Raw genomic sequence first — 53,117 nt, 5'->3', positions numbered from 1 at the left:
ATCAGGTTGACGCGGAATCCCTCGCGCTTGGCGAGGTCGAGGATCTCGGACACCACCCGCGCCTGGTTGGTGCGCGACGGCAATGCGCCCTCCCGCATCCGGCCCTGGCTCGGCCAGCCGGTCTCGCCGATCAGGATCTCCTTGCCCGGGAACGTCACCGCCATCCGCTTGCGGATATCGTCGACATGCGCCGCGGCGTACTTGGCCTTGATCGGGATGTCTTCCCAATACGGCAGGATGTGAATGGTGACGAAATCGACCGCGTCATAGATCTCGCGGTTCTTCACCCAGTATTCCCAGACGTCGGCATAGGTGACCGGGATATTGCCGGCCGAAGCCTTCACCGCGCGGATGTTGCCGGCAAGATCGGCGGCTGTCATCTCGCCGCGCAGCAGCACTTCATTGCCGACGATCAGCGAGGTGACGACGCCGGGATATTCCTTGGCGAGCCGCACCGCGATCGCGATCTGCTGCAGGTTCTTGAAGCGGTTGCTGCTGAGCCAGATGCCCTGCATCACCTTCAGTCCGACCTTGGCCGCGACGCCGGGCACCTGGTCGAGGCCGTTCTCGATCGAATATGTGCGCACGCAGTCGGTGACCTTGGCGAGATCGGCAAGGTCCTGCTCGATCTGCTCGACCGGAATCTGGGTGGTGGGATCGAGCGGCGTCTGGGCGCCGCGGAACGGCGTGTAGGACACGCATTGCAGTTTTGCGGCGGGATCGATCGGCGCACGCGCGAGCGTAATCGGCGTGGCGAGCCACCACCACACGGAAGCAATCACGGCGAGCGAGATCAGGAGAAGCGCCAGCGGCGTACGAAGCGAAATCGGTTCCATCCTCCGGGGGACCGTCGAATTAGCCGGTCACGGCCCGTCTGCCAAGAGTAGGATTAGGTCAATACCATGGTTGTCCTGCGGCAGTTTCGCACTGGATCGATAAAGTTGTGAGTTTGCTGGACAAAATACCAAATTCCAGTCATCTGACTCCGCCAGAGTCTCCGCCGCACTGGAGACCTATTTGGACGGCATCACGCGAGCCGTTAGGATGATCCCGCGGGGGCAGGAACATTATCGGGGAATACATGCGTCGACGGCTGCTTGAGTTGAAGAACACTGCTTTGCGTCATCTTGCCGTAACCGGCCTTGTGGCCAGTCTTGCGCTCCTGACCGGAGCCGGCGGCGCTTTCGCCCAGAGCGGCACACCGAATCCGCCGGACCAGGCCAAACAGCAGGCCGACGCCAATGCCAATGCCGCACGGGAAGCCAACCAGCGCAAGGTCGAGGAATTCGTCGAGGCCCAGCAGGCCATCAACGGCCCGGCCGGCAACCCGGAATGCGTCTGGCTCGGCCGCCGTGTGGTCCGCCTGATGTGGAACGACGACCTCGATACCGCGTTCCGCCACCTCGACCTCTATGATCGGTTCGGCTGCCCCGGCGGCCACGTCCAGGCCGCGTTCCGCTGCCTGACCCGGTTCGGCGCCCAGATCGACGACAAGGTGCGCGGCAGCCTCGACGGCCGCATCCATGCCTGCTGGATCAATCCGGGCGCCCAGCCGCAGGCCGCGACAGCCGCCGCTGCGCCCAGCCCGGCGCCGTCGACGGCCGGCAATGCCGCGCCCACGCCGGCAGCGTCGCCCTCGCCTGCGCCGACCCCGTCGGCGTCACCCGCGCCGGCGTCGAAATAGGCGCCTCGCCCGATCGGGTCCGGCCGCGATTTTTTTCGCGGCTGGAACGGCTTGCGCCCTTAAAACGCCATTGCGGCATACCAGTTGTTAAATCGGATGGCGGAGATATCTTTCCCTCCGCCGCCATGTTGGTCGAACCCAGGGGACGGGTTCGCTTAGTCCTCAATCTCAGGCCCCGTATGGTTTAACCGCGATGCGCGCCGTCGTCGCCGTCCTGTTGCTTGTCACCGCCGCTCACGCCGCTCTGTGGGGTCTCTTCCAGGAGAAGCAGTCGGCGCCCGATTTCCGTGGCACGCTGCCGAGCCTGTCCTACGCTCCGTTCGAGTCGGGCCACACCGTTGCTGATGTTGCCGCGGACACCGAGAAGGTGCGCACGGATCTCAGGAAGCTCTCCACGCTGACCAAGGCGGTTCGCCTCTATTCGTCGACCGAAGGCAACGAACTGGTGCCGCCGGTTGCCGCCGAGTTCGGCATGAAGGTCACGGTCGGCGCCTGGATCGACAAGGACGCCAACCGCAACAACCGCGAGATCGACGCCGCGATCAACCTCGCCAAGCGCAACAGCAACGTCATCGGCATCGTGGTCGGCAACGAAACCGTGTTCCGCGGCGAGCAGGTCCCGCTGGAAAACCTCGGCTCGGTTCCGGAGGTCGGGGTGCCGCCGGAGGAATCCGAGCGGATCCTGCGCGAGGAGGCGCAGCGCCTGCACGACGCGGAAACGCAGCCCGAGGACAAGCGCGCCGAGGCGATCAAGTGGGCGATCGCCGAAAACAACGTGCACCGGCTGATCAAGGTGATCCAGCGCGTCAAGAAGTCGGTCAACGTTCCCGTCACAACCGGTGAAATCTGGAACATCTGGCGCGACCATCCGCAGCTCGCCAATTCGTCCGACTTCATCGCCGCGCACGTGCTGCCGTACTGGGAAAACTTCACCGACAAGCAGGCGGTGGACCAGGCGGTCGACCGCTACAATTTGTTGCGCGACTCCTTGCCCGGAAAGCGCATTCTGATCGCCGAGTTCGGCTGGCCGAGCCAGGGCTACAATCTGCGTAGCGCGGAACCCGGTCCGTTCCAGCAGGCCACGGTGCTGCGCAACTTCGTCACCCGCGCCGAAGCCATCGGCATGGACTACAACATCGTCGAAGCCATCGATCAGCCCTGGAAGTTCTTCGAAGGTGGCGTCGGTCCCTATTGGGGCATCCTCAATGCCGACCGTGAGGCGAAGTTCGCCTGGACCGGCCCGGTCACCGACCTGAACTACTGGAAGATCGCGATGGTCGCGGTTCTCGTCGGCCTGTTCATGTCGCTGCCGATCCTGCGGCTGGACCAGCCGACCGTGATGCAGGCCCTGCTGCTGTCGGCGGCAGCCAACGGCGTCGGCGCCTGGGCTGCGACCGTGTTCTCGTACTGGACCACGCACTATTTCGTCTGGGGCTCGGCCTTCGCGCTCAGCCTCGGCCTCGTGCTGCTGGTGCCGCTGGTGCTGATCGCGATGGCGCGGATCGAGGAGATCGCGGCGGTGGCGTTCGGCCGCGGCCCGCGCCGGCTGATCGGCAAGAGCGCGCCGCTGGCGCCCGCGACGATCGGCGAGAATGTGAAGTTTCCGAAGGTCTCGATCCACATCCCGGCTTATTTCGAACCGGTCGAGATGCTGAAGCAGACGCTCGATGCGGTGTCGCGGCTCGACTATCCGAATTTCGAGTGCGTCTGCATCATCAACAACACGCCGGATCCCGAGTTCTGGCGGCCGATCCAAGATCACTGCCGGCAGCTCGGCGAGCGCTTCAAGTTCATCAACGCCGAGAAGGTGCAGGGCTTCAAGGCCGGCGCGCTGCGGATCGCCATGGAGCGGACCGCCGCGGATGCCGAGATCATCGGCATCATCGACGCCGACTATGTCGTGCACCCCGACTGGCTGAAGGATCTCGTGCCGGCCTTCGCCGATCCGCGTGTCGGCCTGGTGCAAGCGCCGCAAGAGCATCGCGACGGCGACCGCTCGCTGATGCACTACATCATGAACGGCGAATATGCCGGATTCTTCGACATCGGCATGGTCCAGCGTAACGAGTTCAACGCCATCATCGTGCACGGCACGATGTGCCTGATCCGCCGCGCCGCGATGGACAAGGCCGGCGGCTGGTCCTCTGACACGATCTGCGAGGACACCGATCTCGGCCTCTCGATCCAGCAGGCGGGCTGGCTCACGCACTACACCAATGTGCGCTACGGCGAAGGCCTGTTGCCCGACACCTATGAGGCGTTCAAGAAGCAGCGCCACCGCTGGGCCTATGGCGGCTTCCAGATCGTCAAGAAGCACTGGCGGCGCTTCCTGCCCGGCGCGAGCCGGCTGACGCCCGATCAGCGCCGCGAATTCTCGCTCGGCTGGCTCAACTGGCTCGGGGCCGAAAGCCTCGGCGTCGTGGTCGCGATCCTCAACTTGATCTGGGTCCCGATCGTCGCCTTCGCCGACATCGCGATCCCCGACAAGATCCTGACGCTGCCGATCATCGCCTCCTTCATCGTCTCGCTGGTGCATTTCGTCGCGCTCTACCGGCTGCGGGTCAACATCAAGGCCGGCCAGATGCTGGGCGCCATGATCGCGGCGATGAGCGTGCAGTGGACGGTGTCGCGCGCCGTGGCGCAGGGCCTGATCACCGAGCATCTCGCCTTCGCCCGCACCTCGAAGGGCGGCCTGTCGCGGATGTCGATCGAATTCCAGGCGTTCTGGGAAGCCGTGATCGGCGCGCTGCTCCTGATCGGCGCCGCCGTGCTGGTCGTCACCAACGGCTACAAGCAGGTGCGCGAGATCTACATCTTTGCCGGCGTCCTGGTGTTGCAGAGCTTGCCGTTCCTGGCAGCGGTCGCGATCGCGATCCTGGAGAATTCGCGGATCAACGAGTTCGCGTTCTGGCGCAACAGCGCGATCCGCACCGCGGAACTGATCGGCTTGCGCCCGGTCAGCCTGCCCTCGGTCGCCGCCCCCTCGCAGCCGGTCGGTTCGGAAATCGGCCGCGACAACTGAGCTACTTCAAGAAACGGCCCTAAGCACAGGCATTGGAACGGCAAATCCGCCGCAACGGTGCACAATTGACTGCCCATCGGCTATTGACCCGATGGGCCCTGCCCCCTACACAGCGCGGGCTGGAGCATGATCCGGAGCGGTTTCACCGCTCGGTCCGGATCCGATGTTCAGGTGAGTGAGCGCGTAGCTCAGGCGGTAGAGCACGTGACTTTTAATCATGGGGTCGAGGGTTCGAGTCCCTCCGCGCTCACCAAACAATATCAAGTACTTAGACCAAAAATAAAGCCTTCGAATCGATCTCGAAATTTCGTCTTGCACACACCTTGCACACAGTAGGTGCGGCAATGACGATCGCTTTCGTGCTGTTCGGGATCGCCGCCCTGGTGCTGCTCATGCCCTTGATCGGCGCGGTCGCGCTGATCGCCAAGGTCAACAGTTTTGGGGATCCGGGGTAGAGGTTGGCGCAACGTTCCTCGTTGATGGTGCGTTGCTGAAATTTGGGATGTGTCACGAATGGGAGGCCTCTTCAACGGAGGCCACCATGCTCGCCGAAGCCAACTCCCTTTCACTGAAACTGACCTGGTGCATCCTTGAGGGCCACGCAACCGGTCCTCTCGGCATTACCGCGCTCTTTGCCGTGGCAGTCCTGTTGCTCGCTCGAAAGAAGTCGGGTTAGTGCGGCCCAAGAACGGGCACGGCCCCAGCCTTGGAGAACTGGGGCCGTGTGGGCATCGAGGTGTCGGGGTTTTGGGGGAACTTCGGCACCTCGCGCTAAACCGGCGCCCGAGTGCGCGGCGGTTTGGGCGCCGTGCTGAAATTCAGAACCGTTGGCGCAGTGCCGTCAATACCTCAAACGGGTCACCTTGTGACGGTTTTCGGCAGTCGGCGAAGGCAGGCCGTAGTCCGCACTTCCTGGCACGTGCATTGCCCTATCTTTGTCGCTGGGGATTTCAGCGTCCCAGTTCAGGGAGGAAACGCCGCCGGGCGTGTATTTTTGAAACCGGCGGCGTCTTTTCTTGGGGACTAGAGGCGGTAGAGCCGCCTGCCGATCAGGGCGAGACAGGTGCTTGCCCGGATCGCATAGCGCGCCAGCTTGAGGCGCACGCTTGCCATCAGCAGTTGGATCAGACGCATCAGGCCATCGCCCCCTGCTGCCAGTCCTGGGAGCCGACCTGCTCATGCAGTCCATCCCAGTCCCCTATCCCGCTGTCGTTGTCCTCCTCGAGGTCGTCGGTGCCGCCGGCAGCCCAATGAACCTGGGCGATCCGCTCAAGGCTTCCAAGGTCGGGTTCGTCGTCCTCGAAACAGTCCTCGCGCTCGCAGTCATCGAGCTCTCGCTCAGTCATGACGTATTCGTCGCTCGCATCAAGGAAGGCGATCAGCCGCTCGATTTCGGCGGATGCCTCTTTCCTGAGTCTGGCGAGGGTTTGGAGAGTCGTTTCCCGCTCCCGCTGTTGGAGTGCGAGGCCGGATAAAATCGCACCAGCGACTCGCGCTGGGCTTTCTATGGTGGTTTGCATGGTAGGTGCTCACTGGTTTCGGCTTGTCACAGCCGCACCCCGTGACAGACGAGGCAGCCGGGGGGTGACAACCCGCCAGTGAGACGGGTCGGACGCTTTTGGGCTAATGGGCTGCCCCCGATTTCTCGGTGCCCCCGTCAGCCTTGGACAGAGCAGTCCGCCCCCGGCCTTGCCTTCGGAATCCGAACAGGCAATAAACGTCGGGTCGGAGCCGCACCGCCAAGTGCGTCCGTTCATTCAGCCGCTATCGCTCGACGCCAATCGAGGGATTTCCTGACCAAGGAATGCGGCCTATCACTGGTCCGGGTTGTCACACCCACGGACAGCTTGCTCCTGATTTGCTTAAAAATCCATCCCCTCCCTTGGGGGATTGTTTTTGGCTGCGCCTTCCGGTTGAGTCATCGTTCTTGCTCAACGCACTGCCCGATTTACAGCCGCGAGATATTTGAAATGACCGACTTCATTGGACCGGCTGTCGTCGCCGCGGCCGTCTCTGGTATCGTTACCGCCATCGGCATTTTTGTTTCAAACAAGACAGCGACTAGACTGCACTCCGACAAACTGAAATTCGAAGAGCAACTTGCCGAAAAGAAATTCCGCTTTGATATCGATCTAGCCGAACGAAAATTCCAATATGAAAAAGACCTGCACGACCATAAGCGGCTTGTCGAGTTCGGCGAGGAACTTCTCGCAGCGTTCTACAAGATCGATGATGTCCTGAAGGGCGTCCGCTCGCCGGCTGCTTTTGGAAACGAAGGCTCCTCGCGCCCTCAGCAAGACGGGGATGACACCAACGTAGCCAAGAGAAAAGACGTTTACTTCGTTCCATTGGAGCGGTTGGGCAACAATGCGGATTTTCTGTCCGATTTCTTCAGCAAGCGCTACCGCGCTCGCGCTCTTTTCCGGGATGCCGAGCTTGATCAGGCATTCCAGCTTCTGAATGAGGCAATCGTATCAATTCGAGTTTCAGCGTCGATGCTGATCAGCACGGTGGGGTCCCCAGGTCAGCGCGACTATTCCTTTTGGGAAAAGCGCGAGGCTGACATCTGGGCTGGATTTGAGGATGATCCGGTAGGGTCCAAGATCAAGGAAGCCATCGAACTGGCAGACGCTGCACTTGGCATCGCGTTGGAAGAAGCGGCACAGCCAAGCGCGAAATCGGCCTAATCTAAAGGCAAGGATCGAATCGGAGGTCCACGTGGCATATCAAGCAAACGTTATTCAGATCATGATTGCGTCGCCCGGCGACGTTAGCGCTGAGCGCAATGCGGCGACGGAAGTGATTTATCTCTGGAACGCGATCTACGCGCAGGCCACGAATCGGGTCTTGCTACCCGTGCGTTGGGAAACTCACTCTACGTCAGATCTTGGCGGAAGAGCTCAGGCACAGATCAACGATCGCGTGTTGAAGTTCTGCGACTTGCTGGTGGGGATATTCTGGACACGTCTCGGAACGCCAACAGGGGAAGCTGAGAGCGGAACGGTTGAAGAGATTAAGGAGCATCTTAAGGCTGGAAAACCGGCGATGGTTTTCTTCTCCCGACAGCCTGTTGTGCAGGATAGCATTGATCACGATGAATACGAGCGGCTGAGGAATTTCAAGAAATGGTGCCGTGAACAGGGCATCACTTGGGATTACGAAGACCCGCTGGACTTTAGAGATAAGTTCAGTCACCAGCTGCAGATCCAGCTCACGTCGAATTCGAAGCTCGCCCATAAAGCCGGCTCGTTGCCGGCCCCCTTACTGCTCGATCTGGCTCCCGCAAAGCCCACCCCGACGATTCCTGAACTGTCTTCAGAAGCTCTCCAAGTTCTAACGGCAGCCGCTCAAGGCCATGGCCAAATTCTCGTGGTTAGCGCTATCGGCGGCAAGATCTTCCAAGCCGGCGGAAAACAACTTGGAGGGTCAGATCATAGAACTACTGCCGCATATGACTTTGCGATGGACGAACTTGAGGGGCACAAGCTCGTCAAAGCTCAAGGAGTTAAGCGGCAAGTATTTCAGGTTACGAAGCAGGGATACGATTACCTCGATGCCCTCAACCTTTATGTGCGTCCGATCGCCAATTCGTAGGCACTCACGCAATGCCGCCGCCTAACAGTACCCCATATTCGGATACTCGATCGGCCCACTGAACTTGCCTCCCGAAACGACCGGCGCCCCGTTCGGCTCCGAGAACGTCAGCGCCACAGCGTCCCCCTCGTCCGGGCTCGGCATGCCGCGCTTCTTCATGTCATCCTTGCTCTCGAGCATCAGCCGGCCATCGCTGGTGTACTTGTAGCCGGGTCCCGTCAGATCGGACTGAAGGCTATCACTGTCCGGCAGCGAGAAATGAGAGCCTGCTAGCGCGTCCTTGAGATTGGACCACATCTCGGCCCGCCGATTTGCCGGACCGCCTGAGGGCTTGCCGCTGTCATCCAGCGGCGGCGGCTCGATCGGCTTCGATCCGAAGTTGACCGCGTTCAACTGCCCGCTCCCGAAGCTGCCGCCATACCCCTGCTCCACCAGCCGGTCATAGATGCCGGCACCAAGGCCGCCCACGTCGATATTCACCTTCGCCGGCTTGTCGTCGCGCATGATCTTGGCGACCCAGCCGGCGACCTGCATGGTGTCCAGGCCGCTCCGCTTCTCGATCTTCTCGATGCAGCTGCCGCGGCGCCATGCAATCGCGGTGCTGTCCGCACCAAAACGCGCGGGATCGACGCCAACGATCAACGGCCCTTTCCCTTCGGTCTTGGACTTGCGAGCTCGGAGCACCAGATCGTGCGGAATGAAGCTGTCAAAGTTCGAAGCCAAAAACGCTTCATCCGGCGTCAGTGGATACTCGCGCTTGAAATAGTTGATATCGCCCTTGTCCGCGATCTTGCAGCGCCGCCAGTAGATTTGCTCGGCGTCGAGGCCATGCAGTTCCGCCAGTTGCTTTTCCTCGCCGGTCATCTCGAAATCGTCGGGCGCGGCCCTGCGGTAGGTCGGATCCTCGGACCAAGGCAGGAAGACGGCCTTGAAGCTGTTTTCGCCCGCGAGCGCCTTGCACCAGAATTGATGAAACTCATCGCCAAACTGGTTGCCCGTGGTCTCCACGATGATTTCCGTGTCCGGAAGGTCCGGCACGGTTTCCATCAGCGCCGCCAGTTGCTCCCTGAGGTTCACCCAGAAAGCCGCCTCCGACGCATGCAGCGCCTGCGCCGTTGACGATCGGCCGGCGCCGTCTTCCGTCGCGACCGAAACCAGATAGCCGGAATCGATATTGGCAAACTTCAGCTCTTCCGCATTCGACGCCCCCGTGACCGGCCTGAGATCGTCAGGCATGTGGTCGTGGAAGCGCTTCACCAGCGTGAACAAATTGCGTGATGCCGGTTTCTCATGCGCCACGATCGCGGTCAAAAAACCAGGGCTCTTGATGGTCTTGTGATAGTAGCGGCCCGCAACATACGTGCTGACGCCCTCCTGCCGTGCCTTCAGCACCACGATCCGCACCATGCCAGTCGTGGCGCGCTGCTCCTCAATGATCGCGTGGAGCTTCTTTTGCACCGGATTGAATACGAACGGCACCAACCCGCCCGCCTTTGGCCGGATCTTCAGATGCGTTGCCGCGAAATACTCGAGATCGCCATCAAGGCGCTCGAAGTGATCAAGCGTCGCGCTGATTTGCTCCAGCGCGTTCATAGTGAGCGGCCCGCTTCTAAACGATGCGTGAGATCGGCAAGGAAGGCTTGAACCCGCAGATAGGTCTCCTCCGGTCCCATGCCGACTATGCCAACCAGGGTCGGCGGGGGTGCAGGAATTGCCGCATGCTTTGGCTTCCAGAGATGCAGGCAATAGCGATCATTTTTTACGTATTCGGACATGGGCGGATGAAGCTGCATCACCCGCTCCTCTTCATCCCAGAACAGATCCTTGACGAAGCACATTTCCGGCCAGTTTGGTGATCGTCGCCGAACAGTCGAAACCGAAACTTGCTCCCAGCCGGTCTCTTCACCGTCGCGCGACGCGACGTGCAGCTTGCACCCGCAAGGGCCTTCCAGGATGAAACGACCGTTGAAGCCATTATCCGGGCCGAAGTAATCGACGACCCTGGCCAGTTCGAGTCGTTCAGGCAATTGAGCTCTCAAGATGCCTGGTCCGATTTAGCACCGTACAGCTCGTCCATCTTGCCCATGACATGCATCGCCTGCGCACAGGGGCATCCCCGCGCCTGCAGCTCGATGTCCCGGCGAATGTTCGGCGCCGGAACGCCAACGCATTCCTTCCTGATCTCTTCGACGTGCCGATCAATGATCTCGTCGCACTCTTTGCGGATTTGAATGATCCGCTCTTCAAGCGGCAGCGTCTTGGTGATCGCCATTTTCTTTCCCGATTTTCTGTCGCAGTTCGGAGACTTCAGACTGAGCGTGTTTGATTGCCCGATCACGCTCAGCTTCGCGGCGGAGAATGGTCTGCTTAATTCCCCAAGGGAGCATCAGGAACATCTCCTGCTCTTCCTTCCGCCATGACCGCGGCGGCCGGGTCGGATGCACTGCATCGAAGGCCTTCAAGGCCACATCCGATCGGCCCGGCGGCGCATAACCCAACGCCTGGTGCTGCTCATCGATGGCCGCGACTTCGGCGAACAGAAGATCGGGCGTGAGGCCACCATGATCGCCGATGAATGCGGCCACTGTCAGCGGCATCGCCGGCAACGGATGATGCCCCATCACCTGACACCATTTTTGAAAGCGGCTCATCGATTGCTGCGCCTCAACGCCGCGTGGATCTGATGCAGCCGGGCAACGTGGTGACGGCGCTCGGTGCCATCGTAGGCCTCTTCAATCGAGAGGGCCTGATCGGTTGTCCCCGCATCTTCCTGGCCATACTTGTCCAGCACTTGGGCGCGCTGCTCATGATCGAGGCCTGCAAACCACTTCTCCTGCTCCGCAGGCGTCGGATCAATCCCGCGATTGATCCCGGATCGCTTGTTTTGCTCGAAATAGTCATCGCTCATCGTCTGTTCGCTCTCATTGCGGTCAGGAGTGCATAGGCGTCATTTTCACTCCCCGACCTGTTCAATCGCCCGTTCAGGGTCGAGAGATCAGTCTGCCGCGCCTCACTTGGAGCACGAGCAACGCCAGGCCGCTGAACCGGTGGCAGGTCAGGTTTTACAACCGCTTTCGGCGCATTCCGCACTTGCTCCATCTGGGCGGCGTCGATCAACGCACGCTGCGCCCACGCCGGGAGCCGTGTTTGCGCCAGCGCCGCGATGTCATTGCCCGTCGCGCCAAGCCCCTCGAGATACGATCTCACACTCTCGCCAGTAGCCCGATCAACGGGACCATACTTCTGCTCATAGGCGCGGGCTTGCTCGGCGTTGTAGGTCTGAGTGGCCTGCCACTCGCGCTGTGCGGCTGCGTGGCGCTCGTGCTGCGCCGCAGCCATGAGATGGCCGGTCTGCTGATCAAGCTGCTGGAGCTGCGCAAACCGCTGCGGGTTCTGCTGCTGGATCGCCGAGAGCACGCTGGCCGCATGGTTGGCGTCCGTCACGCCCTGCAATTCCGGGATCAGTGCAAAGGTCACCTGCCGGGCAACCGCAAGGGCGCCGTCCAACTGCTGGACATACATGGCGCGCGCCTGCTCGGCAGCCGCAGTCGAGGCCTGCACATGCTCGCTGATAGCCCGGTGCGCCTCAGGATGGTTCTCCAGCCATTGCACGGCTTCCGCCGCAGGATCGGCCGCCCGTGCAGGGTCAGCCGGCGCAAGATCATCGGCCTTCGCGCTCGTCTCCGGCTGGTCGAGTGCCCCAACGCTGTCCAGCAGTTCGGCGTCTGCAACCGCCTGATCAAGATGATCCTGATATTCGCGCCAACCGGACAGTGCATCCGCGGCAGTTTCCGGCGTCAGAGAAACCTTCGGCCCCTCATGGTCCGGATTTTCGAGATCATCGAGGAAAGCGGTGCCATCCTTGTTGGCATAGAGACCGATCTTCTCCGGCTCCTGCTCTTCCTCGCGACGCGCCGTCAATTCCTCAGCGGCCTGCGCCTCGTCGAGCTCGGCAACGGTCTCCTGCTTTCTCAGCGGCACCCAGCCAGCATCGTGCTCGAGCCCGGCCTGACCGGTCAGCGGTTCGGCCGGCGCAAACTGGCCGCTGTCGTCGCGAGGAGCTTCAAAGTCAGACATCAGCGTTTCTTACCGTTCGAGGCCATGATTTCAGGCAGCGTTGACGTGGCGATTTCATATGGGGCCTCGATCACCGGCTCTTTCCGCGCAGTGCGTCCAGTCCCGACAACCATTCGCGGCCGGACGGTGGTGATCGCCTCCGCGGTCGTGTCCAGGCCGGATGGATGCTGATCGGGCTTGAGGATCCGATACCCGAGCAACGCGATCTCGCGAAAGACTGCTCGGGCCTCAACTCCATTGAGCATGCGGAGCGGCGTGCGATCCCGGAGATAGTCCAGGAAATTGCGCCATTCCTCATCCGATTCCAGAAAACGATCAGCCATTGCGGCGCTTGCTGTGCTCGCGCTCGATCGCGCTGGAAAGATCGCGATCCAGGTTAGGCTGCGGTGCCGGCTGGCCGCGGTTGATATAACTCTCGATGTCGCGGTTCTTGTCCTGCGGCGGCACTTCAGTCGGATTGGTCGGATTGCGCATGTGATGTCCTTTCAGATGATCCGTAGGATGTAGTTGCAGCAAATCGTCGGCTGCGCGATCGCATGGGGAGCGCCCCCACCCGCCTGAAGCGTCGCGTTCGCCACACTGTCACCGCTGGTGATCGAGATACCAGTTGTTCCGGAGCTGATGCTCGCCGCGCTAGCGTTCGCCGCCGGAGTGCCACCAGCCTGATAGAAGTTGACACTCGTGCTCGCCGCAGTCGTCGTGTGAGAATGCCCAGGATCGACAATAAAAACGCTGTGTCGATGCGCCGGAATTTCATTCGTCGTCAAAGTGTGATTGTCGGAGCCACTGGCGAGTCCCAGTTGCGGGCTGCCGAAGTAGGTTGAGCTCAACCGGCCGGCGGTGACGCCACCCATGTTATCCACGGCGGCTGCGACACGACCACGCATGTCCGGCAGATTAAACGTCGTAGAACCATCTCCAGTCCCGTATGTCGTGCCTGCGGCGGCGAAGAATGCCGCGTAAGTCGTTCGCGAAATCGCCTGCCCTACGGGGAACACAAACGAGCTGTTGGGGGTGGTTGAAAACCAATAATCCAACCCGCCTCCCAGCGGGATATTATACGGATTGCCGAAGAACCCGCGCAGATAGAACGCGCCATCCGTATTGTTATAGATGGCCGTGTATGGCGTGCCCTGGATCAAGGTCCCGCTTGGCACCTCAACACTCGGCGCTGTCCGTAACGGCTTGGCGCCCAGGCCATCCACGTTCAGCGTGCAAGTCCCGGTCTGCGTCGTGTGCGGTGTGAAGGCGATCAACTGTCCCGAAAGTCGGGCAAGCGTGTCAAACTGCTGGTTGGAGGTGACGGTGTACGCTGTCGAAGTGCCAGCGGTGACGATCGCACCAGCAATGTCATCCCGCCACTTCGCAGTGCTTGCCATCATGGCCCGAGCGCTATCGTTCACGCTAGACGGCACCTGCCCTTCCTGCCAATTGACCGTGCTGTCAAAGGTTGCGTTATTTCCAGCCGTCTGAGACCACCATGCAACGCCGGTCATGCGTGCTCCTGCGACTTCAAGACCACGGGATAGGTGCGCACCGCCCGCTCACCATCGACGCGCAGCGGGAGCGGCTTAAGCCGCCAATGCCGCGCCGGATCGAACGGCTCGGTGTCCTCGTTCTCGATCGGAAGCCACTGCCCGCGGTCGTCAGCGGCAATGCGGTAGCTGGTCGTCAGGACATCCCCGCCGGGCGTGACCAGAGCGAATTGCTGGTCAGCCACCGCAAAGCCCTCAGAAGCCAATGCAGCGTCCGCCAGTGAGCGCATCAGGGTGCTGAGGTTCACACCGCGGCGATCGGCCAACGCCCTCAGCAGGTCTTCCCTGCCGTAGCGGAAGGTGATGTTTTCCATCACGGGTGACCCTGATAGTTCTGCGACGAGCCGCCGCCGCCGCCGACCGTGACGAATTGCGGCGGCACGACCACCAATGCCTGGTTGGTCAGCTTCGGTCGGTGAGATGTGAGCGACCAGTCATAGCCCGGCCCCAAGATGTGGTCGCCTGCCAAGCTGGCAGCTTGAGCAAGCGCCTGCGTGGCATAGGTGCCGACCATCGTGGCCGGCTGTGCACCGGCAGCTGCGCTCGTCGTGGTGACCGCCGGTCGCCAGAGTTGATAAGTCGTCGCCATCACATGCGTCCCTTCGCAAATCGGATGCATGCGACTGTGAGTCATTCGCTTGCGAACTGCAAGCCCCCGTAATCTTTAGTCACGTAAATCTTGTTGATTTTATTTGTCTTTCTGTCGTTTTCTGATCTGTGCACGCGCTATGCACACTTAGCCAGCAATTTCCGCCAGTTGACCATCGTTCGGAATGTGCTTCGCCAACCTCGCGCGAAGATCCTCCTCGATCCATGCGAACATCATTTCCATGTCGATGCCTGTTGCGCCGGCAGCGTGGATGATCTCGACCAGGCGCCGCATGCTGCGCATCTCTTGGCTATCCAATGGGCCAGTTCGCTGCTCGATCGAAACCGCAATGTCTTTCGGGATGATCGAGAACATGACGCGCAGATAAGTGCTCGGGTCCTCGTGCTTAACGCGGTCCAGAACGTCGCTTCCGCCTGAAGTCCAATGCTTCAACGCGTCCGCACACGCTGCATCAGCGAACTTGCTACGGGCTCCCTGTGGCCTTCCGGCAGGGTTTCCGCTCTGTCCCGGCTTCCACGGCCTCAACCCACTCCTTGGGTTCTGTTTCATCACCGCCTCTAACGATCTAACCTAACCGAACATTTCGTACCAACTGGTAGACGGTCTACCAGCTAACCTAACCTAACAGGGTCTTTAGACCCGTTAGGATGGTTAGCCCCGTTAGCCTCTCCAGAACTGATTATCCCGCTGAGCAAGAAGCTGAGCAGCCGCCAGCTTTTGCCACAGCCGTTTGAATTGCTGGCTTGGATTGGAATGATCCTTGTCCAGCACGCCGCGCCGGTAAAGCTCGGCCTTCCAATCGTCAGCATGAGCCACCATCACGCCGGCAGGCGTCTCGACAGTCACCATGCGCTGACCGCTATCGAGGATGGCAGCGTCTAAAGCCTCCAATGCTAGGCGGTGCTCTGGCCGCAGGGCACGGCTCTTTGGTTCGGTCAGTGCTGCATCGTCGCAGGCCTTGACCACGCATGAGGTGATCTCCTCCCCGTCTTCATCCTGCCCGACTGCGACTACTTCCAGAGTGCTGACGATCTGCCCTCCCTGCGGACCATCCTTTGCCAACTCGACTTCAACGATGACCCTGTTCGCGCTGTCTCGCTTCACCTCAATCTGGGCATCTGCGGCGCCGGTGAGTGACGTGTGACCTCGCGGCCGGCTTCCGTCGATGCCGCAGTGATGGACAACCGGAACTGCACACTCAAAGGCTTCCCGGATTGCGTCAGTGGCCTGCACATAGGCTGACATGTCCTCGTCACTGCTCTCTGATCCGGCAAGAGATCGGTTCAGGGTATCCAGCGCAATCGCGACGGGCGTTTCGCCGTCGAGCTCCGACTGGATGGCCTTGATGAGCGCCTTGTGGTCCTTCACCAGGCTCAAAGTTACCGGCATCAGGTAGAAGGGCACCCGACCTGTATGCCCGTCGAGCTTTGTGAGCCGGAAGGCCTCAACCCTCGCCTCAAGCCCGCTCTGGCCCTCAAAGGCGCAGTAGACCACGGGCCCCTGATGAACCCGCCGGCCGCGATAGGTCCACCCCAGCGCGACATGCATCAGGCAATCAAAAAGCCAGAACGATTTGCCGCATTTCGGCTTGCCCCAGATCACAGACAAGCCGACGCGCGGGATGAGACCTTTCACAAGGTCTCGGCGGTGCGTGCTGAGCTGGATCTCTTCGAATGGCACGAGGTGAATGCGGCTCGTGACAAGCTTTGGCCTGCTCTGAGCCGCGCGCCAGCTTCGCTCGGCGGCAAAGTCACTCATGCCGCCGTATCTGGGGTCGTCTCTCCAGGGAGCGAGTTCGTTCATAGACCCTCCCATCCCCAGCCCTTCACAAGGAAGGTGGCCTTGATCTCGACCGGGAGGCAGCCCGGCGCAACCTCTTCAGTCCACCGAAGCGCGGTCATCGGATCGATCGCGCCGCTGGAAAGTGCCGTCCCGTTGAAGACGATTTCTTCGCGGATAAATTCCAATCGCTTGCAGACAGTGCGGAGGGCTGCCAGCACGAACTCGCGCTGCTGTTGGGCATGAGTTAAGCTCATGAGCCACCTCCTTTCCCGTCGCAGATGTCTTCCCAATAGAGATGCTGGACCTCAATCCGTTGAGCGATTAGCTGCTCGACACGGCGCCGGTTTTGATCGAACGCTTCCGAGATTGCCTTGAGTTCGTTGATATCGAGGCAAGCGCCGCCGGGGCCGCAAATGTGATCGGCAATGCCGTTGACCTGACAGGTGAGCCAGCTCATGCGACACCTCCCACGCTATGCTGATCCCGGAAGGTCGGCATCGGCCGCACCGTGACGACAACGAGCGGCTGCGGCCCGTAACGCTTGTCCAGCGTCATCCGGCAAATCAGGCTGTCATCGCGATAGACAACGCCGTTGAGGGCGTCGTTCCAGGCCTTGGCGATGTTGTCCAAGTCCGGCTTTTTGCCGGGCTTGATGTCGCCAGTGATGGCCTGCTGCTGCTTCCGCTGCGACCAGGAGGCTGGCACTGGAAAAACGGCGCGCAGCACAAATTCCAGCGGCTCATCGAACGCCGGGCGTGAACCCAGCTCCTGCATCGCCGCGGTCCGGATCATGCCCTCATAGGAGCGTGTCTTTTCCGGCGTGTAATGGCCGACATGTCCGCCGCGGACGAATGCTCGAGCCCTGCCTTTGCCCTGAGGGATGCCGGCAAGGCAGATGGTGATTGGTTCACTCATGCGGCGCTCTCCGGATCATCGTTCCGCGGCGAGGCTGTCGGAAACTCCACGACGTTGTTCTCGCGGGGTTGATCGGAGACCTGGGCAAGCGCACTCAGAAGGCCCGAGGGCTCGGTGGTAGGCCGAACCGGGTTGTTAATGTGCGAATTGATCTTCAGAGAGGCCGCATGGAACGCGGCCGACAGATCTTGCAGGTCGGCAATCAGGTCGACGTGCTTGATCGCGTAATCAACGAGCGTGCTGATCCGTGATTTCAGCGCTTCGGAGTTCATTGCGCCACCTCGCCGTGCATGAGGGGTGCAATGACCGACGCCATCGCGAGACTGATCGCGCAGCGGCGCGTCAGTCGGACAGCTTGCAGTTTCAGAAGAGGTGCCTTAGATTCCGCAGCGTCTCGCCAGACACCATTCGGAATCGGGTCGCCCTCTCGGCGGCCCTTTTCATTTTCGGCCATGATCTATGCGACCTCCCGAACGTCAGAGGTCGATTTGCGCTTGCCGGCCTCGAGCCAGGCGTCCAGGTCGTCGGGGTCGTAGCGAACGGCACCTTTCCGCTTGATGTAGAGCGGACCGCCGCCAGTGCAGCGCAGCTTTTCGAGATAGTTCGGCCGCGTGCCGGTATAGATCGCCGCCGCGGCCGTATCGAGCGGCGCACGCCGCTCCTTTACCGCGGTTGAAGCGAGAAGTTTCTCGGTGGGCATTGGAAAGCCTCGCAAGTGTTGAACACCGCGAGACAATCAGTGGAAGTGCCCCGACAAACGAGAACAGGAAAGACGGTGCCGCTATATCATGTGTTTTTTGCGCTCTCGAATACGCTCAATGTGCGAGCGCTCTGTCGTGCCCTTCGAAAGGCGGCCGTTAGCCAAGTATGCCCGCACAGCCTTTGGTATTGTGCCAAACTTGGGGATATCTGCGATCACGGCCGCATCCACATCGGCATCCTTCTTGAGACCTCGTTCGCCGTGAAGGCGCGGAGGTTCAATGAGGATGCCGACCAATTGCTTGACTTGCTTAAATGCCGTTTCCCTATCGGCAAGCGTAAGGATAACTCGCTGTTCTGCGGCTTCGATCATGCCCCGAACGATTTTCCAGCCCTCATCTATCTCGTCCAACGTGATCTCGTTTCCCCACCGCTGTTTCATTTCGCAGCCCCAAATTGAACGATATTATCGGCCGGCGGCTTCAGGATCAGCTCAATCAAGCCCGCCAGCTTCTCCAGCGCGTCGCGCTTCTCATCCACGTACTCATACCGATCGTAAGTCTCGCGAACGCCGCCGATGACATGGCCCAGCACGCGCTCCGCATGGTCTGCCGGAACCTTGGCGCGGCTCATGAGGCTGCGCGCGGTCCGGCGCAGGTCGTGCAGCGTCCATCGCGGCATCGCCTCCCGCTTCTCCGCCTTCCGGATCTTGGCGATCGCCGCATCGAGCTCACGCTTGGCCTTTGAGAATCCGCTGAAGGGCCGCTTGCCCTCCGTGGTCGAGAACACAAACCAGGCGTTTCCTTTGAAGCCTTCCGGCTTGGCGCCGATCAGGGCTTTGGCCTGCTCCGTCAGCGGAATGACGTGATCCAGCTTGGTCTTGTAGCGCTCGCCGGGGATCGTCCACAGGTCGCCGTCGATCTCGGCGGAATTCATCTCCGAGGATTCGTTCCGGCGCGTCGCCAGCACCAGGAGCGACTTGACGTACCGGGGATAGCAGGCCGGCACGTCAGCGCTCTCCAGCGCCTTCCAGACGTCCCGGATCTCATCGTCCGCCAGCGTGCGCTTCCGGGCACGTTCCTTTGGCTTGGTCCGGGCCATGCCGCGGACGATCGGCGACTTGAATTCGTCGTCTCGGGCCGCCTGCCAGTTGAAGGCCTTACGGACGTGCGCCAGTACCCGATCGGCCATCACCGGCCCGGCGTCGTCCTCGACCGCATCGAGCATGGTGACGATCTCGCTGCGCTTCACCTCGTAGATCGACTTGGCGCCGAGCTTCGGCCGGACGTGCGTGTCAAAGGCGTGTTCGATCTGGTCTTGGCTGCGGAGCTTGCTGGCATGCCGCTTCACGAATGTATCCAGGATGGCGTTGACGGTGTTGGTGCCGGACAACTTCTCCTTCTTGGCCTCGGATCGGGCCTGCTCCTGTTCCGCGACCGGATCCCGGAGATCGGCCACCTCGCCGGCCCGCTTCTTGGCGAGCGTCCGAGCCTCGTCCGCGGTGATGGCGCCGTGGAGGCCAAGGCCAAACCACTTGGACGCGCCGCCCGCGTTCCGATAGCGGAAGCCGTAGCTCACCTTGCCGCTTGGCAACCCACGAGCCACGAAGCCCTTGATCTCTGTGTCGTACAGGATGTCGCCCGGCTCGAGCTTGTCCACCTTGGTCTTGACGATCTTCGCCTGAATGCCGCCCATCGTGCACACCAAATCATTACGTGGTCTATGTGCACACTCTATGCACACAGCAACGGGTCAGCGCAAGGAAAAAGTTGACAACGCACAGCAACAGGCAGAATATTCGCTTGTTCAGTAACTTAAGCTGAGTTTAGAGATTTCTGCGGCGATGAAAGGACTTAGCCTGTGTGCACGCCTGTAACTTTTAATCATGGGGTCGAGGGTTCGAGTCCCTCCGCGCTCACCAAAACTTGCAAATTATCAATGTGTTGCTGATCTTCCTGAAGACCCGTCTACTGCGATGACTTTTGTGTCCGCGCCATGTCCGCAAAAATGAAGATGTCCGGGACCAGCCACCGGCTTGCATCGTTTTGGATGATCCGGGTTTTGGCCGTCGCAATGGGCTCGGCCGGAATGGGTGCAGTTGCAGCGCTTGCGGGAGATCCGGCGCCGGCACCGATCGTCGAGTATCCAGTGGCGGAGCGCGCTAAGAAGGCCGATCGGCTTTCGCTCGTCCCAGAGCCGCGGGCGGTCGGCTCTACCGCGACCAGCGCCCCCCCGACACAGCCAGCACCGATCGCATCGATACCGCCACCGCCTGCCCCACAAACGAAAACGATCTTGGAGCCTCCCGCTCCTGTCATCGCTCCACGGCAGCATAATGCGACCAATCCGAATGTGAGGAAGAGAAAGCGGCTCGCCAGCAGCAAACCATCTGAAGCCGTACCGGCAGAAAAACCTATCCGGACCATCGACTGCAGCGGAAACGGGCTGGACGGTCTCTTGCGGTCGATGCGGCTCAAGCCTGGCTGCTTGTAGAATTTACTCGAACGGCGTCGGCGCGCGCGCCAGAAGCGCCGAGGCCGGCGGCACGGGCCGTGCAGTTAGATTTACGCTGGGCCGCTCCTGGCGGATTCGCCCCCCTGTCCACCTTAAGCGCGGCTCGAGATCGGACAGACGCATCTCGTCCGGCCATTTCGATGCGTCGATCGTGACGTTGTGTGAGCCACCGATAGTCCTTGCAGAACACGATGATGCGCGTCGCGCTCGTTTTGCGCATTTCGCCGAACGTGATCTTGGTTGGGTGGTCGCTCATGATTGCAACTACAGCTGCTTCGCGTCCCGGCGGCAATCCACGAAGCCTAGCGGGCAGCAACGTTCCACCCACCATCAATCGGTCAAGGCTCCGTCCGCGACACCCACCCAATCGATGGCACGCCCCCTGCATTAGATTTCCTGCTGAGGATTTAGTGTCCCAGGAATAGACGCCGCTAGGCGGTGTATTTTTGAGACGGCACCCCGGATCAATGGGGAGGTATCGTTGAACAGCACAGCATCTCAAAAGGCTAGGTTTCTCGTTCGGACAGGAGGCTCCGGCTGGATGGTCTACGATCGAGAACTCAAAGGGCCAGCGCAATTGGAAAAGGGAGGCCGGTTCGCGGAGAAGCTGACGAAGGAACAGGCTGAAAATCTAAGGCAGATGTTGACGGATTCCCTGCCGCTGCCTGCGGGCAAGCGTCGCGCCGCGCGTTCCGAGTAAATTGCATTGTTGTCCACAGTGTGGATTGCGCCACACCCCGCGGGCGTGAATCGCCGTAGCGTGGGTTTCAGGAGTATGACTCCATGGGCCTCGGACCCGTCGCGAATGGCAGGCTATGCTTTGGCGGCCTACGTGGGCCGCCCGGCGTTAATCGAGCTCCCGCCTGACAATTGGAAGTACAGCGCATTCCGGTTTCGCGAATGCGAGAGCGGCACCATTTCCAAAACCGATTGCGCGGCACCGTGGATCTATTTCGAGCTGAGAAGATCGCAACTGTCCCGGACCGATCACATCATGACTGCCGCTTTTGCGGAGCGAAACTCACCCTCGTCAGAACGATCATGGAATCTGAAAGCGGAGTTGTCATTCATACGTTTGAATGCGAGCGGTGCGGAGACCGTACTTGGACCGATTAAATTCAAACGCGACGAATAGCGGCCACCACGCGGCGCACATCCTGCTGCAGCACATGCCCAAATGCGCAAAGCTGCGGCTTTAAAGTTGGTTTGCTTATTTGAGATGGCGATATGAAGATTTGGGCCTACACTGATACAAGCAAGAACGTTGGCGACCCTCAGCATCTAAAGCTCTTTGCAACAAGTGACGCCGCGCAGTCTTGGTTCAAGCAGAACGATCCTGAGGGGGTCGCATTCGCCTACGAAATCATCTTAGGGCCCGGTTACGTAGCCAAGACGCTTCTGGTGCTCGCCGTTTTACTTCTCGGGCTAGCCGATCTCTTCACCACCAATATAATTTTGACTACCGGCGGTGGCGAGTCGAACCCGTTTATGCACATTGCGCAAACATGGCTAGGTCCTTGGTGGCTTATGCCGAAGCTGGCCTTAACCTATTTCATGATGTGGCTGCTTTGGCGTAGCAACAACCCGTACAACATTGCTCTTGTGGTGGCGTTCTGCTCCACGCCTGTCCTGAACAACTTGCTCATCATCACCACCAACAGCCCATAAAAAATTACGCCGCCGGGCTCGAAATGGGCTGTCCCGACGGCGCCTGTTACTGGGCCCCTGAAATCCCCCAGCGAGGTCGCTCTAGCAGCCATCGAGGGCGCCGTTTGTGAACCAGTTCTCAAATCGCGCCCCGTAGAACCACTGCTTGCCCTTTCATCCTTGGTTGAGCGACACTTGGCTGCAAGCCAATGGCTCTCTTCAGGAAGTCGGATGTGATGCCGAGTGGATTGCCGCCGCCGAAAGCGGGGCTCTTCTCGCCATTCCGGATATAGCCAACCAGCCTCCCTAGAAAGTCACCTCTGCCAGAGGTGAAAACTTCGCCCAAGCTGTAGCGTGCCGCTGCGTGCAGGAGAGCGTCCGCAAATTGTCCTGTACAATTCGCTATTGATCTATGCGGAACTCGCCGAGGACAGCTCCCTCAGGCGAACGTGACGTCGGTCACATCGCGCGTCGAGGCCTGCGCATAAGGTCCTCCCATCGCCGGAATGATCCGGTCAGCAAAGGGAGCGATCAGATGAACAAGTTTATTGTTGCCGTTGGTATGACCATCACGTTTCTCTCGGGATCGTCGGCGTTCGCAGGTGGTCACGGCGGTGGCGGAGGCATGAGCGCTCATTCTTTCGCTGCGCCACAAGTTGCCTCAGTCCGCGACCATCGTGGCTCCGCGCAGGGGGAAGGCGGAGTGACCGTCACTAACGCGCCGCGCCCTGACAACGGCCGACACTGCGGAGTGAGCTATGCCTGCGGAGCCAGCACTTACCCCGAAACAGGTACGCGGGATCATCGCTCTGGTCATTGAAGCAGACGCCCGGAGCATTCCGGATTAATCACGGGTCGAGGGCGCGCGTCCCTCCGCACTCACCAATTAAATCAATCACTTAAGACAGAAAGACCCAAGCCAGCCGGAAGTCAGCTCGGATCGTGCACACGTGCTCGGCTTGGCCTGCTTCGTGCGGCGATAGGTGCCGACGTGATGAACGGTGGCCGGCAAACCTGAGCCAGGCTGATCCGACTGGCACTGAACTTGCGATTACGTTCTCTGCTGGGATTGCAGTCCCCAGATTGAAACAGGGCGCCGCCGGGACAAATCATTTCGGGCCCGGCGGCGTACTTTTTCGGGACGGTCGGAACAGCATGCCGCGGCCGACGGGATGCCCGGCCGCTGAAGAGATCAACGAACCGGCGGGTTGTAGCGATCCCAGATTACGGTTTTCGAGCTACCCTGCGCCGATCGCGCGATGGCGTCGTCGAACTTGTGATAGTGGTCGAACTGCTGCTGCTCATCGCGCAGCTGCGGCGCCTGGGCAGACGAGTACGAACTATTCGCACCGTTCCACTGATCAGATCCCGACACGACACAACCCCATCCTGGTTCAGATGCAGGTTGGTTAGCATCGTTGCGCTCGTACCTCTGTATCGTCGCCGCAACAGCGCCGGCAATCCGGGCAATATGCCCACACGGATTGTTTCCGTGGGTCTTCGTGCGTGAGGAGCCGGCACATGAAACTCGCCAGGGCCGTCGCAGTCTGGCTTGCGCCTTGCGCATTTGCCGCAACTGCCAATGCACAAAGCTGCCTCACGGGCCCGATTAAGACGAAGGACGGTACCTTGCAGACATGGACCGTCGTCAATCGCTGCGGCGCGCCGGTGACATTGCGCTATTCGCTGACAGGTCCGCTCGGCAAGGAGCCGAGAAGCACAATCGTCTCCGCCTGCAGCAGGCAGCGGATCGTGCAGACCTTCGCGACGGATCAGGTCGATTTTCTGGACACGGCCTATGGTCCGGGCTGGGAGAAGACTTGTCCGTCATTGGACGACGAGGTTCGTCCCAGGACACGACCGGCAAGATCAACCAACGAAACAGATCAGATTCCGTTTCCGTCCATCAGCCCTCCGCCCCTGGCGGATCCGAAGCCGATAAGTCCTGCGGGAGGGAAACCGATTCCCAAAGGGTAGAATGGGCGTTGGTGCTGCTGCGGAATCAATCGCACAGCGCTGAACGCAGCGGCGAGGTCAGCGTCGATCGAGGTCGACGTCGTTCAGGATGACAACGGCAGCTCGCCCTGCCCGCCTGTCCAGTCGATGATATCGACCTGAAGCCCTCGCTTCAGCATCTCCGCCTCGAGGCTGCCGGCATGTCGCTTCCACTCCGGCGTCGCGCGGACGCGGAATTTCGGCTCCTCGCCGCTCGCCTCGAATTCATCGTCGGCCTTGAGCGCGCCGCGGACGGCCTCGTACATCATCTTCAGGCTGGCGTCGGTGAAGGCGCCGTAGTCCATCGGTCGTCTCCCTCAGCACTGTCGGGACGCAAAAGGCCGCCACGGAGCACCTCGTGACGGCCTTCTGCATAGCGGCCCATCCAGACGGCCCAACATGAACGTGGGTGAGTCGGGTTAATGAAACGTTGTTCGCACGACGGCGGCGTCCCTGTGTTGAGCTCGCCGACAATGCCGACACGGAAAGGCCTCGCCGAAGCGAGGCCTCCCTGGATTGTGCTGATCGTGCGAGATGCGTCCGGCATCCGCTAATCGTCGTCCCAGTCACGACCACGGATGACGACGCCGCGGTCACGGTAGTCATCGCGATGATGGTACCAGCCGTGGTGCCAGCCGCGATCGTGCTCCCGGTAAACACGCGGGCCGTCATATCGATAGCCGTAATAGCCGGGGCTGCTGCCGATATAGACGCCGACACCTTGCGCGCTGGCGATGGTGGGTGCCGCTATCGAGAGGGCTGCCGCTGCAGCAAGAGCGTAAGTCAACTTCGTCATGACATCCTCCTTTCCAGTACCCTGCTAACGGCTGGCGTCCGCGCATGTTGCAGGAACAGGTTCGAAACTTTCCTGCGGAACTTTCATGAACGCCTGTTCAACCTGTGACGCGTTCGACGCCACGCCAGGCAAGCGCAGAAGACCGGTAGAGCCGTTTGCGGTCCCGTGTTTCTCCGGATTCCACTTCAGTCGCGAACCGCGCTACCAGCCGGGAACCGAGACTGGTTCCATCCAGCTCGCAGTTTCCAGATTTGCCGGTCGGGGCCGTGACGTGACGCGGCCCCTTTCATTTTTGCCGCGTGTCGAGCGCGGGACTTCTTCCCTTTTGACACGCTGAGGCAATTTGAGATGTCGCTGACCGAGCATGCCTTGATCTACGTCAGTCGCAGCAACAGCAATGTGCACGATAGTTCTGCGAGCGAGATCATTCGCAGCATCCTGGCGCAGTCGCGCGCGAAGAATGCGAGGCTCGGCGTGACCGGCGCGCTGCTCTTCAGCGAAGGTTATTTCTGCCAGGTCCTTGAAGGCGAGCGAGCGGCCGTCGAGGAGATTTTCGGCGCGATCGAATCCGATCCGAGGCACCGGAACATCACCCTGCTGACCTTCAGGCCGTCTACGCCGCGACGCTTCCCCGATTGGTCGATGGCCTATGCCGGCTCCACTGCCGGCCCGGTATGGACGCGCAAGATGGAAGGGCTGCTGGCCAATCCGTCAGAGATCGATAGTGATCAACTAGGCCGCGAGCTGCTCGTCCTGATGACGGATCTCGTCAGGCAGCAGGATCTCGACGGTCCCTAGGTTTGGCCGTCGCGGCTCACAGCCGCAGGCATCGAAACAATTGGGCGAGCGCCGTGTTGGCGGACTGCGCGCGCCGTTCGAGCATTTCGGCCGCCGTGGCGTAGTTGCGGGCCAGGATCTGGAGCGCACGTCGAGCATCCGGCAGCGTCGACTGCTTGGCCATTTCCAGGCACTGGTGCTCGAAGTATCGAAGCTCCTCAAGTTCAGTCATTGCGATTCGTCCGATTACGTTCTGCAGTTTCGAACTCACTGCGCCAACGGCCTAGTGAAAGTTTGGCAAGATTGTTGCGAACGCCGGACTATCTGGTCGGAATGTTGCTGAACGCATGATTTGATAATCACCGCTCCGTGACCCGCGCGGATGCGCGCCGGACGCGGACGCGCACCGGGCGCGGACGCCGCACCGGGCTGATCGACAAGCGCACCCGATCGCTTCAGTATGCGTGAGTCTTGCTTCGGACGCAGCAACTCTCGACCGGAGTGCAGGGGCATCTTCTCGAGGATGGCGACGGCGCAGCGCTGAGTTGGCTTTGTTGAACCAGATGAAGAAACGCGATTGGGTCTTCGTGGCAGCCTGCGTGGCAGGCGCTCTGCTGTTCGGTATCTGGAGTGTCCAAATGGGCTTCGCGTTTCATCGCTCCCGGCAGGGGCCGACCGATCTGTCGAGCTCGCACCGGCGCAGCCAGGACACCTCGTCCGCGAGCAGCCCTGCCCGGCTCGTAGCCGGTGACGGCGATCAAGCGGACCACCGGTCCCGTTAGGCCGCGCAATCGCGTTTCTCATCGCCGCACCGCCTAGGCCCAGGCCAGGCCAGCGACGACGGCGCCGTCATCATCGTCATTCCCGGCGCGCGTGAGCCGCCTGCGGCGCGCGCTGTCGGTCGCACGGCGATGACGCATGTCGAGCCTGTGCAGCGCCTTCGGCAAGCGCCCCGCGATGTCGCGAACGAACGCGATGGCCTGCCTCACGACCGCCATGACGGTCGCGAGACGCGTGAACACGCCGATCAGGAAGATCATCGAGAAGATGTCGATATAGGCCAGCGCATCGCCAACCAGCATCAATTCGGGAGGAAGCGGAATCCGGTGCAAATAGGCGACGATCAGGATGACGACCGGGATCAACGCGATCAGCTTCCGCAAGGTCAGCCGATCCAGCAAGGCGGCGAGCTCGACGACCAGGACCAGCCATAGCCAGTCGCCGAGCGCGGCCGGCTTATCGATCGTCCACGTCTGCCACCACCGCTGCCACAAGCGCTGCCAGGTCTGCTTCCACATCGCGGCGTCCGCCTTGTCCCCGGGCAATGATTGCTACGGCTTCGACGTCGCCTCGCTGCCGTCGCCCTCTACCGCGGCGCCCTGCGCATCGGCCGAATCGACCGATGGAAAGATCCGCTCGTAGTTGGCCCGGGCCTCGCGGATCAGGCGCGCACGCTCCAGTTCAGACTTCGAGATGAACCTGATGATCTCGCCCATGTGCTCTCCAACGCAGGGGGAATTGTCCAGCCATCGCCAATGCAACCATCGTGCCTGATGGCTGCCCGGCCGACATGCGCACCGTGCTTTACCGGGTCGCCCGCGGCGCGATCCGCTGCTGGCTGAACGCAACGCGCGGATTGATGCCGCAATAGGCGTCCCGGCCTGACGCCGACGCCTGGCACTGCTCGTAGGTCTGGTAGCCGCAATAGCCGGGATATCCCTCGTCCCTGCCCTGGATGCACCAGGGATAGTCGTAGGGGTCGGCCGCCGCCGGCTGCACGGAGCCGGCGATCCAGCTCGTTCCGAGCGCCGCGAACGCGACAATCGCCCAACTCGTCTTGCGCATGATCCTGCTTCCTTCGTCGATCGGCACCCAGCCCTCGATGTAGGTACGCCGGCACGATCTGCGAGGTTTCTGCGCACGGCCTCAAGAAGCTGTGACCCGGGCGTCACGCCGCACGTCGGGCGCCAATGGCACACCCCGCATGGGATCGGGACATACAAAAAACACGAGGCCCGGTGTGCCTAGGAGACCGGGCCTCGTGTCTGATGTCCCCCGCCTCGTGGCGGATCAGGTGTCGTGGTTACGCGAGCTTGCGCGCGCGATCCATCCCGGATGACTACGGGGATCAGCCGCGCGCGGACGTCACTTGCTGTAGCTGTAGAAGCCCTGCCCGGTCTTGCGGCCGAGATGGCCGGCATCGACCATCTCCTTCAGCAGCGGCGCCGGCCGATATTTCGGATCGTTGAAGCCGGTGTAGAACACCTCCATCACCGACAGCATGGTGTCGAGCCCGATCAGGTCGGCGAGCGCGAGCGGTCCGATCGGATGGTTGCAGCCGAGCTTCATGCCGGCATCGATCTCTTCCGCGGTCGCAATGCCTTCCTGCAGCGCGAAGATCGCCTCGTTGATCATCGGGCACAGGATGCGGTTGACCGCAAAGCCCGGGCTGTTCTTCGCGGTGATCGCGACCTTGCCGACGCGCTTGGCGAACGCTTCGGCCTTGGCGACCGTGTCGTCCGAGGTCTGCAAGCCCCGGATCAGTTCGAGCAGCGCCATCACCGGGACCGGATTGAAGAAGTGCATTCCGATGAATCGGTCGGGACGATCGGTCGAGGCCGCAAGGCGGGTGATCGAGATCGACGAGGTGTTGGTCGCGACCAGCGCACTCGGCTTCAGCCCGGCGCAGAGATCCCTGAGGATCTTGACCTTGAGCTCCTCGTTCTCGGTCGCGGCTTCGATCACGAGATCGCAGGCGGCAAGCTTCGACTTGTCGGTGGTCGCGGTGATCCGCGCTAGCGTCGCGTCGCGATCGGCGGCGGTCATCTTCTCCTTGGAGACCAGGCGATCGAGACTGCTCCCGACCGTCTTCAGGCCGCGTTGCACTGCCGCGTCCGAGATATCCACCATGGTCACGTTCAGTCCTGCGGCCGCGCAGATCTGCGCGATGCCGTTGCCCATGGTCCCGGCGCCGATAATGCCAACCGTCTCAATCATTGCGTTCGTTCCTCGCAGCTAGCGCGGCCGCACGGCCGCATCCCCAAAAACGGCGGACCGTGGGGCCCGCGGATGGCGCAGGAATAGCAGTACGGCCGGGCGGCCGATACAGGAGACGCCGGTATCCTGGTGAGGTTTATTCGGGGCGCGGCGGCAAGGGCCGCCGTGGCGGAACGGCGGTGCGCGACGGCAGCTCGGTACGCGGGGGATCAGCCATCCGCGACGGCTCGAACACGCGATTGAGCCGCACGATCCACCAGGCCAGTCGCCCGTAGTTGCGGCGAAGCGCCGATCCGAATCCCTCGTCGATATCCTGGTCACGATCCATACCCCTATCGTTAACGTGCATCCTTGAAGGAACGGTGAGTGCCATCACGTGCAGCGCCAGCAATCGTTAAGAATTTGGCAACTACTTCGCGCAAGCCTCGATGGGGTGACGGCGCCGGCACCGGTAATCTTCCGGATTGCGTATCGAAGGCACTGCGCCGCAGCATCGCCATGCCGATGCGACTCGCATTTAGTTGATCGAATTTTCCGCGGAGCGCCGCGACATAAGGACATTGAACGACGAGGGCTACGCCCATGCTTTCTGAAAAGTTCTTTTTGGTTCTCGAGACATTGCTCAACGGTCAGACCCATTCCGACGGAAGCCCGCGCGTGGTGAGCACTTCGCCACACGTCCCGGTCAAGCTTCCGCGTGAAGGCAAGCCCGAAGGCAACCAGCCTCGCTAGGCCGCTCGCGGGCGGCAGGTGATCTTCCACCGCCCTCCGAATTCCCAATCGCCGCGACCATCACCCGCGGAAGCGAGGCGTTGCTCTCCGGTTCGCCGGCCGGATCGGTCGCCGTGACGTGCGAAGCCGACCGACGCCTCGCACGCGATTGCACCGGATTGCTGTGCACCGACTGGCACTGATGCCGGCGCCGGCACGCCTGCCGCATCCGATCTCCCCGCCATACGCGCGCGTGAAGCAACATAGCGCTAGGTGAAGCGACGCGAATCAGCGTTACTTTGCAACTGATCACTTCGTGGGATTTGGCTGCATGACCCAGCCCGGCGTGGATCAGAAGGTTTTGGACCAGAACATCCGTGAGCTGCAGGAATGGCTCCGCAACGCCTGGCAGCAGCTTGCGGACCCCACGCTCACCGCCTTCTCCCGCCGCGAGCTGCGCAACCAGATGAAGCAATGCAACGCCGATCTGCGCATGCAGTTGCAGGCCGCTTCCAGGCACATGCTGAGTCAGCCGGCCGCAGCGGGCAAGACATTCGCCAAGCCTGAGCTGCGGATCCTGGCCTAGAAGTCGCGGCGCTTTCGTCGCCAAGGCCGGAGCGTGCCGGCATTCACCGCCGCATCTCGTGTCACCAGCCCGCGTGCCAAAATGCCGCGATCTCCTGCTGCATGCGCGCCATACGCACCCTCTGCTTGTGCGGGGTCGCCCGACGAGGCACAGCAAAATCGCGCCGGTATGCCTATATTGGGCGTCGGAGCGCGGCCGACGCCGCCAAAGCTTAGGAACTCCCGTGATTTATCTGGAACTTGCGATCGTGGCGGTCTTGATCGTCGTCAACGGTCTGTTGTCGATGTCGGAGCTCGCGATCGTCTCCTCCCGTCCGGCGCGCCTTGCGGCGCTGGTCGAACGCGGCGTCAGCGGTTCGCGCCGCGCGCTTGCGCTGGCCTCCGATCCCGGAAAATTCCTCTCTACGGTGCAGATCGGGATCACGCTGATCGGCGTGCTGTCGGGCGCGTTTTCCGGTGCCACGCTCGGTCAGCGACTCTCGCAATGGCTGTTCGAGCTCGGGCTGTCTGCAAACGTCGCCGACGCTGCCGGCGTCGGCATCGTCGTCGGCGTGATCACCTATGCCTCGCTGATCGTCGGCGAGCTGGTGCCGAAGCAGATCGCGTTGCGTGACCCGGAGCAGATCGCCGTGCGGGTCGCCCCCGCGATGACCATGATGGCGCGGCTGTCGCTACCGCTGGTGTGGCTGCTCGACCGGTCCGGCAAGCTCTTGCTGTGGGTCCTCGGTCATCGCGAGGATGCGCAGGACCGCGTCAGCGAGGACGAGATCAAGACGCTGGTGGTGGAAGCCGAGAACGCCGGCGTGCTCGAGCCCGGCGAAAAGGAGATGATCGCCGGCGTGATGCGGCTCGGCGATCTTCCGGTCGGCGCCGTGATGACGCCGCGCCACGAAGTCAGCCTGATCGACCTCGCCGCCCCCGCACCGGAGATCCTGGCGACGCTGCAAAAGAGCAATCACTCGCGCTGCGTCGTGTTCGACGGCAACCGCGATCATGCGCTCGGCATCGTGCAGGCCAAGGACGTGCTCGACGTCTACCTCGCCGGCCAGACGCCCGACATCCGCGCGCTGACGCGTGATGCGCCGATCATTCCGGAGACCGTCGACGCCCGCGACGTGGTCGCGATCCTGCGCGACTCCGCGGTGCATATCGGCCTCGTGCACGACGAGTACGGCACCTTCCAGGGCGTCGTCACCAGCGCCGACATCCTCGAGGCGATCGTCGGCGCCTTCCATACCGAGGAAGGCCCGGCCGAGCCCTCCTATGTGAGGCGCGACGACGGCTCCTATCTGATCTCGGGCTGGATGCCGGCGCTCGAGTTCAGCGAGCTGCTCGGCATCGCGCTGCCCTCGCCGCGCCCCTACCAGACCGCGGCCGGTTTCCTGCTGCACGCGTTCGGAGCGATCCCCGACACCGGCGCGAAGACCACCGCGCAGGGCTGGGACTTCGAGATCGTCGATCTCGACGGCCGGCGCATCGACAAAGTTCTGGCGAGCAAACAGCCGGCGGCCTGAGATTTGCCACCCGGCGGTCCTGTTGATAAGCGGCAGGACAGCGAAACAGGCGGCCGTGGTGTGCTATCGGCATAGCAACCGCCTGAGCAATCCCTGAGTAAACCCCACGGAAGTGATCCCCATGCGCATTACCCTTGTCGGTTCCCGCCATTTCGGCGTGACGACCCTGAACATGCTGCGCGAGCACCACGTCACGCTGGTCAGGGTGGTGGTCCATGACGGCGAGGACCGGCTGGCGGCGGCGGCCAGGGCGGCCGGCATCGAAGTCGTGGTCCAGGCCGATCCGAAACTGGTGACAGCCGCCGAGATCGCGCCCGGAACCGACCTGATCGTGACTGCCCACAGCCACGCCCGCGTCAGCAAGGAGGCGCTTGCCGTGGCCAAGCTTGGCGGCATCGGCTACCACCCGTCGCTGCTGCCCCGCCATCGCGGCATCGCAGCGGTGGAATGGACCATCAAGGAAGGCGATCCGATCGCCGGCGGCAGCATCTATCATCTCGCCGACCGCATGGATGCCGGCGCCATCGCCGCGCAGGACTGGGTGTTCGTCAAGAAGGGCGAGACCGCACGCGAACTGTGGGAGCGCGCGCTCGCGCCGCTCGGCCTGCGTCTGCTCGGCGAGGTCATCGACTACGGCAAGGTCAACGGCGCACTGCCGGCCAAGCCGCAGGATGAGCAGTTTGCGACCAAGGCGCCCAATCTGAGCCCCGACAAACACTGATCCAGACGACGGTGTCAAAATACCAACAACTGAGGGCCAGGGATCAGATTCTTCGTTCCCGCCCCGGAACTGAATTCACCATGATGTGTTTGAGTTCACAGGAACATTCGGGGACTCCCGCGACGCAGCAAATTTTGAACACATTGTGACAGGATAAGCCGCGTCATCACACGAAATGACAGGGATTTGATTCATGCGTTCGATCCGCATTCGCGACCTGATTTTGGTCACTTCGGTCGCCGCGGCTGCTGCGCTCACCGTGGCTCCCGCTACCGCTCAGCAGCCCTATGACGGCCTTTGGAACGTCACTGTGGTCACCAAGACCGGCAGCTGCGAACCGTCGCAGAGCTCGACCGTGACGGTTGCTGAAGGAAAGATCTCGGCGCAGGGCGCGGCGATCTCCGGCACCGTCGGCAGTGGGGGTCTTGTGCGAGTCTCGATCAATGGTGCATATGCGAACGGACAACTCAGTGGCAACTCCGGATCGGGGAAGTGGAATGGGGCATCAGCTGGCGTACCGTGCAGCGGCCGATGGGAAGCATCCCGTCAGTAAGATCACCAGCGTATCGCGTTTCTTCGCCATCGCGCGGCGGCCCGCATTTGCAGCCGCCGCGTTTTTCGTGACTGCACTGGCTAGCAATGCTGGCCATGCGCAGTCCGCCCCGTTCGCCGGCATGGCGGGCACCTGGTCGGGCGCCGGTTCGGTCACCCTGGACGACGGATCCAGCGAGCGCATTCGCTGCCGTGCGACCTATCACGTCGGCGGCCCCAGGATGACCATGAACCTCACATGCGCTAGCGACGCCTACAAGTTCAACCTGGCGGCCGACGTGCAGGCTGAAGGCAGCGCGCTCACCGGCAATTGGAGCGAGGCGAGCCGCAATGTCAGCGGCGACCTGCGCGGTCGCGGCGGCGGCGGCAACTTCCAGGTCGTTGCCAGCGCCCCCGGCTTCAACGCCGACATCGCGATGCGCACCGCCGGCAACAAGCAGTCGGTCACGATCAGGGCCGACAGCCAGTTCCGCGGCGCCAACATCACACTGACCAAGTAATCCATCGATAGGCCAACGAAGAAGCCCTCGGGTCATCCCCGAGGGCTTTTTGTTGGCCGCATAGCGGCGATCGCTCACGCCTCAACGGCGCTAGGCGGCAGGCACGAACGCCGTGACCTCGATCTCGACCTTGGCGCGCTGATCGACCAGCCCGTCGATATAGAGCAGCGTGGACGGCGGGAAATTGCGCCCGAGTGTCTCCCTCCAGGCGGCACCAATGCCGGCGCCCGCGGCCTCGTATTCGCTGCGGCTGGTCAGGTACCAGGTCAGGCGGACGATGTGCTCGGGACCGGCTCCGGCTTCGTTCAGCAGCTTGATGATGCGCTTCAGCGCGGTGCCGACCTGCGCGGCCATCTCGGGCGCGTATTCGCCCTTCTCGTCCCCACCGGTCTGCCCGGCCAGCACGATCCATTTTCCCGGGGCGTCGAACGCGACACCGTGCGCGAAGCCGCGGGGTTTCGACCATTCGGCCGGTTGCAAGACACGCATGAGCAGATCCTCCTGATGTGATTATTCCGGTCCTGCTTAGCATCGATCGCGCGTCCGACGCATCACCACGTCGGCAGATTTGCGCGTTGCAAATTCGTATCAGCTCGCTGATACCGGGCGTCCCGTCGCACCTTGCCCCCGTCATGGATCGGACACCCTCAAAGACCCGCGCAGCGCTCTGGATGTCCGGTTGGCTCGCGCTGATGCTGATCGTGGCGGTGGCCGGCCGCGAGGCGACACGCGAGGTCAACGTCTTCCAGTTGATGGCCGTGCGCGGCGTGCTCGGTTTCGTGATGCTGTATCCGCTGATCCACCTCAATGGCGGGTTCGCGATCGTGAAGACCGAGCGCATCCACGTCCACGTCGCGCGCAATCTGATCCATTTCTGCGCGCAGCTCGGCTGGTTCTATGCGCTGACCTTGATCCCGATCGGCCAGGTGGTCGCGATCGAATTCACGATGCCGATCTGGACCGCGATCCTAGCGGCGAGCTTCCTCGGCGAGCGGATGACATCCTGGAAGATCGTCGCGATCGTGCTGGGGGTGATCGGCGTGGTCGTCATCGTCCGGCCGGCGACCGGTGCGATCAATCCGGGCCAGCTGATCGCGCTCGCCGCAGCGGTCGGCTTCGGCATCTCGGTCGCCGTGGTCAAGTCGCTGACGCGGACCGAGCAGACGCTGACGATCATGTTCTGGATGCTGGTGGTGCAGTCGCTCGCCAGCATCGGGCCCGCGCTCTATGTCTGGACCTGGCCGCCGCTCTCCACCTGGGGCTGGCTCGCCGTGATCGCATTCTGCGGCACGTTCTCGCACTACTGCATGGCGCGCGCCCTGCTCCACGCCGACGCGACCGTCGTGATCCCGATGGATTTCGTCCGCGTCCCGCTCACCGCGATCGCCGGGTGGCTGATCTATGCCGAGCAGCTCGACGCCTATACGGTGCTCGGCGCGGCCATGATCCTGGCCGGCAACCTGCTGAACCTGAAGCCGGGCGCGACAAGGCGAGCGCGCGCGAGCTGACGCTGCGTATCGCGACCTGCAATGCCGTTACGCGGTGATAGCAAGCAGCCCGGGGTTCATCCCGGGCTCCCTGCCGCAAAGCGGCTTACTTCCCGGCGGCCTTGCGCAACGCCGCGTTGATGCGGTCCTGCCAGCCGGGGCCGCCCTCCTGGAAATACTGCAGCACGTCCTGATCGATCCGCAGCGTGACCTGCTCCCGGACACCGGGGACGGCCACGGTCTTTGGCACCGCGTCAGCCACCTTGGTGGTGGCGCGTTTGAACGCCGCCTCGGCTTCGCTACGGGCATCGTTCAGGGTTCGCGGTCGCCTCGGCTGATCGGCCATATCCTGGATTCCTGTGTCTCAGATTCCTTCAAACAGCACTGTCGAGAGATAGCGCTCCGAGAATGACGGCACAATCGCCAGGATGGTCTTGCCCGCAGCTTCCGGCCGCTTGCCGATCTGCAAGGCGGCCGCGATCGCGGCACCCGACGAAATACCGCCGGGGATACCTTCGTTGCGCGCCAGCGCGCGCGCGGTCTCGATCGCAGTCGCGCTGTTGATCTTGACGATCTCGTCGATCACGGAGCGGTCGAGGATGTCAGGGATGAAGCCAGCCCCGATGCCCTGGATCTTGTGCGGCGTGTGCTGGCCGCCCGACAGCACCGGGCTCTCCTCCGGCTCCACGGCGACCACGCGCAACGACGGCTTGCGCGGCTTCAGCACCTGCCCGACGCCGGTGATGGTGCCGCCGGTGCCGACGCCGGCGACGAAATAATCGATGTTGCCGCCGGTGTCGTTCCAGATCTCCTCGGCGGTGGTGCGGCGATGGATTTCGGGATTGGCGAGGTTCTTGAACTGTTGCGGCATCACCGCGTTGGGCGTCGTGCGCACGAGCTCTTCGGCAGTCGCGATCGAACCCTTCATGCCCTGCGCCGCCGGCGTCAGCACGATCTCCGCGCCGAGGAAGGCGAGCATCCGCCGCCGCTCGATCGACATCGATTCCGGCATCACGAGCTTCAGCCGGTAGCCGCGCGATGCCGCGACATAGGCAAGCGCAATTCCGGTGTTGCCCGAGGTCGGCTCGATCAGCACGGTATCGGCGTTGATGATGCCGGCCTTCTCCATCGCCACGATCATCGCCGCCCCGATGCGATCCTTCACGCTGGCCGCCGGGTTGAAGTATTCCAGCTTGGCGAGGATCGTCGCGTTGACACCGTTCGCCTGCGGCAGTCTGCGCAGCCGCACGATCGGCGTCGAGCCGATCGCATCGACGATCGAGTCAAAGACGCGGCCGCGTCCGGGTTGCACTGCACTCGTTGTCGACGGCGCGTCCATCAGGCGGCTCCTTGTTGCGGGATGTACTGGAAATATGCGGTCTTCTCTCATGTGGAGCAGCGCGTCATGCCGCGCAAGTGAGAAACCGCTGCGACGCACGTTCGCTGCATCTTCGTTGCATCGCAAAATCAGAACCCGCACAAATAACGTAAAACCTACGCATTTGTGTTGCGACAAGGTCAAACAAATGGGTCTATATACACTTTCGTCAGGTGCAGCTTAGAACGCAAAGGGAGGCGCACATGCCAGCACTTGCTGAAGTTCTGTCGACCGTCGCGTCCAGGCCCGATCCGCGCGGTAGCGATTTGCCGACGTGTCCGGTGTGTGCTGACTCAATGGTCGCGGCGGAGGCGTCCGCTTACCTGTTCGACAATCTGATCAGCTATCTCTGGACCTGCGACAATTGCGGTTACGGGTTCGTGACCAAGCACTCGGTGAAACCGATCCCGATCGTGTGCAACTGATCACATAGCTCATCTCGGAGCGATGTCACCGCGCGCCCAACCGGCGCGCGTTTTCGTTTTGAAATCCTCGAACGTACCGTTTGCCACCGCATCGCGGATGCCCTGCATCAGTTCCTGGTAATAGGCGACGTTGATTTCGGACAGCAGCATTGCCCCAAGTGTTTCGCCCGCACGCACCAGATGGTGCAGATAGGCGCGCGAATAGTCGCGTGCCGCAGGCCACGGGCTCTCTTCATCGAGCGGGCGCGGATCGTCGATATGGCGGGCGTTGCGCAAATTGATCTGCCCGAACCGGGTGAACGCCATGCCGTGGCGTCCGTTCCGTGTCGGCATCACACAGTCGAACATGTCGATGCCGCGCGCCACCGCCTCCAGGATGTCCTCCGGCGTGCCGACGCCCATCAGATAGCGCGGCCGATCGACAGGCAGCGCCGGCGCGGTCTCTTCGATCATCGACAGCATCACCGCCTGCGGCTCGCCGACGGCCAGCCCGCCGATCGCGTAGCCGTGAAAGCCGATGTCCGTCAGCCCGCTCGCGCTGGCGCGACGGAGATCGGGGACATCGCCGCCCTGCACGATGCCGAACAGCATGTAGCCGTCGGGTGCGCTCTCGAAGGCGCGCTTGGAGCGTTCGGCCCAGCGCAGCGACAGTTGCATCGCACGCTCGACGTCGGCGCGCTCGGCCGGCAGCCGCACGCATTCATCCATCTGCATCGCGATGTCGGAGCCGAGCAGCCGCTGCACCTCGATCGAGCGCTCCGGCGACAGCTCGACCTTGGCGCCGTCGATATGCGAGCGGAAGGTCACGGCCTTCTCGGTCACCTTGCGCAGCTCCGAGAGTGACATCACCTGGAAGCCGCCGGAATCCGTCAGCATCGGGCCGCCCCAGCCGGTGAAGCGCTGCAGGCCGCCAAGCCCGGCAATGCGCTCGGCGCCCGGCCGCAGCATCAAATGATAGGTATTGCCGAGCACGATATCCGCGCCGGCGTCGCGCACCTCGCGCCAATGCATGCCCTTCATCGCACCGGCGGTGCCGACCGGCATGAAGGCGGGTGTCCGGACGGGGCCATGCGGCGTCGTCAGGCGCCCGGTGCGCGCGGCACCGTCGGTTGCCAGCAGCTCGAAATGATTGGGAAGATTCATGCGGCTGCTTATTGCGTGTCGCCGAAGCCCGATCAACCCGTCCGATAACGGCTTCCCCGCGACTTCGTGAACGCGAACGGCCCGACCAGCGCTTGCCCAGGAACAGAACGTCGGTTAAACAAAACGAAACCGTATCGTTTTATGTCAACAATATGGCGACCAACCTTCCCGCCGCGACTCCAATCCGCGCCAAACCAGACCGAGATGTTCTCCCTTTTCAGCGCCCGGCCTGACCGCGTCCGCCATCGGACGGCAACAGCTCATGCGATGCGGCAACTGGCCCTGCTGTGCGGGCTCGCCTTCACCCTTGCGGCCTGCAGCTCGCTGCCGCGGACGCCCTACACGGCTGCCGACGCCGTCAATTCGCGGGTGCTCGATCTCGACGGCCTGCGCCGCTATGCCGACGAGCCGGCATCCAAATTCCGGCTCGAGAAGGACAACATCGCCCCGATCAAGACCTATCTCGCCCTCTCCGGCGGCGGCGCCGACGGCGCCTATGGCGTAGGTGTGCTCAACGGCTGGACCGCAGCGGGCAACCGTCCGAGCTTCTCGGTCGTCTCCGGCGTCAGCACCGGTGGCCTGATTGCACCATTTGCCTTCCTCGGCTCGCGCTATGACGAGACGCTGAAGGAGGTCTACACGTCAGGCATCGCCGAAAGCCTGCTGGACGATCCGAGCCTGATGCGGGTGCTGTTCGGCTCCGGCCTGTTCGGCAACAAGCGGCTGCGCGAGCTGGTGGCGCGCTACGTCGGCGACGACATCCTGAGCGAGGTGGCGCGCGAGAACGCCAAGGGCCGAAAGCTGCTGATCGTCACCACCGATCTCGACACCCAGCGCACCGTGATCTGGGACATGGGACGGATCGCAGCCGTCGGCACGCCCGAGGCGCTGCAGCTGTTTCGCGACGTGATGGCGGCCTCCGCCAGCATCCCGCTGGTGTTTCCGCCGATCATGATCGACGCCGAGGGCCAAGGCCGGCGCTTCCAGGAGATGCATGTCGACGGCGGCGTGACCGCACCGGTGCTGACGCTGCCGGACGCGCTGATGTTCCGCGAGCGTGCCTGGCCCGCCAATGGCCGCATGAATATCTACATCCTCGTCAACAAGAAGCTCGAGGGCAATTTCCAGCTGGTGTCGAATTCGACGATCGACGTCGCCTCGCGCAGCATTTCCGCGATCACGCAGGCGCAGACCCGCTCCGTCATTCTGTCCACCTATGATTTCGCCCGGCGCAACCGCCTCGGCTTCCATCTGTCCTATATCGAGCGCGACTACCCGGCCGCGGAAACCCAGGGCTTCGACACCGGCTATATGCGCGCGCTTTACCAGTACGGCTACGACAAGGCCGCCGCCGGGCACGCCTGGACCGCGACGCCGCCCTGAGCGGCCTGCCCCGGGTACCGCCGAATGGACGAATCCGCACTGCGCGGGTTATAGACCGGACGGACCCGTCCGACGCACAACGAGATGAATGGGCAAATGGGATTGACGGCTACCAGGGCCAAGGCGGCCAACAAGGCGGCCAAACGCGGCGTGATCAAGTCACGTGGCGGGCGGCCGACCCGGGACGCTGCGATCGAGCGCGACCAGCGGCTGATCGAGGTCGCCACCCGCCTGTTCCTCGAGCGCGGCTTCGATGCGACGTCGATCGATGCGGTGGCCGAGGCCGCCCGCGTCAGCAAGCCCACTGTCTATGGCCAATATGGCGACAAGCGCGGCCTGTTCACGGCGGTGCTCCGGCGCGAGATTGCGCGCTGGCTCGCCCCGCTCGCCGCCGCCGCGGCCGAAGCGCGGGGCGACGGCAACTGCGATGGCTCGGCCGAAGAACGGCTGATCGAGCTCGGCCGACAGCTGCTGGTGCTCAATTGCAGCGCCGACTCGATCGCCTTCAGCCGGATCCTGACCGCACAGGCGATCAACTTCCCCGAGGTCGCCAAGCTCGCCGTCGACGAGGGCTGGTCGAAGGCCGTGTCCACGACCGCCGATTTCTTCGACCATCTGGCCGAAAAGGGCGTGCTCGATCTCGAGGACACCACGATCGCGGCCGAGACCTTCCTCAACATGGTGGTCGGCCACACCCACCGGATGGCGACGTTCGGGATCCCGATCGACATGAAGGCGGCCGAGACGCGGATGGAGGTCTCGATCCGGCTGTTCCTGGCCGGCGCAGTCGGGCCGCGGGACCGGCTGCACGACACGGCCAGGGAGGCCAGCAAGGCGCGCCGCCGGCCGGCGCGCTGACACTTTCGCAGGATCGATTCATCGCCTTACACGTTGCCGTGATGAGTCTTGAATAAACAGAACGAAACCGTATTGTTTAGTTGCAAAGAGACGCGGGACCTAGTTCAGCCCCCAACGGTTTTGTGTCGCCTTGTAGACTTCGATCGTCACGACGGAGCAGCCGCCATCGCTTCGTCTGAACGTTCGGCGGCCGACCTCTGACTAACGGGGGTCGGCCGCATCTTCTCTGCCTAGTTCTCTGCCTGGGGCGGCGGTTCGACGCGACGGATGCGACCATGACGACGGGACGACTACACGCACTGCGGCGTTGGGCATTCGGAACGGGGCTGCTTGCAGCCGTCGCGCTGGCCCTTCCCTTGGCGTCGCCGGCCCATGCGGTCACGAGCTCGGCGGCCGCGGCTCTCACTCCGCCCGACAATGACAGCGCGTTCGACATGCACGCGGTTCGGCGCGAGCTCGACAGCTTCCAGTCCGCCCAGATCTCGCTGCGCAAGGCGATGGCGATCGCCGAGGCGCTGCACGCCGGCTCGATCACCGCCGACATCAGCTTCGACGGCGCATCGTTTCCCGCGGTGTACCGGGTCAAGACCATGCAGCAGGACCGGATCTGGCGGCACGCCATCGACGCCGCAACCGGCGAAGTGGTGGGTGGCGAGGCCGCCTCGCCGCTGACGTCGCTCGACGCCGAAGACCGCGGCAACCTCATGGTGCTGAGGGCGCTCCGCCACCGCCTCGCCGATGCGGTGCGGGTTGCCGAACACACCACGTCGGGCAAGGCGATCAGCGGCGGCCTGATGCGCGACCGCGGCAAGCTCAATTTCGTCATCGTGGTGCTCACCGGCAGCGATCTGAAAGAGGTGATCCTGGAGCCGCCGGGCGCGCGCAGGCGCTGAGACCGGCTACGCTGCCAGGTTTTCTCTCGCCAGGTTTTCTCCGGCCAAGGTTTTTCCCTGCCAGATTTTCGCCCAAAAGCCGTTGACGGACGCCGATCTGTCCCGCATAAGTCGCCACCATGATCACCGCGACCAAACGCACCACCAAAACCACTGAGCTCTCCGGGGCCTCGGGAGGCGTGCGCGCGTAGTCGGTCGAACCGCATCATCTCTACCCGAAGCCCCGCCTGATGAAGGTCCGGGGCTTTTTTATTGCCTGCAGCACAACAGCATGATCCGGAAAAGTGGGAACCGGTTTTCCGATCAGATCATGCTCAACCGAGACTCGAATGGAGGACAAAGTGAGTAACGATCCCATCGTCGCGATTGTCGGCGTCACCGGCGCAGTCGGCGCCGAATTCATCGCCACCATGGACAAGCGCGGCTTCCGCGTCGGCAAGCTGAAGGCGCTGGCGAGCGCCCGTTCGGCCGGCAAGACCATCGGCTTCCGCGGCAAGCCGGTCGTGATCGAGGAACTGACCGAGCGCGCCTTCGAGGGCGTCGACATCGCGCTGTTCTCGGCCGGCAGCGGCATCTCGAAGAAGTTCGCGCCTCTTGCAGTGAAGTCCGGCGCTGTCGTGGTCGACAATTCCTCGGCGTTCCGGATGGACCCGAACGTGCCGCTGGTGATCCCCGAGATCAACGCCAATCGCATCCGCGATCACAAGGGCATCATCGCCAACCCGAACTGCGCCGCCATCACCGCGCTGGTGCCGCTGTGGCCGATCCACCAGAAGAACCGCATCAAGCGCGTGATCATCTCGACCTACCAGGCCGCGAGCGGCGCGGGAGCCGCCGCGATGGAGGAACTCGTCGAATCCACCCGCGCCAACCTCAACGGGCAGGTCTACACCCCGAAGGTGATGCCGCACCCCTACGCCTTCAACCTGTTCAATCACAACACGGCGGTCGATCCGGAGACCGGCTACAACGACGAAGAGACCAAGGTCATCAAGGAGACCCGCAAGATCTTCGAGGACGAGAAGATCGCGATCGGCGTCACCTGCGTGCGGGTGCCGGTGCTGCGCGCGCATTGCGAGGCGATCACCTTCGAATGCGAGAGGCCGATCACCGAGGACCAGGTCCGCGCCATCATGGCGCAGGCACCGGGCGTCAAGATCGTCGACGACCGCGCCAAGAACTACTTCCCGATGCCGATCGACGCTTCCGGCCAGGACGACGTGCTGGTCGGCCGCATCCGCAAGGATCTCAGCGATCCCAGCGGGCATTCGATCTCGATGTTCGTCGCCGCCGATCAGTTGCTCAAGGGCGCTGCGCTGAACGCGGTGCAGATCGCGGAGCTATTGCCCGAACGCGCGATGGCGTGAGGGGCTTGTCGGGTTCGAGGGTGGGTTCGGCGAAGCCGTTACCCACCCTGCGCCGCTACAGGTCTAAGTCTCCGCGCGGCTCACGCGCCCGAAACAACAGGCACGCATCGCCGTACGAATAGAACCGGTAGCCGTCCCTGATCGCATGCGCGTAGGCGTTCTGCATGGTCTCGAGGCCTGAGAAGGCCGAGACCAGCATGAACAGCGTCGAGCGCGGCAGGTGGAAATTGGTCAGCAGGATATCGACCGCGCGGAAGCGATAGCCCGGCGTGATGAAGATCGAGGTTTCCGAGTCGAACGGCTGGACCTTGCCGTCCGGTGTCGTCGCACTCTCCAGCAGCCGCAGCGACGTGGTGCCGATCGCGACGATCCGGCCCCCCTTTGCGCGCGCGGCATTCAGGGCCGCTGCAGTCTCGGCGGTGATGCGGCCCCACTCGGCATGCATCTTGTGCTCGGAGGTTTCGTCCACCTTCACCGGCAGGAACGTCCCTGCCCCGACATGCAGCGTCAGCCGATGCAGCGTGACGCCGCGATCGCGCAGCGCGGCTTCCAGCGCCGGCGTGAAATGCAGCCCCGCCGTCGGCGCCGCCACCGCGCCCTCATTGGCGGCGAACATGGTCTGGTAGTCGCTGACGTCCTGGTCGTCGGGCGTGCGCTTGGAGGCGATGTAGGGCGGCAGCGGCGTGGCGCCGACATCCGCGATGGCCTGGTCGAGCACCGGGCCATGGAACGAGAATGACAGCGTCACCTCGCCCTCCTGCCCCTTGGCCTCGACCTCCGCATCGAGATTGCCGAGCAGGCAGACCTTGCCCTCATTGCCGAAGCGGATGGTGTCGCCCGGCGCGAGCTTCTTCGCCGGCTTCACCAGCGCCTGCCAGCGCGAGCCGTCGAGCCGCTTGATCAAGGTCGCCTCGATCTTGGGCTCGGTCTCGCGGCCGATGCGGCGGCCCTTGAGCTGTGCCGCGATCACCTTGGTGTCGTTGACGACGATCTGATCGCCCGGCTCCAGCCAGTGCGGCAGGTCGGCAATGGTGGCGTCGCGCAGCACGCCGTCCGGATGCACCACCAGCATCCGCGCGGCATCGCGCGGGCTCGCGGGCCGGAGCGCGATGCTCTCGGGCGGCAGGTCGAAATCGAAGAGATCGGTGCGCATGGCATACCCGCCACGAGGTTCCGGGGCGATGCGCAGCATCGAACCCGGAACCTCGAGATTGCGGCGCGAGATTCTCGGTGCGCAATTGCGCACCTGAGGGTTCACGCTCCGCGTGCCCCGGAATGACGCCGAGTGACTTACGCCGCGTCGGCGGCCATGCGCGCCTTGACGATCTTGTCCGGATCCTTGACCGGCTCGCCGCGCTTGATCTTGTCGACGTTCTCCATGCCCTCGGTGACCTTGCCCCAGACCGTGTACTGGCCGTTGAGGAAGGAGGCGTCGTCGAAGCAGATGAAGAACTGGCTGTCGCCGGAATCCGGGTTGGCGGCGCGGGCCATCGAGGCGGTGCCGCGGACATGCGGCTCCTTGTTGAACTCGGCCTTCAGCTTCTTGCCGGAGCCGCCCATGCCGGTGCCCTGCGGGCAGCCGGTCTGCGCCATGAAGCCGTCGATCACGCGGTGAAACACGATGCCGTCGTAGAAGCCCTCGCGCACCAGCTCCTTGATCCGCGCGACGTGACCGGGTGCGAGATCCGGACGCATCTCGATCGTGACCGGGCCCTGGGTGGTTTCGAGGATCAGAGTATTTTCGGTAGCAGCCATGCTCGCTTCTCCTGGCTTCGGGGTGGATATTTCTTATTCCTGAACGGGATCGCGAATGGGCGGCCAGCCACTGCACCGCCCAGGCTCTCGGAAAATGGCATCGGCGTGCAGCGTTGCAACGCCTCCATCACCGCGACCCGGTACGCAATCCGGTCGTTGTCGGTCGCTTCCTGCGATTCATAGCTGATCCTGGGATGTCCGAGGATCGCGCCCTCGCGGTTGAAGCTGACAATGACGGTAATGTCGATCGGGCCTGCCTTGTCCGGCGGCGGCGGTCGCCAGCAGCGGTGGATCGCAAGTACAACGTCCCTGATCGAATTGAGTTGCTCCGGCTCGGCCGCCGCCGCTCCGGACAGCGCGAGCCATGCCACGAGCGGCGCGGCGAACCAGGCGAGTGGCTTGCTGCGCGCCGCCATCGCGGATCACTTGATGTCGGATGCGACCTGCACCTTCACCATCTTGTCGGGATCGGTGACGGCGCCGCCGGGGGAGCCCGCGGACGCCTTCTTCAGCTTGTCGACCACATCCATGCCCGACACCACCTCGCCGACTACGGTGTATTGCCCGTTCAGGCTCGGCCCGTCGGCGAACATGATGAAGAACTGCGAATTGGCGCTGTCGACGCTGTCGCCGCGCCGGGCCATGCCGACGATGCCGCGCTTGAACGGGACCTGCGAGAATTCCTGCTTCAGGTTCGGATATTTCGAGCCGCCGGTGCCGTTGAAGTTCTGGCCGTCGCCGGTCTGCGCCATGAAGCCGTCCATCACGCGATGGAACGGCACGTTGTTGTAGAAGCCCTCGCGCGCCAGCTGCTTGATGCGCTCGGCATGCTTCGGCGCGATGTCGGTGCGCAGCTTGATGACGATGCGGCCCTTGGTGCTGTCGATCACGATCGCATTGGCCTTGTCGAGATTGGCGGGCAGCGGCTGCGCGACCGCGGGCACGACGCAGAGCAGCGCGGCAACGAATGCAAGAATGCGGATCATGGAAACTCCGGATCTCTGTAACGTTCGGGATGTGGCAGGCCGCCGGGATCAGCCGGCGAACTTGGCCTTCAGGCTAGCGGCGACTGATGACGGCACGAATGCAGAGAAGTCGCCGCCCATCTGGGCGATTTGGCGCACCAGTGTGGCGGTGATCGGGCGGACCGCGACCGACGCCGGAACGAACACGGTATGCACCTCGGGCGCCATGGCCTCGTTCATGCCGGCCAGCTGCATCTCGTAGTCGAGATCGGTGCCGTCGCGCAGGCCGCGAATCATCAGTGTCGCCTTGGCCGCGCGCGCCGCCGCGACCGTGAGGTTGTCATAGGTCGCGCTTTCGAAGGCGCAGCCCGCCTTCTGGGCGATGGGGCCGAACACCTCATGGACCATGGCCAGCCGTTCCTCGGTGGAGAACAGCGGCTTCTTGCCGGGATGAACGCCGATGGCGACGATGAGGCGGTCGCAGAGGAAGACGGCCTGTCTCACCACGTCCAGATGGCCGTTGGTGACGGGATCGAAGGAGCCGGGATAGATCGCGATACGGGACATGGTCCCTCCTAACCCGCCCGGCTCGCCCCGGCAAGCCGCCCGGGTTCCCTCGACCGCGCGAAATAAATTCCGGCTCGCCCAGTGAACGAGTCCTGGGATGCCAGCGTCTACGAGGGTGAATGTTTCGTCGGCCGCTGGCGGACGAAACAAAGCCGGCCTGCGACGAAACCATTTTCGACCCTGGCGAAGACACCAGGAAACGCACGGCCGGTAGACATTGGACAACGAAACGACGGGCCCGGGGGGCTCGTTCATATGGGGACCGTCATGATCAAGGCACTTTCCGCTATCGCCGTTGCCGCGTTCATTGCCGCCGCGCTGACCGTTCTGCCGGGCTTTGCGCCGCAGGTCGAAGCCTCCACCCCGCAGCCGCTGGCCAAGGCGGACCGTCTCGATATCCACCCGGTCGGCAAGGACTGCTCGCAGCAGGCCTGGCCGAACTTCGAGGCCTCCTGCCTGCGCAGCGCCGGCAACAAGACGGTGGTCCGCGAGGCCCGTCTCGTCACTGCCGACCGCACCCCGTAGAACAAATTTCCAGGCGAGACGGATAACGGTTCGCGCGGAGACCGCGCGCAGCAACAAATCGTTCAGCCTCGCGTAAGGTCAGGCTGTCACGCAAATCCCATGGTAATTTGCGACGTCCCGTCGCAGACTATCGTCTAACGCGCCCGACCGGGTGATCCGGCGGGTGCTAGCCATCGGGGGATTGCCGTGACCAGTACACCCGCCATCGTTTCTTCCGGCCATCCTCCAAGCAGTCCGATCCCGGTTGCCGTCACATTGGGTGCCCTGGGCGTTGTCTATGGCGACATCGGCACCAGCCCCCTCTACGCGCTGAAGGAAGCTGCCAAGGCCGCCGCGCATGGGGGTCCACTCACCCAGAGCGCAGTGCTCGGCGTGGTCTCGTTGATCCTGTGGGCGCTGATCCTCATCATATCAGTCAAATACGCCATGCTGATCCTGCGCGCGGATAACCGCGGCGAAGGCGGCATCGTCGCGCTGCTGGCGCTGCTCTCGGCGCGCAATGCGGCGCCCGGCACCTGGCGCTCCCATCTTCTGGTGGTCGGCCTGATCGGCGCCGCCCTGCTCTATGGCGACGGCGCGATCACGCCGGCAATTTCGGTGCTGTCGGCGATCGAAGGTCTGAAGGTTGACGCGCCCTCACTGACGCCGGCGGTGGTGCCGCTCACCGTCGTGATCCTCATCGGCCTGTTCTTCATGCAGAAGCAGGGCACGGGCTTCATCGGCAAGATCTTCGGGCCGGTGATGCTGTTCTGGTTCGCCGTACTCGCGGCGCTCGGCATTCATGGCATCGTCAAGGCGCCCGGCGTGCTAGTCGCGCTGAGCCCGTTCTATGCGTTCGATTTCCTGATCCACCAGGACTTCCACGTCAGCTTCGCCATTCTCGGCGCCGCATTCCTCGCCGTTACCGGCGGCGAGGCGATGTATGCCGACATGGGGCATTTCGGCCGCTTCCCGATCCGGCTGGCCTGGTTCGCGATCTGCCTGCCCGCGCTGGTGCTGAATTATTTCGGCCAGGCCGGCGAACTGATCAACGACCCGAACTCGATCGACAACCCGTTCTTCCAGCTTGCCCCGGACTGGGCGCATTACCCGCTCGTGCTGCTCGCGACCCTCGCCACCGTGATCGCCTCGCAGGCCATCATCTCCGGCGTGTTCTCGCTGACCCAGCAATCGATCCAGCTGGGCTTTCTGCCGCGGATGCACATCCAGCACACCACGAGCGATGCGATCGGACAGATCTACGTGCCGCTGGTGAACTGGCTGCTCGCGGCGGGAACGCTCGGCGCGGTGCTCGCCTTCGGCACCTCGGACGCACTCGCCGGCGCCTACGGCATCGCGGTGTCGCTGCTGATGGCGATCACCACGCTGCTCGCCGCGCTGGTCGCGATCCAATGGGGCTATTCGCCGATCCTCGTGATCGCGGTGAACGGCTTCTTCTTCATCATCGACGCGATCTTCTTTGCGGCAAACACCGAGAAACTGTTCGAAGGCGGCTGGTTCCCGCTGCTACTCGCCGCTGCGGTGGCGTTCCTGATGATGACCTGGCGCGGCGGCGTGAAGCTGGTCGAGAAGGCACGCGCCAAGCTGCGACAGCCCGAAGAGGATCTGATCGAGACCGCGGTCAACAAATGCAGCGCCCGCCTGCCCGGCACCGCCGTGTTCCTGGCATCGGCCCCCAGGGGAGTGCCGCTCGCGCTGACTCAATTCGTCAAGCACAATCACGTGCTGCATGAGCGCGTGCTGCTGGTCACCGTGCAGATCGAGGAGCTGCCACGCATCTCCGACGAGGACCGCGCCGAGGTCATGGAGATCAGCCCAGGCATCACCCGCATCATCCTGCACTATGGCTTCATGCAGTACCCGACGATCTATGAGGGGCTGCAGCTCACCTGCCGGCAGGGCAAGCTCCCTGGCATCGACCTCTCCGATGTGACCTATTACATCGGCCGCGAGACCATCATCCCGCGCGAGGACGTCCCGGGCATGTGGGTGTGGCGGGAATCGCTGTTCGCGTTCCTGCAGCGCAACGCCGAGCGCTCCGCAGCCTTCTTCGGCGTGCCGACCGGCCAGGTCGTGGAGTTCGGCACGGAGATCGAGATTTAGCACCGGACGCATGTGAGCAGTTCATTGGAGCCGGCGGCGCATGCGCTGCCGCCTCCGGACCAACGCCTGGCCAGGGCGGAACGTGACACTCGGTCTCGCCGCGATGCTGTTGTGGCCGGCCTTCACGTCGCTTTCCTACTGCTGACATTCTAAGCGCCATGTCACCCAGAAGAGGCGCGCTCATCCTGGGCCACAACTGGCTTTCGCGCGTCCCACGATCCGCCACTTCAGCTCAAACGCTGGAGCTCTGGTGCTATTAGTTCTGACTCTTTTCGGTGGTCTCGATCGTCTTGGCTTCATACGGACATGGGAGCCAGCAGATGAGCCTCGAGAAAAAAGTCGCAGTCGTCACCGGTGGGAGCCGCGGTCTCGGCCTAGGCCTGGTCGAAGCGCTTGTTGCCGAAGGCGCGAAAGTCACGGTCGTTGCACGCGGAACGGACTCGCTCAAGGCCGTCCGCGACCGGCTTGGCGTAGCAACGATCTCGGCGGACGTGACCGATCGCGCCGCCGCCAATCGCATCCTCTCCGACATCAAGCCGGATATTCTGGCGCTCAACGCCGGCATCACGCCGCCGATGGGCCGACTGGATCAATTGAGCTGGGAGGATTTTTCCGCCGTTTGGGAAACGGACGTCAAGGCGGGCCTGTTCTGGCTTCAGGCCGCCCTCAATCTCCCGATGAAGCCGGGCAGCACGGTTCTCGTGGGATCGAGCGGCGCCGCTGTCACGGGATCGCAGATGTCGGGCGGTTACGGCGGTTCCAAGCGAATGCTATGGTTCATGGCCAAGTATGCCAACGGTATTTCGCAGGAGCTCAATCTCGGCATCCGCTTTCAGGCCATCGTGCCACGGCAGATGATCCTCGGGACCGGGATCGGAGATGCCGCTGCCGGTGCCTATGCGGGCTCGATGGGGATTACGCCGGAACAGTTCGTCGCGCGCTTCGGCGCCCCCATGCCGCCCCGGAAATTCGGTGATCTGGTGATTTCAATTTTGAAGGAGCAGCAATTCGCCGACGGCATCGTGTTCGGACTCAACGGCGATGCCGGCGTGACCGTGATGGAGGGAGCGGCAGCTTGACCGGCGGTGAAGACCATTCGAGCACCAATCGGTGGGTCGCGCTTCTCGCACTCGCTGAGGAATTGCGGCCCGAGCTGCACCGCTATTGTTCGCGTCTGGTGGGCTCGGTGATCGAGGGCGAGGACGTCGTCCAGGACACCTTCGCCAAGGCCTTCGTCGCCCTGGAAGCAATGACCGAATTGCCCCAACTTCGCGCGTGGCTATTCCGTATCGCTCATAACCGTGCCCTCGATGTCTTGCGCAGCAAGGTCATTCGCGCGGCCGAGCCGATCGAGGCGGCGTACGACGTTGTCGACGGAGCAAGCCCTGATCCTGTGGAGCAGTTGATGCATCAGGAAGCGGTGCGGACAGCGGTATCGCGCTTTGCGGAGCTGCCAATTCTGCAACGCAGTGTGATCATCCTGAAGGATGTCCTCGATGAGCCCCTCGCCGACATAGCCTCGCTGCTCGATCTCAGCGTCGATGCCGTGAAGGCGCATCTTGCGCGGGGGCGTTCGCGCCTTCGTGAGATCAATGCAGCCGCACCCCGGCCGCCGGACGCAAGATCGCCCTCCGCAGCGGTCATGCGGTATGTCACCCTGTTCAACCAGAAGGATTGGGACGGGTTGCGCGCGATGCTGGCGGATGACGTGAAACTCAATCAATCGGCTCACGCCGTGCGGACAGGACGGACGGACGTCGGGATGTTCTTCAGCATCTACGCGAAACATGACCGGGTGCGGCTGGCACCCGCCTGGCTGGAGGGCCGCGAAGTTATTGCGGTGTTCGAGGACGGCATGGAGACCAAGCCGAGCTACTTCATGTGGCTCGAGTGGCGCGGCGACGAAATTACGTTCATCCGCGACTACCGGTACGTCCGCTACATCATGGCGGACGCGGAGCTCACAGTCTCAACGACGTGACTTATTACATTGGCAGCGAAACCATCATCCCGCGCGAAGACGTTCCGGGCATGCATTGGTTCAGCAAGATATCTCGGCAAAAATAGAACGCGATCTCTTTGACGATTTTTGCATCCACCTGGTTCATTGCTCCGGACCGTGCGGATTCCAGTTCGGCCAAGATACCTTTGGCCGGGACATCATGCCTCGCCACCAGTGAAAGCAGACGGACCTTTACGATTTGATCCGCCACATAGGTGTCGATCAAACGTCGGAGATGCGAACGCAGTTCATCGACGGTCATCGGAACAGAACCATGAGCCGTTGCTGTAGAGCTGCGGACCACCAACCGAGGTGGTCCGCGCGTCCGCTAGCCGCCGTTGCCGTTCTCGCCGTTTTCCTCTTCCGGAATGTGCTCGACCGAGACGACGTGCTCGTCCTCGGCGGTGTCGAACACGATGACGCCCTGGGTCGAGCGGCCGGCGACGCGGATGTCGGCCACCGGGCAGCGGATCAGCTGGCCCTTGTCGGTAACCAGCATGATCTGGTCGGCGTCCTCGACCGGGAACGACGCCACCAGATTGCCGTTGCGGTTGTTGACGCTCATCGCGACGATGCCTTTGCCGCCACGGCCGGTGGTTCGGTACTCGTAGGACGAGGTCCGCTTGCCGTAGCCGTTGACGGAAACCGTCAGCACCACCTGCTCGGCCGCCGACAGCTCGGCATAGCGCTCCTGCGACAGCTGGATCGCATCGTTCGCCGTCTCCTCGCCCTCGGTCTCGACCGGCTCTTCGGTCGTGGCCTCGCCGGCCACCGCGCGGCGCATCTTCAGGTAGGCCGAACGCTCGTCCGATGTGGTCTCGACATGGCGCAGGATCGCCAGCGAGATCAGCCTGTCGGCCTCGGCCAGCGCGATGCCGCGCACGCCCATCGAGGTGCGGCCCGTGAAGACGCGGACATCGGGGACCGGGAAGCGGATGCACTGCCCGCCGGCGGCGGTCAGCAGCACGTCGTCGCGTTCGGTGCAGATCTGCACGTCGACGATCGCCTCGCCCTCCCCGAGCTTCATCGCGATGATGCCGGAGCGGCGGACATCGACGAAGTCGGACAGCTTGTTGCGGCGAACGGTGCCGCTTGTCGTCGCAAACATCACGTCGAGATTGCCCCAGGAGGATTCGTCCTCCGGCAGCGGCATGATCGTGGTGATGCGCTCGCCCTGCTCCAGCGGCAGGATGTTGATCAGCGCCTTGCCGCGCGCGTTGGGCGCCGCCATCGGCAGCCGCCAGACTTTCTCCTTGTAGACCTGGCCGCGCGAGGAGAAGAACAGCACCGGCGTGTGCGTGGAGGCGACGAACAGGCGGGAGACGAAATCCTCGTCGCGGGTCTGCATGCCGGCGCGGCCCTTGCCGCCGCGGCGCTGCGCCCGGTAGGTCGACAGCGGCACGCGCTTGACGTAGCCGGCATGCGACACGGTGACGACCATGTCCTCGCGCTGGATCAGGTCCTCGTCCTCGACCTCGCCTTCCTGCTCGATGATCTGGGTCTTGCGCGGTGTCGCGAACTGCTGCTTCACCTCGGCGAGCTCGGTCTTGACGATGCCCTGCACCCGCGCACGCGAGCGCAGGATGTCGAGATAGTCGGCGATCTCGGCCGCGAGCTTGTCGAGCTCTTCGGAAATCTCGTCGCGCCCGAGCGCGGTCAGGCGCTGCAGCCGCAGATCGAGGATGGCCCTCGCCTGCTCCATCGACAGCCGCAGCGTGCCGTCCTCGTTGATCCGGTGCCGGGGATCGTCGATCAGCGTGATCATCGCCTCGACGTCCCGCGCCGGCCAGTCGCGCGACATCAGGGTGTCGCGCGCGGTGTTCGGATCGGGCGAGGTCCGGATCACCCGGATCATCTCGTCGATATTGGCAACCGCGATGGCAAGGCCGACCAGGATATGGGCGCGGTCGCGCGCCTTGCCGAGCAGGAACTTGGTCCGGCGGGTCACCACCTGTTCGCGGAACGCGACGAAGATGGTGAGCAGATCCTTCAGCGTCATCGTCTGCGGACGACCGGAATCCAGCGCCAGCATGTTGGCGGGGAAGTTGGTCTGCAGCGGCGTGAACCGGTAGAGCTGGTTCAGCACGACGTCAGGCACCGCCTCGCGCTTCAGCTCGATCACGACGCGATAGCCGTCGCGGTCGGACTCGTCACGGAGATCGCCGATGCCCTCGATCTTCTTCTCCTTCACGAGGTCGGCGATGCGCTCGACCATCGTGGCCTTGTTCACCTGATAGGGAATCTCGGTGATGATGATCGCTTCGCGATCCTTGCGGATGGTGTCGATCGTCACCTTGCCGCGCATCACGATCGAGCCGCGGCCGAGATGATAGGCCGAGCGGATGCCCTGGCGGCCCAGGATGATGCCGCCGGTCGGGAAATCCGGGCCCGGGATGATGTCGATCAGTTCGTCGATCGAGAGCGCCGGGTTGTCGATCAGCGCCACGCAGGCGTCGACGACCTCGCCGAGATTGTGCGGCGGGATATTGGTCGCCATGCCGACGGCGATGCCGCCGGCGCCGTTGACCAGGAGGTTCGGGAACCGGGCCGGCAGGACCGACGGCTCCTGCTCGGAATTGTCGTAGTTCGGCTGGAAATCGACGGTTTCCATGTCGATGTCGGCCAGAACGGCGAGCGCCGCCTTGGTCAGCCGCGCTTCGGTATATCGGTAGGCCGCCGGCGGATCGCCATCGATCGAGCCGAAATTGCCCTGGCCGTCGATCAGCGGCACGCGCAGCGAGAAGTCCTGCGCCATGCGGACCATCGCGTCGTAAATCGACTGGTCGCCATGGGGATGGTATTTACCGATCACGTCACCGACGACGCGGGCGGATTTGACGTATTTCTTGTCCGGCGTGTGCCCCTGCTCATGCATCGAATACAGGATGCGCCGGTGCACCGGCTTGAGCCCGTCGCGCGCATCGGGCAGCGCACGCGACACGATCACGCTCATCGCGTAATCGAGGTAGGACTTCTTCATCTCGTCGAGAATGGAAACGGGACGAATGTCAGAGGGCACCGGCGGCTCGCCGGGCTTGT

70 protein-coding genes, 1 tRNA gene and 1 pseudogene (2 of these 72 running past the window's edge) are annotated in these 53,117 nt (G+C 62.8%); 26 read left to right on the top strand and 46 right to left on the bottom strand.

From position 1 onward, the window contains the following. A protein-coding gene (locus tag CK489_RS27800; RefSeq protein WP_095734502.1) for a glycoside hydrolase family 17 protein crosses the window boundary here: on the bottom strand, positions 1-836 show its 5' portion. 793 nt of this gene lie to the left of the window's left edge; only the first 836 of its 1,629 coding nucleotides appear in the window; the start codon lies at positions 834-836; its stop codon lies beyond the left edge, outside the window. Positions 837-1,081: 245 nt separating this feature from the next. Between CK489_RS27800 and CK489_RS27795 the strand changes: the two genes are divergently transcribed. The 4 genes from CK489_RS27795 (at position 1,082) to CK489_RS42670 (ending at position 5,382) form a co-directional block, all read left to right on the top strand. Continuing rightward, a complete protein-coding gene (locus CK489_RS27795; RefSeq protein ID WP_095734501.1) occupies positions 1,082-1,684 on the top strand; it encodes a beta-1-3, beta-1-6-glucan biosynthesis protein in 603 nt (200 codons plus the stop codon). Between the two features lie 193 nt (positions 1,685-1,877). Then, positions 1,878-4,706 (top strand): glycosyltransferase, encoded by a 2,829-nt coding sequence (locus CK489_RS27790; RefSeq protein WP_095734500.1) that lies wholly within the window; start codon positions 1,878-1,880, stop codon positions 4,704-4,706. Positions 4,707-4,883: 177 nt separating this feature from the next. Next, positions 4,884-4,959, top strand: a tRNA-Lys gene (locus CK489_RS27785). A 288-nt stretch (positions 4,960-5,247) separates the two neighbouring features. Beyond that, entirely contained in the window at positions 5,248-5,382 is a 135-nt protein-coding gene (locus CK489_RS42670; RefSeq protein WP_283807310.1) for a hypothetical protein, read from the top strand. Between the two features lie 457 nt (positions 5,383-5,839). Here CK489_RS42670 and CK489_RS27780 read toward each other — a convergent pair whose 3' ends face one another. After that, positions 5,840-6,226 (bottom strand): hypothetical protein, encoded by a 387-nt coding sequence (locus CK489_RS27780; protein WP_198961037.1) that lies wholly within the window; start codon positions 6,224-6,226, stop codon positions 5,840-5,842. A 450-nt stretch (positions 6,227-6,676) separates the two neighbouring features. Between CK489_RS27780 and CK489_RS27775 the strand changes: the two genes are divergently transcribed. Together CK489_RS27775 and CK489_RS27770 are read left to right on the top strand one after the other, a co-directional pair. Next, positions 6,677-7,393 carry a hypothetical protein gene (locus CK489_RS27775; protein ID WP_095734499.1) on the top strand — a complete coding sequence of 239 codons (717 nt, stop codon included), beginning with the start codon at positions 6,677-6,679 and terminating at the stop codon, positions 7,391-7,393. A 31-nt stretch (positions 7,394-7,424) separates the two neighbouring features. Then, positions 7,425-8,300: a DUF4062 domain-containing protein gene (locus CK489_RS27770; protein ID WP_095734498.1), complete on the top strand. Its 876-nt coding sequence runs from the start codon at positions 7,425-7,427 to the stop codon at positions 8,298-8,300. Between the two features lie 21 nt (positions 8,301-8,321). Here the strand turns inward: CK489_RS27770 and CK489_RS27765 are convergent, their stop codons facing one another. The 23 genes and pseudogenes from CK489_RS27765 to CK489_RS27670 form a co-directional block, all read right to left on the bottom strand. After that, positions 8,322-9,893, bottom strand: a complete 1,572-nt coding sequence (locus CK489_RS27765; protein WP_198961036.1) for a terminase large subunit — start codon at positions 9,891-9,893, stop codon at positions 8,322-8,324. Next, positions 9,890-10,327 carry a DUF7694 domain-containing protein gene (locus CK489_RS41005; RefSeq protein WP_143278240.1) on the bottom strand — a complete coding sequence of 146 codons (438 nt, stop codon included), beginning with the start codon at positions 10,325-10,327 and terminating at the stop codon, positions 9,890-9,892. Before CK489_RS41005 ends, CK489_RS27765 begins: the two co-directional genes overlap by 4 nt. An 8-nt stretch (positions 10,328-10,335) precedes the next feature. Beyond that, the gene (locus CK489_RS27755; protein ID WP_095734496.1) at positions 10,336-10,572 is read right to left on the bottom strand and encodes a hypothetical protein; all 237 of its coding nucleotides are present in this window, start codon (positions 10,570-10,572) and stop codon (positions 10,336-10,338) included. Beyond that, the gene (locus CK489_RS27750) at positions 10,544-10,951 is read right to left on the bottom strand and encodes a hypothetical protein (RefSeq protein WP_143278239.1); all 408 of its coding nucleotides are present in this window, start codon (positions 10,949-10,951) and stop codon (positions 10,544-10,546) included. Before CK489_RS27750 ends, CK489_RS27755 begins: the two co-directional genes overlap by 29 nt. Next, positions 10,948-11,208 carry a hypothetical protein gene (locus CK489_RS27745; RefSeq protein ID WP_095734494.1) on the bottom strand — a complete coding sequence of 87 codons (261 nt, stop codon included), beginning with the start codon at positions 11,206-11,208 and terminating at the stop codon, positions 10,948-10,950. The genes CK489_RS27750 and CK489_RS27745 overlap by 4 nt, the downstream gene beginning before the upstream one ends. Beyond that, complete coding sequence (locus CK489_RS27740) at positions 11,205-12,377, bottom strand: hypothetical protein (RefSeq protein ID WP_095734493.1); 1,173 nt, start codon at positions 12,375-12,377, stop codon at positions 11,205-11,207. The genes CK489_RS27745 and CK489_RS27740 overlap by 4 nt, the downstream gene beginning before the upstream one ends. Then, entirely contained in the window at positions 12,377-12,700 is a 324-nt protein-coding gene (locus CK489_RS27735; RefSeq protein ID WP_095734492.1) for a hypothetical protein, read from the bottom strand. The genes CK489_RS27740 and CK489_RS27735 overlap by 1 nt, the downstream gene beginning before the upstream one ends. Continuing rightward, on the bottom strand, positions 12,693-12,851 hold the full coding sequence (locus tag CK489_RS41475; protein ID WP_158226508.1) for a hypothetical protein: 159 nt from the start codon (positions 12,849-12,851) through the stop codon (positions 12,693-12,695). The genes CK489_RS27735 and CK489_RS41475 overlap by 8 nt, the downstream gene beginning before the upstream one ends. Positions 12,852-12,862: 11 nt before the next feature. After that, on the bottom strand, positions 12,863-13,873 hold the full coding sequence (locus tag CK489_RS27730) for a phage tail protein (RefSeq protein ID WP_095734491.1): 1,011 nt from the start codon (positions 13,871-13,873) through the stop codon (positions 12,863-12,865). After that, a complete protein-coding gene (locus tag CK489_RS27725) occupies positions 13,870-14,226 on the bottom strand; it encodes a hypothetical protein (RefSeq protein WP_095734490.1) in 357 nt (118 codons plus the stop codon). Before CK489_RS27725 ends, CK489_RS27730 begins: the two co-directional genes overlap by 4 nt. Continuing rightward, positions 14,226-14,501, bottom strand: coding sequence for a hypothetical protein (locus CK489_RS27720; RefSeq protein WP_095734489.1), 276 nt, complete (start codon positions 14,499-14,501; stop codon positions 14,226-14,228). The genes CK489_RS27725 and CK489_RS27720 overlap by 1 nt, the downstream gene beginning before the upstream one ends. A gap of 147 nt (positions 14,502-14,648) precedes the next feature. Then, on the bottom strand, positions 14,649-14,954 hold the full coding sequence (locus tag CK489_RS27715; RefSeq protein ID WP_143278238.1) for a hypothetical protein: 306 nt from the start codon (positions 14,952-14,954) through the stop codon (positions 14,649-14,651). Positions 14,955-14,975: 21 nt separating this feature from the next. Continuing rightward, a pseudogene (locus CK489_RS42950) lies at positions 14,976-15,071 on the bottom strand (DUF5681 domain-containing protein); the annotation flags it as partial. Between the two features lie 111 nt (positions 15,072-15,182). Next, positions 15,183-16,325 (bottom strand): AAA family ATPase, encoded by a 1,143-nt coding sequence (locus CK489_RS27710; protein ID WP_245350514.1) that lies wholly within the window; start codon positions 16,323-16,325, stop codon positions 15,183-15,185. Beyond that, positions 16,322-16,558 (bottom strand): hypothetical protein, encoded by a 237-nt coding sequence (locus tag CK489_RS27705; RefSeq protein ID WP_095734487.1) that lies wholly within the window; start codon positions 16,556-16,558, stop codon positions 16,322-16,324. The genes CK489_RS27710 and CK489_RS27705 overlap by 4 nt, the downstream gene beginning before the upstream one ends. Continuing rightward, positions 16,555-16,761, bottom strand: a complete 207-nt coding sequence (locus CK489_RS27700; protein ID WP_095734486.1) for a hypothetical protein — start codon at positions 16,759-16,761, stop codon at positions 16,555-16,557. Before CK489_RS27700 ends, CK489_RS27705 begins: the two co-directional genes overlap by 4 nt. Beyond that, positions 16,758-17,219 carry a RusA family crossover junction endodeoxyribonuclease gene (locus CK489_RS27695; RefSeq protein WP_095734485.1) on the bottom strand — a complete coding sequence of 154 codons (462 nt, stop codon included), beginning with the start codon at positions 17,217-17,219 and terminating at the stop codon, positions 16,758-16,760. The genes CK489_RS27700 and CK489_RS27695 overlap by 4 nt, the downstream gene beginning before the upstream one ends. Further along, positions 17,216-17,491, bottom strand: a complete 276-nt coding sequence (locus CK489_RS27690; RefSeq protein WP_095734484.1) for a hypothetical protein — start codon at positions 17,489-17,491, stop codon at positions 17,216-17,218. The genes CK489_RS27695 and CK489_RS27690 overlap by 4 nt, the downstream gene beginning before the upstream one ends. Next, complete coding sequence (locus CK489_RS41000) at positions 17,488-17,673, bottom strand: hypothetical protein (protein WP_143278237.1); 186 nt, start codon at positions 17,671-17,673, stop codon at positions 17,488-17,490. Before CK489_RS41000 ends, CK489_RS27690 begins: the two co-directional genes overlap by 4 nt. Before the next feature lie 3 nt (positions 17,674-17,676). Further along, complete coding sequence (locus CK489_RS27685) at positions 17,677-17,919, bottom strand: MerR family transcriptional regulator (RefSeq protein WP_095734483.1); 243 nt, start codon at positions 17,917-17,919, stop codon at positions 17,677-17,679. An 81-nt stretch (positions 17,920-18,000) separates the two neighbouring features. Beyond that, positions 18,001-18,330 carry a hypothetical protein gene (locus CK489_RS27680; RefSeq protein ID WP_143278236.1) on the bottom strand — a complete coding sequence of 110 codons (330 nt, stop codon included), beginning with the start codon at positions 18,328-18,330 and terminating at the stop codon, positions 18,001-18,003. A 26-nt stretch (positions 18,331-18,356) separates the two neighbouring features. Continuing rightward, positions 18,357-19,613, bottom strand: coding sequence for a tyrosine-type recombinase/integrase (locus CK489_RS27675; protein WP_095734481.1), 1,257 nt, complete (start codon positions 19,611-19,613; stop codon positions 18,357-18,359). Between the two features lie 272 nt (positions 19,614-19,885). Beyond that, positions 19,886-20,395 (bottom strand): hypothetical protein, encoded by a 510-nt coding sequence (locus CK489_RS27670; protein ID WP_143278235.1) that lies wholly within the window; start codon positions 20,393-20,395, stop codon positions 19,886-19,888. A gap of 578 nt (positions 20,396-20,973) precedes the next feature. On the opposite strand from CK489_RS27670, the gene CK489_RS41880 reads away from it, so the two are divergent. The 3 genes from CK489_RS41880 to CK489_RS27660 all read left to right on the top strand — a co-directional run bounded on the left by CK489_RS41880 (position 20,974) and on the right by CK489_RS27660 (position 22,100). After that, positions 20,974-21,132 (top strand): hypothetical protein, encoded by a 159-nt coding sequence (locus CK489_RS41880; protein ID WP_198961035.1) that lies wholly within the window; start codon positions 20,974-20,976, stop codon positions 21,130-21,132. A 105-nt stretch (positions 21,133-21,237) separates the two neighbouring features. Next, positions 21,238-21,567, top strand: coding sequence for a hypothetical protein (locus CK489_RS40995; protein ID WP_143278234.1), 330 nt, complete (start codon positions 21,238-21,240; stop codon positions 21,565-21,567). Positions 21,568-21,659: 92 nt separating this feature from the next. Next, positions 21,660-22,100: a DUF5658 family protein gene (locus CK489_RS27660; protein ID WP_050630797.1), complete on the top strand. Its 441-nt coding sequence runs from the start codon at positions 21,660-21,662 to the stop codon at positions 22,098-22,100. Between the two features lie 418 nt (positions 22,101-22,518). Here CK489_RS27660 and CK489_RS40990 read toward each other — a convergent pair whose 3' ends face one another. After that, positions 22,519-22,716 carry a hypothetical protein gene (locus CK489_RS40990; RefSeq protein ID WP_128089646.1) on the bottom strand — a complete coding sequence of 66 codons (198 nt, stop codon included), beginning with the start codon at positions 22,714-22,716 and terminating at the stop codon, positions 22,519-22,521. Between the two features lie 555 nt (positions 22,717-23,271). Next, positions 23,272-23,454, bottom strand: a complete 183-nt coding sequence (locus tag CK489_RS40985; protein WP_143278233.1) for a hypothetical protein — start codon at positions 23,452-23,454, stop codon at positions 23,272-23,274. 146 nt (positions 23,455-23,600) lie between these two features. On the opposite strand from CK489_RS40985, the gene CK489_RS40980 reads away from it, so the two are divergent. Continuing rightward, entirely contained in the window at positions 23,601-24,056 is a 456-nt protein-coding gene (locus CK489_RS40980) for a hypothetical protein (protein WP_143278232.1), read from the top strand. Positions 24,057-24,139: 83 nt separating this feature from the next. Here the strand turns inward: CK489_RS40980 and CK489_RS27655 are convergent, their stop codons facing one another. Together CK489_RS27655 and CK489_RS27650 are read right to left on the bottom strand one after the other, a co-directional pair. After that, complete coding sequence (locus CK489_RS27655; protein ID WP_050630799.1) at positions 24,140-24,379, bottom strand: hypothetical protein; 240 nt, start codon at positions 24,377-24,379, stop codon at positions 24,140-24,142. Between the two features lie 245 nt (positions 24,380-24,624). Further along, entirely contained in the window at positions 24,625-24,870 is a 246-nt protein-coding gene (locus CK489_RS27650) for a hypothetical protein (RefSeq protein WP_094194240.1), read from the bottom strand. Positions 24,871-25,218: 348 nt separating this feature from the next. On the opposite strand from CK489_RS27650, the gene CK489_RS27645 reads away from it, so the two are divergent. Beyond that, complete coding sequence (locus CK489_RS27645; protein ID WP_095734479.1) at positions 25,219-25,668, top strand: BLUF domain-containing protein; 450 nt, start codon at positions 25,219-25,221, stop codon at positions 25,666-25,668. A 16-nt stretch (positions 25,669-25,684) separates the two neighbouring features. Here the strand turns inward: CK489_RS27645 and CK489_RS27640 are convergent, their stop codons facing one another. From CK489_RS27640 to CK489_RS27615, 6 genes are all read right to left on the bottom strand, one after another. After that, positions 25,685-25,879: a hypothetical protein gene (locus CK489_RS27640; protein ID WP_050630801.1), complete on the bottom strand. Its 195-nt coding sequence runs from the start codon at positions 25,877-25,879 to the stop codon at positions 25,685-25,687. A 583-nt stretch (positions 25,880-26,462) separates the two neighbouring features. Continuing rightward, a complete protein-coding gene (locus CK489_RS27630; protein WP_095734478.1) occupies positions 26,463-26,945 on the bottom strand; it encodes a hypothetical protein in 483 nt (160 codons plus the stop codon). 33 nt (positions 26,946-26,978) lie between these two features. After that, positions 26,979-27,143, bottom strand: a complete 165-nt coding sequence (locus CK489_RS41875) for a hypothetical protein (protein WP_167350186.1) — start codon at positions 27,141-27,143, stop codon at positions 26,979-26,981. Positions 27,144-27,231: 88 nt separating this feature from the next. Further along, positions 27,232-27,492 carry a DUF3551 domain-containing protein gene (locus CK489_RS27625; RefSeq protein ID WP_050630821.1) on the bottom strand — a complete coding sequence of 87 codons (261 nt, stop codon included), beginning with the start codon at positions 27,490-27,492 and terminating at the stop codon, positions 27,232-27,234. Positions 27,493-27,792: 300 nt separating this feature from the next. Beyond that, on the bottom strand, positions 27,793-28,644 hold the full coding sequence (locus tag CK489_RS27620; protein ID WP_050630804.1) for a 3-hydroxybutyryl-CoA dehydrogenase: 852 nt from the start codon (positions 28,642-28,644) through the stop codon (positions 27,793-27,795). A gap of 136 nt (positions 28,645-28,780) precedes the next feature. Beyond that, complete coding sequence (locus CK489_RS27615; RefSeq protein WP_050426568.1) at positions 28,781-28,972, bottom strand: hypothetical protein; 192 nt, start codon at positions 28,970-28,972, stop codon at positions 28,781-28,783. 714 nt (positions 28,973-29,686) lie between these two features. On the opposite strand from CK489_RS27615, the gene CK489_RS27610 reads away from it, so the two are divergent. The 5 genes from CK489_RS27610 (at position 29,687) to CK489_RS27590 (ending at position 33,227) form a co-directional block, all read left to right on the top strand. Continuing rightward, entirely contained in the window at positions 29,687-29,941 is a 255-nt protein-coding gene (locus CK489_RS27610; protein ID WP_050630805.1) for a hypothetical protein, read from the top strand. Between the two features lie 223 nt (positions 29,942-30,164). Beyond that, positions 30,165-31,454, top strand: a complete 1,290-nt coding sequence (locus tag CK489_RS27605; protein WP_095734477.1) for a hemolysin family protein — start codon at positions 30,165-30,167, stop codon at positions 31,452-31,454. Between the two features lie 121 nt (positions 31,455-31,575). Beyond that, entirely contained in the window at positions 31,576-32,175 is a 600-nt protein-coding gene (locus CK489_RS27600; RefSeq protein ID WP_095734476.1) for a formyltransferase family protein, read from the top strand. Between the two features lie 193 nt (positions 32,176-32,368). Continuing rightward, a complete protein-coding gene (locus tag CK489_RS27595) occupies positions 32,369-32,728 on the top strand; it encodes a hypothetical protein (RefSeq protein WP_245350513.1) in 360 nt (119 codons plus the stop codon). Next, on the top strand, positions 32,673-33,227 hold the full coding sequence (locus tag CK489_RS27590; protein ID WP_050630808.1) for a hypothetical protein: 555 nt from the start codon (positions 32,673-32,675) through the stop codon (positions 33,225-33,227). Before CK489_RS27595 ends, CK489_RS27590 begins: the two co-directional genes overlap by 56 nt. A 90-nt stretch (positions 33,228-33,317) precedes the next feature. Here the strand turns inward: CK489_RS27590 and CK489_RS27585 are convergent, their stop codons facing one another. Then, positions 33,318-33,716: a RidA family protein gene (locus CK489_RS27585; RefSeq protein WP_095734475.1), complete on the bottom strand. Its 399-nt coding sequence runs from the start codon at positions 33,714-33,716 to the stop codon at positions 33,318-33,320. Between the two features lie 143 nt (positions 33,717-33,859). On the opposite strand from CK489_RS27585, the gene CK489_RS27580 reads away from it, so the two are divergent. Then, on the top strand, positions 33,860-34,735 hold the full coding sequence (locus CK489_RS27580; RefSeq protein ID WP_095734474.1) for a DMT family transporter: 876 nt from the start codon (positions 33,860-33,862) through the stop codon (positions 34,733-34,735). A gap of 85 nt (positions 34,736-34,820) precedes the next feature. Here CK489_RS27580 and CK489_RS27575 read toward each other — a convergent pair whose 3' ends face one another. Further along, on the bottom strand, positions 34,821-35,060 hold the full coding sequence (locus tag CK489_RS27575; RefSeq protein WP_029082626.1) for a BrnA antitoxin family protein: 240 nt from the start codon (positions 35,058-35,060) through the stop codon (positions 34,821-34,823). 18 nt (positions 35,061-35,078) lie between these two features. Next, a complete protein-coding gene (cysK, locus tag CK489_RS27570) occupies positions 35,079-36,053 on the bottom strand; it encodes a cysteine synthase A (protein WP_050630811.1) in 975 nt (324 codons plus the stop codon). A gap of 242 nt (positions 36,054-36,295) precedes the next feature. Between cysK and CK489_RS27565 the strand changes: the two genes are divergently transcribed. Next, positions 36,296-36,517, top strand: a complete 222-nt coding sequence (locus CK489_RS27565; protein WP_050630812.1) for a hypothetical protein — start codon at positions 36,296-36,298, stop codon at positions 36,515-36,517. Positions 36,518-36,526: 9 nt separating this feature from the next. Here the strand turns inward: CK489_RS27565 and tgt are convergent, their stop codons facing one another. After that, on the bottom strand, positions 36,527-37,660 hold the full coding sequence (gene tgt / locus CK489_RS27560) for a tRNA guanosine(34) transglycosylase Tgt (RefSeq protein ID WP_050630813.1): 1,134 nt from the start codon (positions 37,658-37,660) through the stop codon (positions 36,527-36,529). A gap of 267 nt (positions 37,661-37,927) precedes the next feature. On the opposite strand from tgt, the gene CK489_RS27555 reads away from it, so the two are divergent. The 4 genes from CK489_RS27555 to CK489_RS27540 all read left to right on the top strand — a co-directional run bounded on the left by CK489_RS27555 (position 37,928) and on the right by CK489_RS27540 (position 42,161). After that, positions 37,928-39,043 carry a patatin-like phospholipase family protein gene (locus CK489_RS27555; protein ID WP_050630814.1) on the top strand — a complete coding sequence of 372 codons (1,116 nt, stop codon included), beginning with the start codon at positions 37,928-37,930 and terminating at the stop codon, positions 39,041-39,043. Positions 39,044-39,139: 96 nt separating this feature from the next. Further along, complete coding sequence (locus tag CK489_RS27550) at positions 39,140-39,901, top strand: TetR/AcrR family transcriptional regulator (RefSeq protein WP_095734473.1); 762 nt, start codon at positions 39,140-39,142, stop codon at positions 39,899-39,901. 275 nt (positions 39,902-40,176) lie between these two features. Beyond that, positions 40,177-40,794, top strand: coding sequence for a PepSY domain-containing protein (locus CK489_RS27545; RefSeq protein ID WP_050630816.1), 618 nt, complete (start codon positions 40,177-40,179; stop codon positions 40,792-40,794). Between the two features lie 329 nt (positions 40,795-41,123). Further along, positions 41,124-42,161 carry an aspartate-semialdehyde dehydrogenase gene (locus tag CK489_RS27540; protein WP_095734472.1) on the top strand — a complete coding sequence of 346 codons (1,038 nt, stop codon included), beginning with the start codon at positions 41,124-41,126 and terminating at the stop codon, positions 42,159-42,161. A 55-nt stretch (positions 42,162-42,216) separates the two neighbouring features. On the opposite strand, the gene queA is transcribed toward CK489_RS27540, so the two are convergent. From queA to coaD, 5 genes are all read right to left on the bottom strand, one after another. After that, positions 42,217-43,314 carry a tRNA preQ1(34) S-adenosylmethionine ribosyltransferase-isomerase QueA gene (gene queA / locus CK489_RS27535; protein ID WP_095734471.1) on the bottom strand — a complete coding sequence of 366 codons (1,098 nt, stop codon included), beginning with the start codon at positions 43,312-43,314 and terminating at the stop codon, positions 42,217-42,219. 137 nt (positions 43,315-43,451) lie between these two features. After that, on the bottom strand, positions 43,452-43,916 hold the full coding sequence (locus tag CK489_RS27530; RefSeq protein WP_016846097.1) for a peptidylprolyl isomerase: 465 nt from the start codon (positions 43,914-43,916) through the stop codon (positions 43,452-43,454). Then, positions 43,892-44,332 carry a UCP034077 family protein gene (locus CK489_RS27525; protein WP_050630582.1) on the bottom strand — a complete coding sequence of 147 codons (441 nt, stop codon included), beginning with the start codon at positions 44,330-44,332 and terminating at the stop codon, positions 43,892-43,894. The genes CK489_RS27530 and CK489_RS27525 overlap by 25 nt, the downstream gene beginning before the upstream one ends. 6 nt (positions 44,333-44,338) lie before the next feature. Beyond that, on the bottom strand, positions 44,339-44,902 hold the full coding sequence (locus CK489_RS27520; RefSeq protein WP_050630581.1) for a peptidylprolyl isomerase: 564 nt from the start codon (positions 44,900-44,902) through the stop codon (positions 44,339-44,341). A gap of 48 nt (positions 44,903-44,950) precedes the next feature. Beyond that, positions 44,951-45,448, bottom strand: a complete 498-nt coding sequence (coaD, locus tag CK489_RS27515) for a pantetheine-phosphate adenylyltransferase (protein ID WP_050630580.1) — start codon at positions 45,446-45,448, stop codon at positions 44,951-44,953. A gap of 267 nt (positions 45,449-45,715) precedes the next feature. Here coaD and CK489_RS27510 point away from each other — a divergent pair, with 267 nt between their 5' ends. The 4 genes from CK489_RS27510 to CK489_RS27495 all read left to right on the top strand — a co-directional run bounded on the left by CK489_RS27510 (position 45,716) and on the right by CK489_RS27495 (position 50,057). Beyond that, positions 45,716-45,973 (top strand): hypothetical protein, encoded by a 258-nt coding sequence (locus CK489_RS27510; RefSeq protein ID WP_050630591.1) that lies wholly within the window; start codon positions 45,716-45,718, stop codon positions 45,971-45,973. Between the two features lie 204 nt (positions 45,974-46,177). Further along, positions 46,178-48,076, top strand: coding sequence for a potassium transporter Kup (locus CK489_RS27505; RefSeq protein WP_050630590.1), 1,899 nt, complete (start codon positions 46,178-46,180; stop codon positions 48,074-48,076). Positions 48,077-48,396: 320 nt separating this feature from the next. Continuing rightward, positions 48,397-49,155 (top strand): SDR family oxidoreductase, encoded by a 759-nt coding sequence (locus CK489_RS27500; RefSeq protein WP_095734470.1) that lies wholly within the window; start codon positions 48,397-48,399, stop codon positions 49,153-49,155. After that, the gene (locus CK489_RS27495) at positions 49,152-50,057 is read left to right on the top strand and encodes a sigma-70 family RNA polymerase sigma factor (protein WP_095734469.1); all 906 of its coding nucleotides are present in this window, start codon (positions 49,152-49,154) and stop codon (positions 50,055-50,057) included. The genes CK489_RS27500 and CK489_RS27495 overlap by 4 nt, the downstream gene beginning before the upstream one ends. Positions 50,058-50,061: 4 nt before the next feature. On the opposite strand, the gene CK489_RS27490 is transcribed toward CK489_RS27495, so the two are convergent. Continuing rightward, complete coding sequence (locus CK489_RS27490) at positions 50,062-50,340, bottom strand: hypothetical protein (protein ID WP_095734468.1); 279 nt, start codon at positions 50,338-50,340, stop codon at positions 50,062-50,064. A gap of 66 nt (positions 50,341-50,406) precedes the next feature. After that, positions 50,407-53,117, bottom strand: partial view of a DNA gyrase subunit A gene (gene gyrA, locus CK489_RS27485; protein WP_050630577.1) — the 3' portion only. 19 nt of this gene lie beyond the right edge of the window; the window shows 2,711 of its 2,730 coding nt (coding positions 20-2,730); its start codon lies beyond the right edge, outside the window — the gene reads right to left on this strand; the stop codon is at positions 50,407-50,409.

Source organism: Bradyrhizobium sp. UFLA03-84, from assembly GCF_002289535.1.
GTDB classification, from domain to species: Bacteria; Pseudomonadota; Alphaproteobacteria; order Rhizobiales; family Xanthobacteraceae; genus Bradyrhizobium; species Bradyrhizobium viridifuturi.
This window is presented reverse-complemented; position numbering and strand designations above follow the sequence as displayed.

Coding starts and splice junctions, on each gene's coding strand:
- CK489_RS27795 (WP_095734501.1), top strand. CDS start 1,082: ATGCGTCGACGGCTGCTTGAGTTGAAGAACACTGCTTTGCGTCATCTT.
- CK489_RS27790 (WP_095734500.1), top strand. CDS start 1,878: ATGCGCGCCGTCGTCGCCGTCCTGTTGCTTGTCACCGCCGCTCACGCC.
- CK489_RS42670 (WP_283807310.1), top strand. CDS start 5,248: ATGCTCGCCGAAGCCAACTCCCTTTCACTGAAACTGACCTGGTGCATC.
- CK489_RS27780 (WP_198961037.1), bottom strand. CDS start 6,226: ATGCAAACCACCATAGAAAGCCCAGCGCGAGTCGCTGGTGCGATTTTA.
- CK489_RS27775 (WP_095734499.1), top strand. CDS start 6,677: ATGACCGACTTCATTGGACCGGCTGTCGTCGCCGCGGCCGTCTCTGGT.
- CK489_RS27765 (WP_198961036.1), bottom strand. CDS start 9,893: ATGAACGCGCTGGAGCAAATCAGCGCGACGCTTGATCACTTCGAGCGC.
- CK489_RS27755 (WP_095734496.1), bottom strand. CDS start 10,572: ATGGCGATCACCAAGACGCTGCCGCTTGAAGAGCGGATCATTCAAATC.
- CK489_RS27750 (WP_143278239.1), bottom strand. CDS start 10,951: ATGAGCCGCTTTCAAAAATGGTGTCAGGTGATGGGGCATCATCCGTTG.
- CK489_RS27745 (WP_095734494.1), bottom strand. CDS start 11,208: ATGAGCGATGACTATTTCGAGCAAAACAAGCGATCCGGGATCAATCGC.
- CK489_RS27740 (WP_095734493.1), bottom strand. CDS start 12,377: ATGTCTGACTTTGAAGCTCCTCGCGACGACAGCGGCCAGTTTGCGCCG.
- CK489_RS27735 (WP_095734492.1), bottom strand. CDS start 12,700: ATGGCTGATCGTTTTCTGGAATCGGATGAGGAATGGCGCAATTTCCTG.
- CK489_RS41475 (WP_158226508.1), bottom strand. CDS start 12,851: ATGCGCAATCCGACCAATCCGACTGAAGTGCCGCCGCAGGACAAGAAC.
- CK489_RS27730 (WP_095734491.1), bottom strand. CDS start 13,873: ATGACCGGCGTTGCATGGTGGTCTCAGACGGCTGGAAATAACGCAACC.
- CK489_RS27725 (WP_095734490.1), bottom strand. CDS start 14,226: ATGGAAAACATCACCTTCCGCTACGGCAGGGAAGACCTGCTGAGGGCG.
- CK489_RS27720 (WP_095734489.1), bottom strand. CDS start 14,501: ATGGCGACGACTTATCAACTCTGGCGACCGGCGGTCACCACGACGAGC.
- CK489_RS27710 (WP_245350514.1), bottom strand. CDS start 16,325: ATGAACGAACTCGCTCCCTGGAGAGACGACCCCAGATACGGCGGCATG.
- CK489_RS27705 (WP_095734487.1), bottom strand. CDS start 16,558: ATGAGCTTAACTCATGCCCAACAGCAGCGCGAGTTCGTGCTGGCAGCC.
- CK489_RS27700 (WP_095734486.1), bottom strand. CDS start 16,761: ATGAGCTGGCTCACCTGTCAGGTCAACGGCATTGCCGATCACATTTGC.
- CK489_RS27695 (WP_095734485.1), bottom strand. CDS start 17,219: ATGAGTGAACCAATCACCATCTGCCTTGCCGGCATCCCTCAGGGCAAA.
- CK489_RS27690 (WP_095734484.1), bottom strand. CDS start 17,491: ATGAACTCCGAAGCGCTGAAATCACGGATCAGCACGCTCGTTGATTAC.
- CK489_RS41000 (WP_143278237.1), bottom strand. CDS start 17,673: ATGGCCGAAAATGAAAAGGGCCGCCGAGAGGGCGACCCGATTCCGAAT.
- CK489_RS27685 (WP_095734483.1), bottom strand. CDS start 17,919: ATGCCCACCGAGAAACTTCTCGCTTCAACCGCGGTAAAGGAGCGGCGT.
- CK489_RS27675 (WP_095734481.1), bottom strand. CDS start 19,613: ATGGGCGGCATTCAGGCGAAGATCGTCAAGACCAAGGTGGACAAGCTC.
- CK489_RS41880 (WP_198961035.1), top strand. CDS start 20,974: ATGGTCTACGATCGAGAACTCAAAGGGCCAGCGCAATTGGAAAAGGGA.
- CK489_RS40995 (WP_143278234.1), top strand. CDS start 21,238: ATGGCAGGCTATGCTTTGGCGGCCTACGTGGGCCGCCCGGCGTTAATC.
- CK489_RS27660 (WP_050630797.1), top strand. CDS start 21,660: ATGAAGATTTGGGCCTACACTGATACAAGCAAGAACGTTGGCGACCCT.
- CK489_RS40990 (WP_128089646.1), bottom strand. CDS start 22,716: ATGAGCGCTCATGCCTCCGCCACCGCCGTGACCACCTGCGAACGCCGA.
- CK489_RS40980 (WP_143278232.1), top strand. CDS start 23,601: ATGAAACTCGCCAGGGCCGTCGCAGTCTGGCTTGCGCCTTGCGCATTT.
- CK489_RS27655 (WP_050630799.1), bottom strand. CDS start 24,379: ATGGACTACGGCGCCTTCACCGACGCCAGCCTGAAGATGATGTACGAG.
- CK489_RS27650 (WP_094194240.1), bottom strand. CDS start 24,870: ATGACGAAGTTGACTTACGCTCTTGCTGCAGCGGCAGCCCTCTCGATA.
- CK489_RS27645 (WP_095734479.1), top strand. CDS start 25,219: ATGTCGCTGACCGAGCATGCCTTGATCTACGTCAGTCGCAGCAACAGC.
- CK489_RS27640 (WP_050630801.1), bottom strand. CDS start 25,879: ATGACTGAACTTGAGGAGCTTCGATACTTCGAGCACCAGTGCCTGGAA.
- CK489_RS27630 (WP_095734478.1), bottom strand. CDS start 26,945: ATGTGGAAGCAGACCTGGCAGCGCTTGTGGCAGCGGTGGTGGCAGACG.
- CK489_RS41875 (WP_167350186.1), bottom strand. CDS start 27,143: ATGGGCGAGATCATCAGGTTCATCTCGAAGTCTGAACTGGAGCGTGCG.
- CK489_RS27625 (WP_050630821.1), bottom strand. CDS start 27,492: ATGCGCAAGACGAGTTGGGCGATTGTCGCGTTCGCGGCGCTCGGAACG.
- CK489_RS27620 (WP_050630804.1), bottom strand. CDS start 28,644: ATGATTGAGACGGTTGGCATTATCGGCGCCGGGACCATGGGCAACGGC.
- CK489_RS27615 (WP_050426568.1), bottom strand. CDS start 28,972: ATGGATCGTGACCAGGATATCGACGAGGGATTCGGATCGGCGCTTCGC.
- CK489_RS27610 (WP_050630805.1), top strand. CDS start 29,687: ATGACCCAGCCCGGCGTGGATCAGAAGGTTTTGGACCAGAACATCCGT.
- CK489_RS27600 (WP_095734476.1), top strand. CDS start 31,576: ATGCGCATTACCCTTGTCGGTTCCCGCCATTTCGGCGTGACGACCCTG.
- CK489_RS27595 (WP_245350513.1), top strand. CDS start 32,369: ATGCGTTCGATCCGCATTCGCGACCTGATTTTGGTCACTTCGGTCGCC.
- CK489_RS27590 (WP_050630808.1), top strand. CDS start 32,673: ATGGGGCATCAGCTGGCGTACCGTGCAGCGGCCGATGGGAAGCATCCC.
- CK489_RS27585 (WP_095734475.1), bottom strand. CDS start 33,716: ATGCGTGTCTTGCAACCGGCCGAATGGTCGAAACCCCGCGGCTTCGCG.
- CK489_RS27580 (WP_095734474.1), top strand. CDS start 33,860: ATGGATCGGACACCCTCAAAGACCCGCGCAGCGCTCTGGATGTCCGGT.
- CK489_RS27575 (WP_029082626.1), bottom strand. CDS start 35,060: ATGGCCGATCAGCCGAGGCGACCGCGAACCCTGAACGATGCCCGTAGC.
- cysK (WP_050630811.1), bottom strand. CDS start 36,053: ATGGACGCGCCGTCGACAACGAGTGCAGTGCAACCCGGACGCGGCCGC.
- CK489_RS27565 (WP_050630812.1), top strand. CDS start 36,296: ATGCCAGCACTTGCTGAAGTTCTGTCGACCGTCGCGTCCAGGCCCGAT.
- tgt (WP_050630813.1), bottom strand. CDS start 37,660: ATGAATCTTCCCAATCATTTCGAGCTGCTGGCAACCGACGGTGCCGCG.
- CK489_RS27555 (WP_050630814.1), top strand. CDS start 37,928: ATGCGGCAACTGGCCCTGCTGTGCGGGCTCGCCTTCACCCTTGCGGCC.
- CK489_RS27550 (WP_095734473.1), top strand. CDS start 39,140: ATGGGATTGACGGCTACCAGGGCCAAGGCGGCCAACAAGGCGGCCAAA.
- CK489_RS27545 (WP_050630816.1), top strand. CDS start 40,177: ATGACGACGGGACGACTACACGCACTGCGGCGTTGGGCATTCGGAACG.
- CK489_RS27540 (WP_095734472.1), top strand. CDS start 41,124: ATGGAGGACAAAGTGAGTAACGATCCCATCGTCGCGATTGTCGGCGTC.
- queA (WP_095734471.1), bottom strand. CDS start 43,314: ATGCGCACCGATCTCTTCGATTTCGACCTGCCGCCCGAGAGCATCGCG.
- CK489_RS27530 (WP_016846097.1), bottom strand. CDS start 43,916: ATGGCTGCTACCGAAAATACTCTGATCCTCGAAACCACCCAGGGCCCG.
- CK489_RS27525 (WP_050630582.1), bottom strand. CDS start 44,332: ATGGCGGCGCGCAGCAAGCCACTCGCCTGGTTCGCCGCGCCGCTCGTG.
- CK489_RS27520 (WP_050630581.1), bottom strand. CDS start 44,902: ATGATCCGCATTCTTGCATTCGTTGCCGCGCTGCTCTGCGTCGTGCCC.
- coaD (WP_050630580.1), bottom strand. CDS start 45,448: ATGTCCCGTATCGCGATCTATCCCGGCTCCTTCGATCCCGTCACCAAC.
- CK489_RS27510 (WP_050630591.1), top strand. CDS start 45,716: ATGATCAAGGCACTTTCCGCTATCGCCGTTGCCGCGTTCATTGCCGCC.
- CK489_RS27500 (WP_095734470.1), top strand. CDS start 48,397: ATGAGCCTCGAGAAAAAAGTCGCAGTCGTCACCGGTGGGAGCCGCGGT.
- CK489_RS27490 (WP_095734468.1), bottom strand. CDS start 50,340: ATGACCGTCGATGAACTGCGTTCGCATCTCCGACGTTTGATCGACACC.